This is a genomic window from Pseudomonas sp. S07E 245, assembly GCF_019599025.1.
Lineage (GTDB): Bacteria > Pseudomonadota > Gammaproteobacteria > Pseudomonadales > Pseudomonadaceae > Aquipseudomonas > Aquipseudomonas shirazensis.
The window spans coordinates 5,077,850-5,133,112 of record NZ_CP080625.1; the positions used below are offsets into that span (position 1 = coordinate 5,077,850).

At 62.3% G+C, this 55,263-nt stretch carries 55 protein-coding genes and 3 pseudogenes (2 of these 58 only partly in view); 28 read left to right on the forward strand and 30 right to left on the reverse strand.

Going from position 1 to position 55,263, the window contains the following annotated elements:
- The 7 genes and pseudogenes from arsH to K3F44_RS23355 all read right to left on the reverse strand — a co-directional run.
- Positions 1–279, reverse strand: partial view of an arsenical resistance protein ArsH gene (gene arsH / locus K3F44_RS23325; protein WP_409077680.1) — the beginning only. The gene continues 465 nt to the left of window position 1, outside the view; 279 of the gene's 744 nt are visible here — the first part of the coding sequence; it begins with the start codon at positions 277–279; its stop codon lies beyond the left edge, outside the window.
- A 14-nt stretch (positions 280–293) separates the two neighbouring features.
- The gene (locus K3F44_RS23330; RefSeq protein WP_220633051.1) at positions 294–764 is read right to left on the reverse strand and encodes an arsenate reductase ArsC; all 471 of its coding nucleotides are present in this window, start codon (positions 762–764) and stop codon (positions 294–296) included.
- A gap of 10 nt (positions 765–774) precedes the next feature.
- Positions 775–2,064, reverse strand: coding sequence for an arsenic transporter (locus tag K3F44_RS23335; RefSeq protein ID WP_101316322.1), 1,290 nt, complete (start codon positions 2,062–2,064; stop codon positions 775–777).
- A 19-nt stretch (positions 2,065–2,083) separates the two neighbouring features.
- Positions 2,084–2,434: a metalloregulator ArsR/SmtB family transcription factor gene (locus K3F44_RS23340; protein ID WP_101316324.1), complete on the reverse strand. Its 351-nt coding sequence runs from the start codon at positions 2,432–2,434 to the stop codon at positions 2,084–2,086.
- A gap of 76 nt (positions 2,435–2,510) precedes the next feature.
- Positions 2,511–2,750 (reverse strand): annotated as a pseudogene (locus tag K3F44_RS23345) (transposase domain-containing protein); the annotation flags it as partial.
- Positions 2,734–2,875: pseudogene (locus tag K3F44_RS25225) on the reverse strand (transposase); the annotation flags it as partial. The pseudogenes K3F44_RS23345 and K3F44_RS25225, both read right to left, overlap by 17 nt.
- Positions 2,876–2,938: 63 nt before the next feature.
- Positions 2,939–3,907: an AraC family transcriptional regulator gene (locus K3F44_RS23355; protein ID WP_101316326.1), complete on the reverse strand. Its 969-nt coding sequence runs from the start codon at positions 3,905–3,907 to the stop codon at positions 2,939–2,941.
- A gap of 103 nt (positions 3,908–4,010) precedes the next feature.
- On the opposite strand from K3F44_RS23355, the gene K3F44_RS23360 reads away from it, so the two are divergent.
- Positions 4,011–5,255, forward strand: a complete 1,245-nt coding sequence (locus K3F44_RS23360) for an MFS transporter (RefSeq protein ID WP_220633052.1) — start codon at positions 4,011–4,013, stop codon at positions 5,253–5,255.
- A gap of 78 nt (positions 5,256–5,333) precedes the next feature.
- Here K3F44_RS23360 and K3F44_RS23365 read toward each other — a convergent pair whose 3' ends face one another.
- Positions 5,334–5,642 (reverse strand): chorismate mutase, encoded by a 309-nt coding sequence (locus K3F44_RS23365; RefSeq protein ID WP_150570001.1) that lies wholly within the window; start codon positions 5,640–5,642, stop codon positions 5,334–5,336.
- 290 nt (positions 5,643–5,932) lie between these two features.
- Between K3F44_RS23365 and K3F44_RS23370 the strand changes: the two genes are divergently transcribed.
- Both K3F44_RS23370 and K3F44_RS23375 read left to right on the forward strand, forming a co-directional pair.
- Positions 5,933–6,745 (forward strand): alpha/beta fold hydrolase, encoded by an 813-nt coding sequence (locus K3F44_RS23370; protein ID WP_150570002.1) that lies wholly within the window; start codon positions 5,933–5,935, stop codon positions 6,743–6,745.
- Positions 6,738–7,913 (forward strand): PAS domain-containing sensor histidine kinase, encoded by a 1,176-nt coding sequence (locus K3F44_RS23375; RefSeq protein WP_220633053.1) that lies wholly within the window; start codon positions 6,738–6,740, stop codon positions 7,911–7,913. Before K3F44_RS23370 ends, K3F44_RS23375 begins: the two co-directional genes overlap by 8 nt.
- A 92-nt stretch (positions 7,914–8,005) precedes the next feature.
- Here the strand turns inward: K3F44_RS23375 and K3F44_RS23380 are convergent, their stop codons facing one another.
- A complete protein-coding gene (locus tag K3F44_RS23380; RefSeq protein WP_220633054.1) occupies positions 8,006–9,535 on the reverse strand; it encodes a methylenetetrahydrofolate reductase C-terminal domain-containing protein in 1,530 nt (509 codons plus the stop codon).
- Positions 9,536–9,786: 251 nt separating this feature from the next.
- On the opposite strand from K3F44_RS23380, the pseudogene K3F44_RS23385 reads away from it, so the two are divergent.
- Positions 9,787–10,758: pseudogene (locus tag K3F44_RS23385) on the forward strand (5-methyltetrahydropteroyltriglutamate--homocysteine S-methyltransferase); the annotation flags it as partial.
- A 105-nt stretch (positions 10,759–10,863) separates the two neighbouring features.
- Entirely contained in the window at positions 10,864–11,583 is a 720-nt protein-coding gene (locus tag K3F44_RS23390; RefSeq protein WP_188035313.1) for an SDR family oxidoreductase, read from the forward strand.
- A gap of 61 nt (positions 11,584–11,644) precedes the next feature.
- On the opposite strand, the gene K3F44_RS23395 is transcribed toward K3F44_RS23390, so the two are convergent.
- Complete coding sequence (locus K3F44_RS23395) at positions 11,645–12,823, reverse strand: acetyl-CoA C-acetyltransferase (RefSeq protein WP_101316341.1); 1,179 nt, start codon at positions 12,821–12,823, stop codon at positions 11,645–11,647.
- 468 nt (positions 12,824–13,291) lie between these two features.
- Between K3F44_RS23395 and fabV the strand changes: the two genes are divergently transcribed.
- Both fabV and K3F44_RS23405 read left to right on the forward strand, forming a co-directional pair.
- Positions 13,292–14,503: an enoyl-ACP reductase FabV gene (gene fabV, locus K3F44_RS23400; RefSeq protein ID WP_220633056.1), complete on the forward strand. Its 1,212-nt coding sequence runs from the start codon at positions 13,292–13,294 to the stop codon at positions 14,501–14,503.
- A gap of 77 nt (positions 14,504–14,580) precedes the next feature.
- Positions 14,581–15,489, forward strand: coding sequence for an alpha/beta fold hydrolase (locus K3F44_RS23405; RefSeq protein WP_220633057.1), 909 nt, complete (start codon positions 14,581–14,583; stop codon positions 15,487–15,489).
- A 40-nt stretch (positions 15,490–15,529) separates the two neighbouring features.
- On the opposite strand, the gene K3F44_RS23410 is transcribed toward K3F44_RS23405, so the two are convergent.
- The 4 genes from K3F44_RS23410 to K3F44_RS23425 all read right to left on the reverse strand — a co-directional run bounded on the left by K3F44_RS23410 (position 15,530) and on the right by K3F44_RS23425 (position 17,510).
- Positions 15,530–15,871: a HopJ type III effector protein gene (locus K3F44_RS23410; RefSeq protein ID WP_178080741.1), complete on the reverse strand. Its 342-nt coding sequence runs from the start codon at positions 15,869–15,871 to the stop codon at positions 15,530–15,532.
- Complete coding sequence (locus tag K3F44_RS23415; RefSeq protein ID WP_150570009.1) at positions 15,864–16,160, reverse strand: DUF1244 domain-containing protein; 297 nt, start codon at positions 16,158–16,160, stop codon at positions 15,864–15,866. The genes K3F44_RS23410 and K3F44_RS23415 overlap by 8 nt, the downstream gene beginning before the upstream one ends.
- A 9-nt stretch (positions 16,161–16,169) precedes the next feature.
- On the reverse strand, positions 16,170–16,862 hold the full coding sequence (gene folM / locus K3F44_RS23420; protein WP_220633058.1) for a dihydromonapterin reductase: 693 nt from the start codon (positions 16,860–16,862) through the stop codon (positions 16,170–16,172).
- A gap of 75 nt (positions 16,863–16,937) precedes the next feature.
- Entirely contained in the window at positions 16,938–17,510 is a 573-nt protein-coding gene (locus K3F44_RS23425) for an antibiotic biosynthesis monooxygenase (protein ID WP_220633059.1), read from the reverse strand.
- A gap of 215 nt (positions 17,511–17,725) precedes the next feature.
- On the opposite strand from K3F44_RS23425, the gene K3F44_RS23430 reads away from it, so the two are divergent.
- Complete coding sequence (locus K3F44_RS23430) at positions 17,726–18,652, forward strand: MerR family transcriptional regulator (RefSeq protein WP_220633060.1); 927 nt, start codon at positions 17,726–17,728, stop codon at positions 18,650–18,652.
- A gap of 3 nt (positions 18,653–18,655) precedes the next feature.
- On the opposite strand, the gene K3F44_RS23435 is transcribed toward K3F44_RS23430, so the two are convergent.
- Entirely contained in the window at positions 18,656–19,264 is a 609-nt protein-coding gene (locus K3F44_RS23435; protein ID WP_101322937.1) for a hypothetical protein, read from the reverse strand.
- Between the two features lie 65 nt (positions 19,265–19,329).
- The gene (locus K3F44_RS23440; RefSeq protein ID WP_101316355.1) at positions 19,330–19,767 is read right to left on the reverse strand and encodes a PAS domain-containing protein; all 438 of its coding nucleotides are present in this window, start codon (positions 19,765–19,767) and stop codon (positions 19,330–19,332) included.
- A 107-nt stretch (positions 19,768–19,874) separates the two neighbouring features.
- Here K3F44_RS23440 and K3F44_RS23445 point away from each other — a divergent pair, with 107 nt between their 5' ends.
- Positions 19,875–20,330, forward strand: coding sequence for a flavodoxin (locus tag K3F44_RS23445; RefSeq protein ID WP_220633061.1), 456 nt, complete (start codon positions 19,875–19,877; stop codon positions 20,328–20,330).
- Here the strand turns inward: K3F44_RS23445 and K3F44_RS23450 are convergent.
- Positions 20,327–21,205, reverse strand: a complete 879-nt coding sequence (locus K3F44_RS23450) for a LysR family transcriptional regulator (protein WP_101316359.1) — start codon at positions 21,203–21,205, stop codon at positions 20,327–20,329. The genes K3F44_RS23445 and K3F44_RS23450 overlap by 4 nt on opposite strands.
- Before the next feature lie 97 nt (positions 21,206–21,302).
- Between K3F44_RS23450 and K3F44_RS23455 the strand changes: the two genes are divergently transcribed.
- From K3F44_RS23455 to K3F44_RS23465, 3 genes are all read left to right on the forward strand, one after another.
- Positions 21,303–21,689: a CidA/LrgA family protein gene (locus tag K3F44_RS23455; protein WP_101316361.1), complete on the forward strand. Its 387-nt coding sequence runs from the start codon at positions 21,303–21,305 to the stop codon at positions 21,687–21,689.
- Entirely contained in the window at positions 21,679–22,365 is a 687-nt protein-coding gene (locus K3F44_RS23460; protein ID WP_101316363.1) for an LrgB family protein, read from the forward strand. The genes K3F44_RS23455 and K3F44_RS23460 overlap by 11 nt, the downstream gene beginning before the upstream one ends.
- Positions 22,366–22,560: 195 nt before the next feature.
- A complete protein-coding gene (locus tag K3F44_RS23465) occupies positions 22,561–23,466 on the forward strand; it encodes an alpha/beta fold hydrolase (RefSeq protein ID WP_220633062.1) in 906 nt (301 codons plus the stop codon).
- A 109-nt stretch (positions 23,467–23,575) separates the two neighbouring features.
- On the opposite strand, the gene glyA is transcribed toward K3F44_RS23465, so the two are convergent.
- Together glyA and K3F44_RS23475 are read right to left on the reverse strand one after the other, a co-directional pair.
- Positions 23,576–24,829 (reverse strand): serine hydroxymethyltransferase, encoded by a 1,254-nt coding sequence (glyA, locus tag K3F44_RS23470; protein WP_101316367.1) that lies wholly within the window; start codon positions 24,827–24,829, stop codon positions 23,576–23,578.
- 136 nt (positions 24,830–24,965) lie between these two features.
- Positions 24,966–28,796 carry an EAL domain-containing protein gene (locus tag K3F44_RS23475; protein WP_310794599.1) on the reverse strand — a complete coding sequence of 1,277 codons (3,831 nt, stop codon included), beginning with the start codon at positions 28,794–28,796 and terminating at the stop codon, positions 24,966–24,968.
- A gap of 249 nt (positions 28,797–29,045) precedes the next feature.
- Here K3F44_RS23475 and K3F44_RS23480 point away from each other — a divergent pair, with 249 nt between their 5' ends.
- The 3 genes from K3F44_RS23480 to gdhA all read left to right on the forward strand — a co-directional run bounded on the left by K3F44_RS23480 (position 29,046) and on the right by gdhA (position 32,906).
- The gene (locus K3F44_RS23480; RefSeq protein WP_150570014.1) at positions 29,046–29,477 is read left to right on the forward strand and encodes a hypothetical protein; all 432 of its coding nucleotides are present in this window, start codon (positions 29,046–29,048) and stop codon (positions 29,475–29,477) included.
- A 188-nt stretch (positions 29,478–29,665) separates the two neighbouring features.
- Positions 29,666–31,333, forward strand: coding sequence for an energy-dependent translational throttle protein EttA (gene ettA, locus K3F44_RS23485; RefSeq protein WP_103435998.1), 1,668 nt, complete (start codon positions 29,666–29,668; stop codon positions 31,331–31,333).
- Positions 31,334–31,565: 232 nt separating this feature from the next.
- Positions 31,566–32,906, forward strand: a complete 1,341-nt coding sequence (gdhA, locus tag K3F44_RS23490; protein ID WP_101316375.1) for an NADP-specific glutamate dehydrogenase — start codon at positions 31,566–31,568, stop codon at positions 32,904–32,906.
- A 54-nt stretch (positions 32,907–32,960) separates the two neighbouring features.
- On the opposite strand, the gene K3F44_RS23495 is transcribed toward gdhA, so the two are convergent.
- From K3F44_RS23495 to K3F44_RS23510, 4 genes are all read right to left on the reverse strand, one after another.
- Positions 32,961–33,461 (reverse strand): GreA/GreB family elongation factor, encoded by a 501-nt coding sequence (locus tag K3F44_RS23495; RefSeq protein ID WP_220633063.1) that lies wholly within the window; start codon positions 33,459–33,461, stop codon positions 32,961–32,963.
- Positions 33,462–33,529: 68 nt separating this feature from the next.
- The gene (locus K3F44_RS23500; RefSeq protein ID WP_150570016.1) at positions 33,530–33,886 is read right to left on the reverse strand and encodes a hypothetical protein; all 357 of its coding nucleotides are present in this window, start codon (positions 33,884–33,886) and stop codon (positions 33,530–33,532) included.
- Positions 33,887–34,019: 133 nt separating this feature from the next.
- On the reverse strand, positions 34,020–35,873 hold the full coding sequence (locus K3F44_RS23505) for a DUF4105 domain-containing protein (protein ID WP_220633064.1): 1,854 nt from the start codon (positions 35,871–35,873) through the stop codon (positions 34,020–34,022).
- A gap of 76 nt (positions 35,874–35,949) precedes the next feature.
- Entirely contained in the window at positions 35,950–36,438 is a 489-nt protein-coding gene (locus K3F44_RS23510; protein WP_101316383.1) for a DUF3015 domain-containing protein, read from the reverse strand.
- 255 nt (positions 36,439–36,693) lie between these two features.
- Between K3F44_RS23510 and K3F44_RS23515 the strand changes: the two genes are divergently transcribed.
- The 4 genes from K3F44_RS23515 to K3F44_RS23530 all read left to right on the forward strand — a co-directional run bounded on the left by K3F44_RS23515 (position 36,694) and on the right by K3F44_RS23530 (position 41,027).
- Positions 36,694–39,132: a Lon protease family protein gene (locus K3F44_RS23515; protein ID WP_103436004.1), complete on the forward strand. Its 2,439-nt coding sequence runs from the start codon at positions 36,694–36,696 to the stop codon at positions 39,130–39,132.
- Positions 39,133–39,294: 162 nt separating this feature from the next.
- Entirely contained in the window at positions 39,295–39,633 is a 339-nt protein-coding gene (locus K3F44_RS23520; RefSeq protein WP_101316388.1) for a hypothetical protein, read from the forward strand.
- Between the two features lie 114 nt (positions 39,634–39,747).
- Positions 39,748–40,236 (forward strand): TIGR00645 family protein, encoded by a 489-nt coding sequence (locus K3F44_RS23525; protein ID WP_101316390.1) that lies wholly within the window; start codon positions 39,748–39,750, stop codon positions 40,234–40,236.
- Positions 40,237–40,409: 173 nt separating this feature from the next.
- Entirely contained in the window at positions 40,410–41,027 is a 618-nt protein-coding gene (locus tag K3F44_RS23530) for an FKBP-type peptidyl-prolyl cis-trans isomerase (protein ID WP_101316392.1), read from the forward strand.
- A 40-nt stretch (positions 41,028–41,067) separates the two neighbouring features.
- Here K3F44_RS23530 and K3F44_RS23535 read toward each other — a convergent pair whose 3' ends face one another.
- From K3F44_RS23535 to K3F44_RS23545, 3 genes are all read right to left on the reverse strand, one after another.
- Entirely contained in the window at positions 41,068–41,313 is a 246-nt protein-coding gene (locus K3F44_RS23535) for a hypothetical protein (protein WP_220633065.1), read from the reverse strand.
- 146 nt (positions 41,314–41,459) lie between these two features.
- Positions 41,460–41,801, reverse strand: coding sequence for a zinc ribbon domain-containing protein YjdM (locus K3F44_RS23540; RefSeq protein ID WP_101316396.1), 342 nt, complete (start codon positions 41,799–41,801; stop codon positions 41,460–41,462).
- A gap of 237 nt (positions 41,802–42,038) precedes the next feature.
- Positions 42,039–43,007: a polyprenyl synthetase family protein gene (locus K3F44_RS23545; RefSeq protein WP_101316398.1), complete on the reverse strand. Its 969-nt coding sequence runs from the start codon at positions 43,005–43,007 to the stop codon at positions 42,039–42,041.
- Between the two features lie 245 nt (positions 43,008–43,252).
- Between K3F44_RS23545 and rplU the strand changes: the two genes are divergently transcribed.
- The 5 genes from rplU to K3F44_RS23570 all read left to right on the forward strand — a co-directional run bounded on the left by rplU (position 43,253) and on the right by K3F44_RS23570 (position 46,935).
- On the forward strand, positions 43,253–43,567 hold the full coding sequence (gene rplU / locus K3F44_RS23550) for a 50S ribosomal protein L21 (RefSeq protein ID WP_101316400.1): 315 nt from the start codon (positions 43,253–43,255) through the stop codon (positions 43,565–43,567).
- Between the two features lie 38 nt (positions 43,568–43,605).
- The gene (gene rpmA / locus K3F44_RS23555) at positions 43,606–43,863 is read left to right on the forward strand and encodes a 50S ribosomal protein L27 (protein WP_101316402.1); all 258 of its coding nucleotides are present in this window, start codon (positions 43,606–43,608) and stop codon (positions 43,861–43,863) included.
- Between the two features lie 185 nt (positions 43,864–44,048).
- Complete coding sequence (cgtA, locus tag K3F44_RS23560; protein ID WP_101316404.1) at positions 44,049–45,275, forward strand: Obg family GTPase CgtA; 1,227 nt, start codon at positions 44,049–44,051, stop codon at positions 45,273–45,275.
- A gap of 75 nt (positions 45,276–45,350) precedes the next feature.
- Positions 45,351–46,469 carry a glutamate 5-kinase gene (proB, locus tag K3F44_RS23565; protein WP_101322938.1) on the forward strand — a complete coding sequence of 373 codons (1,119 nt, stop codon included), beginning with the start codon at positions 45,351–45,353 and terminating at the stop codon, positions 46,467–46,469.
- 4 nt (positions 46,470–46,473) lie between these two features.
- Positions 46,474–46,935: a CreA family protein gene (locus tag K3F44_RS23570; protein WP_150570020.1), complete on the forward strand. Its 462-nt coding sequence runs from the start codon at positions 46,474–46,476 to the stop codon at positions 46,933–46,935.
- 54 nt (positions 46,936–46,989) lie between these two features.
- Here the strand turns inward: K3F44_RS23570 and mksF are convergent, their stop codons facing one another.
- From mksF to mksB, 3 genes are read right to left on the reverse strand one after another with little or no spacing between them, the layout of a single operon-like run.
- A complete protein-coding gene (gene mksF, locus K3F44_RS23575) occupies positions 46,990–49,821 on the reverse strand; it encodes an Mks condensin complex protein MksF (protein ID WP_181108173.1) in 2,832 nt (943 codons plus the stop codon).
- Positions 49,818–50,522, reverse strand: coding sequence for an Mks condensin complex protein MksE (mksE, locus tag K3F44_RS23580; protein ID WP_101316410.1), 705 nt, complete (start codon positions 50,520–50,522; stop codon positions 49,818–49,820). The genes mksF and mksE overlap by 4 nt, the downstream gene beginning before the upstream one ends.
- Complete coding sequence (gene mksB, locus K3F44_RS23585) at positions 50,512–51,780, reverse strand: Mks condensin complex protein MksB (protein ID WP_220633066.1); 1,269 nt, start codon at positions 51,778–51,780, stop codon at positions 50,512–50,514. Before mksB ends, mksE begins: the two co-directional genes overlap by 11 nt.
- Positions 51,781–51,991: 211 nt before the next feature.
- On the opposite strand from mksB, the gene K3F44_RS23590 reads away from it, so the two are divergent.
- The 4 genes from K3F44_RS23590 to K3F44_RS23605 are packed head-to-tail and all read left to right on the forward strand — an operon-like array spanning position 51,992 to position 54,556.
- A complete protein-coding gene (locus tag K3F44_RS23590; RefSeq protein ID WP_220633067.1) occupies positions 51,992–52,783 on the forward strand; it encodes an energy transducer TonB in 792 nt (263 codons plus the stop codon).
- Positions 52,780–53,235, forward strand: a complete 456-nt coding sequence (gene rimI / locus K3F44_RS23595; RefSeq protein ID WP_101316416.1) for a ribosomal protein S18-alanine N-acetyltransferase — start codon at positions 52,780–52,782, stop codon at positions 53,233–53,235. The genes K3F44_RS23590 and rimI overlap by 4 nt, the downstream gene beginning before the upstream one ends.
- 51 nt (positions 53,236–53,286) lie before the next feature.
- Positions 53,287–53,925: a carbonate dehydratase gene (can, locus tag K3F44_RS23600; RefSeq protein WP_101316418.1), complete on the forward strand. Its 639-nt coding sequence runs from the start codon at positions 53,287–53,289 to the stop codon at positions 53,923–53,925.
- A 46-nt stretch (positions 53,926–53,971) separates the two neighbouring features.
- On the forward strand, positions 53,972–54,556 hold the full coding sequence (locus tag K3F44_RS23605) for a D-Ala-D-Ala carboxypeptidase family metallohydrolase (RefSeq protein ID WP_191622857.1): 585 nt from the start codon (positions 53,972–53,974) through the stop codon (positions 54,554–54,556).
- Here K3F44_RS23605 and K3F44_RS23610 read toward each other — a convergent pair.
- A protein-coding gene (locus tag K3F44_RS23610; protein WP_220633068.1) for a LysR substrate-binding domain-containing protein crosses the window boundary here: on the reverse strand, positions 54,496–55,263 show its 3' portion. 150 nt of this gene lie beyond the right edge of the window; only the last 768 of its 918 coding nucleotides appear in the window; its start codon lies off the right edge, out of view — the gene reads right to left on this strand; its stop codon occupies positions 54,496–54,498. The genes K3F44_RS23605 and K3F44_RS23610 overlap by 61 nt on opposite strands.

Sequence of the window (55,263 nt, forward strand, 5' to 3'; positions counted from 1 at the left end):
CAGATCGCGCAGCTCCTGCACCTTAGGGTGATCGACTGGCGCGTCATCCGGCAACGGCAGTCCGGACGGATCGAAGATCACCGTCTCGGCACCCATTTGTTGGAGCAGACGTGCAGCTTCATGCGTCAGCAGACGGCTGAACGACCGCTCTCTGGTCGACCCATAGATCAGGAGAATGCGTGGTTTGATGTTCGAACCATCTGGAAAACCCAATTTTTCAGCGCTCGGCATACCCATCAGCGACAGATCAAGAGCTGGAAAAGTGTCGACAGAGTCCATATCAAATTCGCTCATCACAGGGCTCCGATTCGATCCAGAGCCTGCTTCAGATCAGCGCCCTGAAGCGTTTTCAGATCCAAGGTGAAGAGCGCGGTAAATCGCCTCTTGATACGTTCAACGGTCGCATCAAATGCGGCCTGAACCTCCTCATCAGAGCCGTCGACCTCAGACGGGTCGGACAGCCCCCAGTGGCTTTTGATGGCCGGGCCGAAATACACCGGGCAAGGTTCGCCGCCCGCCTTGTCGCACACGGTGATGACGATATCGGGTGGTGTTTCTACGAAGACTTCCGAGCCTTTGCTGTACAGGCCGGACGTGTCGATTCCCAATCCTTGCAGAGTGCTCACCGCTCGCGGATTGAGTTTGCCGCTCGGGAAGCTGCCCGAACTGATGGCCGTGAAGCCGTCTGGGGCGACATGGTTGAACAGCCCCTCGGACAGGACGCTACGACAGCTATTGGCCGTACACATGAACAGAATCTTCATAAAGCAACTCCTAAGCGCTGATGCTCAAGCGCACGGCAAGTGCTGCCAGTGTCGTAAGCAAAATGGGAAAGGTGAGTACGCAGCCAACCTTGAAGTAGTAACCCCAGGTGATGCGGATGTTTTTCTGGGCCAGGACGTGCAGCCAGAGCAGCGTGGCCAAACTGCCGATGGGGGTGATCTTCGGGCCGAGGTCGCAGCCAATGATGTTGGCGTACACCATGGCCTCGTGTGCGAGTCCCGATACCCCACTGCCCTGGATCGACAAGGCACCGATCAGCACGCTGGGCATATTGTTCATCACGGATGAAAGCAACGCGGCGGTGAAACCGGTACCCAGCGTGGCAGCCCACAGGCCATGGTCGGCGAAGGTGCCAAGCAGCGAGCTGAGTCCTTCAGTCAGCCCGGCATTCTTCAGCCCGTAGATCACCAGATACATGCCAAGCGAAAACAGGACGACTTGCCAGGGGGCGTTGAACATCACTTTGCGTGTCGAGATCACATGCCCCTTTGCGGCAATGATCAGCAGCACCAAGGCGCATGCGGCGGCGACAGCACTGACAGGAATACCAAGCGGCTCAAGGACGAATAACCCGAGCAACAGAAGTACCAGCACCCACCAGCCTGCAAGGAACGTATGGCGATCTTTGATGGCTTTTTCTGGCCGCTTTAGTTGCTCGGGCGAATACGCCTGCGGCACCTCCTTTCGATAAAACAACCAGAGCATGCTCAGGGTCACCACGACACTGACCAGATTCACCGGCCACATGATCGAGGCGTACCGGGCGAATCCGATATCGAAAAAGTCGGCAGAGACGATGTTCACCAAGTTCGAGACAACCAGCGGCAGGCTGGCAGTGTCGGCAATGAAACCGGCAGCCATCACGAAAGCTAAGGTCGCCGCTGGACTGAAGCGGAGCGCGGTCAGCATCGCGATCACGATGGGAGTCAGTATCAATGCTGCGCCGTCATTGGCAAACAGGGCCGAAACCGCTGCCCCCAAGAGCACCATCAGTGCAAACAGGCGTGCGCCGCTGCCTCCTCCCCAGCGAGCCACATGAAGTGCTGCCCACTCGAAAAAGCCCGCCTCATCCAGCAGAAGGCTGATGATGATCACCGCGATGAACGTTGCCGTGGCGTTCCACACTATGTGCCAGACCACTGGGATATCGCTGAGCGTGATGACACCGGTCAACAATGCGAGTACCGCCCCGGCAGACGCGCTCCAGCCAACGCCAAGTCCACGGGGTTGCCAGATCACCAGTACCAGCGTGACCAGAAATATTGAAATTGCCAACAGCATGTCAGTTCTCCAGAAACACTTAGCAGCAGGAAGCCTGGCGTACTGGGCGACCTTCCATCGAAGCAAGGCGACCTTGGTCATCGCCGAGCCAGGAATGGTTAGCCTCAAGGGTCGTTTGGAGTACCTCCACTGCCCACTGAGGGAGTTCTGGATGAAGGCGGTAATAGATCCATTGGCCCTGACGGCGATCTTCCAGCAGCCCGCAGGTGCGCAACTGAGCGAGGTGCCGGGACACTTTGGGTTGGTGATCGTCAAGCGCCCAAATCAATTCGCAGACACATAGCTCCCCCTCGGCAGCGAGCATCAGCATGATTCGGGCGCGAGTTTCATCACCGAGGCATTTGAAGAACGTGTGGGGCTGAAAGGACATGGCCAACCTGTATATTTGTTTATCCGTATATTCGAATTTACAGATATGAATACCTCAGTGGAAGCAGCTTTTTTGCTTAAGCCGAGCAAGCGTGCGGATGCAGGTCGTGCAGATTGCTTGCTTGGTGAGTTGGCAACCGCGTCAGTACGTCCTTCAGGTATCTGTACGGATCATGCCCGTTCATGCGCGCCGACTGGATCAAGCTCATGATAGCCGCCGCTCGTTTACTACTGCGCAGCGAACCGGCGAACAACCAGTTGGAGCGACCGTCGATAGGCACAGCACCATCATCAAGCTCCGCGCAGCGCATCCACCAAGGGCTGGAGCTGCACGCCGGTTTGCCCTACCCATTGAGCCAGGGTTGAACGCGGGATGGCCAAGCCTGCTCGGCCAAAAGATACTTTCTTGCCGGTACAGCGGCAGATGGTCGGAGAACTTGGCGCTGGAGTTGGCAGCCGCGGACACATTCGCTGCTTTCCGGCTCGGCACCAATTAGCCTCAGCTTCAGGTGGCAGCCAACTGCCTCAACCTGCGACTCAACCCAGGCGTGGTACCCGTAACTCGCTTGAACGCCCGACTGAAGGCCGCCTGGGACGTATAGCCCAACCGCTGCGCGACCTCTTCAATAGGTACTCTTTCCAGCGTCAGCCACTGGCTGGCGAGCCGCATTCGCACTTCGGTAACGTAGCGCAGTGGGCTCATGCCAATCGTCAGTTGGAAGCGCTCGGCAAAGACCGAGCGGGAGGTATTGCATTGCTCCGCCAACTGCTCGACGGTCCAGTCTCGGCCCGGTTGCTGATGAAGCGCCAGAAGTGCACCTGCCAGCCGCGGATCGCGCAGCGCGGCAACCAGGCCGGAGGCGTTGCCGCAGGCGCACTCGACCCAACCGCGAACGACCATGGCGGCGACCACATCGGCCAATCGCGCGAGGATGCCGGCGAAGCCAACGCGTGCGGCGCTGACCTCGCGCTCCATGGTGGTGAGAATAGGCACCAGCCCGGGGTAACGCTGGCCGCCGGCATCAATAAGCATCAGGCCAGGCATCAGCTTGCCAAGGCCATGGAGGCTGCCCAATTCGAATTCCATGCATCCACTGAACAACAGCGTGGTCGGCATGGAGCCGGGATCGGTTCCGGTGTCCACCGCGCTTACGGTTTCGCCGAGAGGCTCGCCGTCCAGCAGATCAATGTCCTGCACGGGTACCTGCGTATGCGAGAGCAAGTGATGGGCCGCGCCATGGCAGATGAAGACGGCGTTACCGGCTGACAGCGCATAGGTCGTCCCGTCTTCCATACGTAGCACCGCGTTGCCGACCGCCAGGAAGTGGAACCAAGCATGCCCGGGTTTGGCAGCGAAGGCCAAGCCGAAGGCTGGGCCCGCCTGGATACGGCGGTACTCGACACCGCGCAGGCGCATGCCGCGCAACAGCTCGTTGATGAGGTCGGAAGAGAGGGCAAATTGGTCTGTCGACATCGGCTCGGTGTTTTAATCAAAAAATTGAGTTTTTCGATCATAGATCATCCGGAATCTCGCGCCTAGACTACCGGTCGCAATTGAAGATTGGGAGATCCATGCAGTGACTGACCTTATATGCAATGCCGTACCCGACAGCCGTCGCGGCGCCGCGCCGGATGCAGAACCTACAACTCCAGCGTGGATGGCCGTATTCTCGTTGGCGATGGGCGTGTTTGGCTTGCTGACCGCTGAGTACCTTCCGGCCAGCCTGTTGACGCCGATGGCAACCGAGCTGGGGGTGTCCGAAGCGCTGGCTGGCCAAGCGGTAACGGTGACAGCGGTGGTGGCGCTGTTCGCTGGCCTGTTGGTGCCAGGCCTGACTCGAAGTATCGATCGGCGCTGGGTGTTGCTGGGGTTTTCCACGTTGATGATCGCATCCAACCTGCTGGTCGCCGTTTCCTCCAGTTTCGCGGTGCTGTTGTTGATGCGTATCTTGCTCGGCATCGCGCTTGGTGGGTTTTGGAGCATGGCGGCAGCGGTGGCGATGCGCTTGGTGCCCGTGGCTTTGTTGCCGCGAGCGCTCTCGATCATTTTCAGCGGCATCGCCGTCGGGACGGTGGTCGCGGTCCCGCTGGGTAGTTATCTGGGCGGGCTCTATGGCTGGCGCAGCGCGTTCTATGCAGCGGCAGCAGTGGGGGTGGTGACCCTGGTTTTCCAGTCGCTTACGCTGCCGAGCCTTGCGCCACGTCGGCCGGCACGCCTGCGCACGGTGCTTGAAGTGTTGCAGCGCCCAGGCATTGCTATGGGGATGTTCGGTTGTGTGCTGGTGCACAGCGGCCACTTCGCGATGTTCACGTATATTCGGCCATTCCTCGAAGATACGACCGGCATTGGCCCGCAGGGCCTGTCGCTGATGTTACTGGGTTTTGGTGTGGCAAACTTTGTCGGCACGTTGGTGGCCGGGTGGATGCTCACTCGTCACCCATTGGCCACCCTGGTGTTGATGCCAGCGTTGGTAGGCGTTGCGGCACTGGCGCTGGTCTTGTTGCCAGCTTCGGTGCCAGGGCAGGCTGTACTGCTGGCGGTCTGGGGCCTGGCCTTTGGGGGTGTGCCGGTGGCATGGTCGAACTGGGTCGCCAGCGCGGTCCCTGATCAAGCGGAGAGCGCTGGCGGCATGGTGGTAGCGTCTGTGCAATCGGCCATCGCCACAGGCGCAGCCGCGGGTGGGGCAATGTTCAGCCTCGGTGGCAGCGCAGGCGTATTCGTGGCGGCGGCCGTGCTGATGCTGCTGGCCGCGTTGCTGATTGCACTGCGTGTGCGAGTTCCTGCGGTAGATGGGGCTGTGCTGAAAGGGGTTTTGCCTTGATGGGCATTTTCGCCACAGTTTTATCTCGCTACCTGTACCAGCGGCCCGGCGGGGCTTCGGATGAGCTGCGCGTTGTCATCAAGATACTGAAGGTTCGTTAGCCAGCTTCGCATGGGTGGCCAGCTCTTCAGTGATGAAGGCCGAAATCATCGCACGATAGACCTGCTCCACGACCTCAGCCGAGGCGCCAGTTTCGTCAGCCATTTCACGAACCTTCCTTATCACTTGCTCGACCCGAGCAGGCGCACGCACATCATCGGTGGTTTTCTTGAAAGCCGCTGCTTGCGTCACGAGTCGGCCCCGTTTGGCGAGAAGCGAAACAAGGTTGCGGTCAATTTCATCGATCCCTTGGCGGACTTCGTCCAGAGAGGTGCAAGGTACATCCATTTGCCTGACTTCCTTTTCATGAGCCTGCGTCTGGTTAGGGCAGGCAGTGGCTGGTGATTCTGGGCTGTATTGTAGCGGCTGGTGACTTTCCGCAATGAGTCGATATGTCCTACAGAGCCGGCTCGCAGCAGTGACGCCAGAACCATGTCCTTCCTTGCCCCTCTAAGCGTGATCGGGTATTGAATCTTCATCATTGATCCGAACCATGCCCTCAATGCCTGATCTATTCTCAGTGGCAGGTGGTGCGGATCATCACGGCCTGGCCTTTGCTGTACGAGATCGAGATAAGAATGACTCTGCAAAAGCGCAACAACGTAAACATCTCCGGCAGCGGCAGCGCGACCATGATCCTTTCGCATGGCTTCGGTTGCGACCAAACCATGTGGAAATTGCTGCTGCCGCACCTTGCTTCGCGTTTTCGGGTGATCAGCTACGACTTGGTTGGTGCAGGCCAGTCGGATCTTGCTGCTTACGACCCTGAGAAGTATTCCTCGCTGTGGGGCTACGCATCGGACCTCAACGAGCTTATCGACGCGTACGCCGAGGGCCCGGTTATCCTGGTTTGCCATTCTGCAAGCGCAATGATCGGTACCCTGGCTCAGCGCCAGCAGCCAGGGCGCGTCGCGGCGATGGTCATGATTGGCGGATCGCCCAGCTATATCGACTCGGGCGACTATGCCGGTGGCTTCCTGGCTGAGGAGGTCGATGCGTTGCTCGAGGCCATCGACGACAACTATCAGGGCTGGTCAACCACCATGGCGCCGGTGTTGATGGGCGAACCTGGGGAGCCTGCGCTGGGTGAGGAGTTGCTCAGCAGCTTCAAGCGTACCGATGGGCAAATCGCTCGGCATTTTGCGCGGGTGATCTTCTTGGCTGACCACCGCGCCGACGTTGTCGGGCTGGACACGCCTACGCTGATTCTGCAGTGCACACGCGATCCGGTTGTGCCGGTTGCGGTGGGTAAGTACCTGAATCGCGTGCTGCCCAACAGCCAACTGAGCCTGATCGAGGGCATGGGCCATTACCCGCAATTGAGCGCGCCGAGTGCGTGCACGGCGGCCATCGATGGCTTCCTCGCCCAGCTCGATTTCGACCATGGATGACACCCTCCTGGTCTGTGACGAATCGTTGTTCGAGCGCGCGCCTTGCGGGCTTGTCGTCATGACCGTGGAGGGCACGATATTGCGTTGCAACCAGACGTTCAGCCGGTGGCTTGGCTATGACATGGCCACGTTGAACGCGCAGAATTTTCATGACTTGCTGACGGTGGGCGGGCGCTTGTTCCAGCGCACCCACTGGGGGCCGTTGCTCAACAGCCAAGGCTCGGTGGCGGAGGTCAAGCTAGAACTGCGCCATCACGATGGCCATGCGCTGGCGATGCTGCTCAATGGCGTGCGCCGAGAAACCCGCGAGGGTGTGCGTTACGAGCTGGCGCTGTTCGGCACTGCCGAGCGCGATCGCTACGAGCGCGCGGTGCTGGCGGCTCGGCAGCGTGCCGAGGAATTGCTCGCGCAGAAGATCGCTGCGGAAGCGGCGTTGCAGGAGGCCAAGTCAGAATTGGCCGAGGCATTCGAGAAGGCGCAGCGGCGTGCCGCCTTTGCTGAGCAGATGGTCGCGATTGCCAGCCATGACCTGAAGAACCCGATGATGGCCATCAAGATGGCCGCGCACATGCTCGAGCATGGGCAGCGCTCCGAACGGGAGCAGCGCCTACTTGATGGCATCAGCACCTCAGCCGAGCGGGCGCAGCGGATGATTGTTGACCTGCTGGATTTTGCCTCGGTGCGGATTGGGCAGGGCATCAAGATCAGCCGGCATCAGGTCCCCCTCCCTGAGTTTGTGGACCAGTGTGTAAGTGAGCTGAGGATTGCCTTTGCTGATGCGCACATCCGGCATGTGTCGCGCGGGTGCGGCACGCTTGAAGTGGATCAGGATCGTCTGCAGCAGATGATCGGTAATCTGGTTGCCAACAGCGTTGCTTATGGTGATCTGAGTTTTCCGATCACCTTGAGCACTGACCTGTCCGCAGCAGGCGCGACCTTGAGCGTTCACAACCATGGCGAGCACATCGCCGAGGCGGTGATCCCGACGTTGTTCGAGCCCATGATGCGGGCCAATGAGTATGACGGTTCGATTCGGTCGGTCGGACTGGGGTTGTTCATTGTCAAGCAAATTGCCGAGGCGCATGGCGGGACGGTGAGCATGGTTTCGGATGCTGTGGCGGGGACTGCGTTCACGGTAAGCTTGCCCGTGCAGGCCGCTACAAGTTAGTGGGCTGCCAAACCTGGCCCTAGCGCCAGTTGCATCAAAACCGCTCCTTTTGTCGTAACGTGCTATGGCCTGCAAGGCCGCAGTCGGCGGCGTCAGTTATCCACCTCAGCAACCGCTACCTCACGCTGAACAGACTCCGAACCTGCAGCCCGCCGCACCACAACCACCGGCTCAACCTTGACCACCGGCGCCGGTTGAAACCACACCGGCCACGAGCTGCGGTGGCGGTTCTCGACTTCGACGCAAGGGATCAATCGCTCGCGCAGCACATCGGTCTCGCCCACAGTCTTGGCCACGCGGTACTTCACGCCATGCACGCACTCGCGATCACCGAACTCGCAGCGGTTCAGCGAGGTGCCGCCGCAGGGGCCGTTGGCGAGGCCTTTGGGGCAGGACTCGGGGCAGATATAGAGGGTGTCATGCAAGCGACAACTGCCGCAGGTGTCGCAACCAACCAAGGGTCTTTTGATGCCGCGCTCAAGGCCATGCAGCAGGCTTGCTGCGCCAGGTTTCGACCACAAAGGTCTAGTCACAGCCCAGCCAAACGCACGACTGGCCCGGTTCTCGCGGCCGAACAACAACCCGTGCATGCCCGACAACAAGTGATAGCGAACCTGCTCCCGCAGGCTGGCGCTGACCCGTGACTGGTCAAGCCGCCAGTTCGCGCCGGGCGGGGTGAAGGTCACTGCGGGCAGGTCCGGCATCTGCCAGCTGGCAGTCCAAGCAGGCGCCCATTGTTCAAGGGTACGAACACTTGCCAGCACTTGCTCCAGTTCACGCTCGAGCGTTTGCAACTGGGCAAGCTCATGCACTCCGGACAGGTGCACGCCGGCATAGCCCATCAATTTCAAACCCACCACCTGCAACGCCAGGCGCTGAATACTGCGCGCCTGGGCATACGCCTTGGACAGCGCCAGCTCGGCAGCCAGTACATCGCGCATCGATGGTGTGACGACGGCGCCGGCAACGTGCTCGAGCATCTGCGCGCGGCCGTGGGTGAGCGCCATAAGGCAGGCGATCAGCGGTTTCGGTGTGCGCTGACGAGCCATCCACTGCAGCGCTTCCTGATGTTTTTGATCGTCGTAGCCGAGCTGCAGGGTGAGGAAGTCAGCACCGGCACTGAGCTTTTTCTCAGCCTTGAGATACTGCGCAGCGCCTTCTTCTTCGCGGTACTTGAACGGGTTCAGGGCTGCACCGAGCAGCCAGTCGGGTCGGGCCTGGCGGGCGATCTGCAGGGCGGCGACGGACTCGAGGTAGCGCACCGGCTGTTGGCCGGGCGTGTGACCGGGCAGACGATCGCCGGTAAGGATCAGCAACTGGTCGAGGCCGGCGGCGTCCATGTGTTGCAGCTGGCTGAGCAGGTCGTGGCGCTCGCGGGCCTTACCGGAGAAATGCAGCAGGGCGGGTACGGGTGTGGCGAGCGAGTTGAAGGCGTCCAGCGGTGACATATCCAACGGGCTGCCGACGCGGTCGCCGATGGACACGGTCAGTGGCCAGCCGCACAGCTGTTTGCGGGCCATGATCGCTTCAAGCGCGGCGAAGCGCTCGGCAGAGGGCTTGGGCACGAATTCCATGATGCAGACGAAGGCGTGCTCATGCAGCGCGGTTTTCAGCAGGCTCATGCGGGGCTCGGCACCGGCAGTGGATCTGGCCGGCATTGTGCGGCAGATGGGTGAGATTGGCTTGTCTGATTGCGCTGGTGACAGGTGTGGAAAAGACATGCCATGGCGCGGCTGGGCCAATCTTAAGTCGGTGTACGTCAAAGCGCTGTATGAGAATTTCTTGAGATGATCATAAATTATATGAGTTTGTCTCAGCATCGCATTGCGCACAGACTTGCCCCATTGAAATTCAACGGCAAGGAACACCTCACATGGCACTGGCACACAACCTCGGCTTTCCACGCATCGGCTGTGATCCCGAACTGAAGAAGGCCCAACAGGCGTTCCTCACGGGCGCGCTGGATGACGCCGGCCTGCGTGCGGTGGGCCGTGAGTTGCGTGCCAAGCACTGGCAGCTGCAGAAAGATGCCGGCATCGAGCTGCTGCCAGTCAGCGACCACGCGCTGGAGCTGACCCAGTGGTTCGACAGCAATAGCCACCAGCTTGCCCCGCAGCTCAGCGTTGATCAGCAGTTCGCCCTGAACTGGGAGCAACTGCTTGAAGAGGTAAACGAGGCCAAAGCGCTCGGCCATGCCGTCAAGCCAGTCGTGCTCGGCCCGCTGACTTACCTGTGGCTGGGTGAATGCCAAGGTGGCGACTTCGACAAACTGGAATTGCTTGATCGCCTGCTGCCGCTGTACGACCAGATCCTCAACCAGCTGGCTGCGCAAGGTGTGGAGTGGGTACAGATCGATGAACCGATCCTGGCGCTGGAACTGCCACAGGCCTGGAAGAATGCCTACGAGCGGGTCTACAACATCCTCCAGCGGGCGCCGCTGAAAAAGCTGGTCGCGACCTACTTTGGCGGCCTGAACGCCAACCTCGGCCTGGCCGCCAATCTCCCGGTCGACGGCCTGCATATCGACCTGGTGCAGGCCCCTGAACAATTCCCGACCATTCTTGATCGCCTGCCGGCGTACAAGGTGCTTTCGCTGGGCGTAGTCAGTGGCCGTAACAGCGGGCACTGGAATCTGGACGATGCGCTGCACGTCCTGCGCCTCGCCGCCGAGCGCCTGGGCGACCGGTTGTGGGTAGCGCCGTCGTGCCCGCTGCTGCACAGCGCTGACGAGCAAGACGATGCCGAGCTCAACAATGAGCTCGCCCTCGCCGCCGACAAGTGCCAGCAGGTAGCACTGCTGACCAAGGCGCTCAACCACACGGACGTAGCCCAGGCTCGTGCCGCGTAGCAGGCGAGCCACTGCTCATATCCAGATACAACCTGGCTTTGCCGCACCGGCCGTGTTCTGTTTCGATGCCGCTCGGCTATCCGGCCTACAGGGAGTGTTGGGATGAAAGTTCTAGTGGTGGGTGCCAGCAAAGGGCTGGGCAAGGCATTGATCGACGGGCTGGGAGCAACGGGCGATACGCTGATCGGGGTGTCACGCACGCAGCCTGAACCGTTGCCGGTTCGCGATGGCATTGCAGTGCAGTGGATCGCAGCGGACATGGGCCAGCCCAAGTTGGCGGCGCAGCAGATTGCACATGCAGTAGAGGCGGGCGGTATCGATGCCCTGATCTACAACCTTGGTTTGTGGGAAACGCAGGCGTTCGAAGCCGGCTACAGTTTTGCAAGCGACGATGATGAGCAACTGGAGCACATGGTCAGCTGCAATATCACCGCGACAATCCTGCTGATCAAACGTCTGCTGCCGGTTTTGTTGCGCAGCCAAGCGCCGCGAATCATCCTCACCGGCTCGACCTCCGGCCTGAGTCAGAGCGGTCGCCCTGAAGTTACCTTTGGCGCATCGAAATTCGCCTTGCGCGGTATCGCCGAAGCGCTGCGCGAAGGCTACCGAGATCAACAGCTCGGCGTCACCTGCCTCAATCTCGGCTACCTGAATACCGAAGACGGCCTTGAAGTGCCGTTGGCCGAAGCCGCAGCACGCGGGGCAGGGGAGTTGATTCCGGTGCACGATGTGGTGCTGATGGTGCGCACATTGCTCAGCTTGTCGCCAGCCAGCTACGTGCGTGAGCTGACTCTGCCAGCCATCGCTGACGAGCGCTTCTGAACCTTCTTGAGCAACCAGGCTGCCGGCACACGCCGCCAGCCCGGTTCACGCAATCGCCGACCTAGCGCTCGATCGCCAGCGCCACGCCCTGACCACCACCAATGCACAGGGTCGCCAGGCCTTTCTTGGCATCACGCTTGATCATCTCGTGCAGCAGGGTCACCAGCACTCGGCAACCAGACGCGCCAATTGGATGACCGAGGGCAATGGCGCCGCCATTGACGTTGACCTTGTCGGCATCCCATTCCAGCGACTTGCCCACCGCCAGCGCCTGCGCGGCGAAGGCTTCGTTGGCTTCGATCAGGTCCAGGTCAGCCAACTGCCAGCCGGCTTTGGCCAGGCAGCGCTGGGTTGCCGACACCGGGCCAATGCCCATGATCGCCGGGTCGACCCCAGCACTGGCGTAGCTGGCAATCCTGGCCAGCACCGGCAGGCCCAGCTCGGTGGCTTTGGCCGCGCTCATCAGCAGTACCGCCGCTGCGCCGTCGTTGAGGCTGGAGGCGTTGCCGGCGGTGACGCTGCCGTCTTTCTTGAACGCCGGGCGCAGTTTGGCCAGTGCTTCGGCGGTGGATTCGGGGCGGGGTTGCTCGTCGCGCTCGACCACCTTTGGCTCGCCCTTTTTCTGCGGCAGCACGATGGGCGTGATCTCGTCCTTGAAACGCCCGGCTTCGATGGCGGCGACGGCCTTGCGCTGGGATTCGGCGGCAAAGGCGTCCTGCTGTTCACGGCTGATGTCGAACTTGTCGACCAGGTTCTCGGCTGTGATGCCCATGTGGTAATCGTTGAAGGCGTCCCACAGGCCGTCGCTGATCATGCTGTCGATCAACTGGCCATGGCCCATGCGCTGGCCGGTGCGGGCCGAGGGCATGACGTAGGGCGCCAGGCTCATGTTCTCCTGGCCGCCGGCTATGACCACATCGGCATCGCCACAGCGAATCGCCTGGGTCGCCAGGTGCAGCGCCTTGAGGCCCGAGCCGCAGACTTTGTTCAGGGTCAGCGCCGGCACGCTGAACGGCAAGCCGGCCTTGACCGCAGCCTGACGCGCCGGGTTTTGTCCGGCACCGGCGGTCAGCACCTGGCCAAGGATCACCTCGTCGACTTGTGCTGGGTCGAGCCCGGTCTGCTCGAGCAGGCGCTTGATCACCGCAGCGCCCAGATCGACGGCTGGCACGCTGGCCAGAGCGCCCTGGAAACTGCCGATGGCGGTACGGGTGGCGGCGACGATGACGACTTCATGCATGTTGTTGTTCTCCGATGAAGGTGGCGCGACGAGGCGACGTATTACCACCCAGCATCGGTGTAAACGGTTCATTTGTTAAGTTTGTTTTTCTTTGGCATTGATTCGCAAAGCTAATCAATCACCCCGTTAGACGGCAGGGCACTGATGAGTGACGCCGTGAATGTCACCGCCGCCTGCGGCAATCGCGTCGATGCGCAGCGGCGCAGGGTTTACTGCAGGCGTTGTCGGCGCAGCGGGTCAGGGGCCCGGCGTGGGCGTGCCTGGTGCACCGCGACAGCCAGGATGACCCGCTGGTGCGGGCGTTCATGCAGTGGCTGCGTGAGCAGCTGGGGCGATCTGCGGTTGGAACCACCCCCGTCAGCCCGTAATATGTGTCGGATAACTTGCGGGGGTAGTCTCACCCTCAGATCAAACGGAACCGGCCCGCGCGGCGCGGCTCCCTAGCCTAAACCTGACGAGGTACAGACATTGGCCATCATTCATCCCAAGGTTCGCGGTTTCATCTGCACCACGACCCATCCGAAGGGCTGCGAGCTCAACGTCCGTGACCAGATCGAAGCCACCCGCAAGCTGGGCGTGCGCGATGATGGTCCGAAGAAGGTCCTGGTGATCGGTGCTTCCAGCGGCTACGGCCTGGCAGCACGCATCACTGCAGCCTTCGGCTTCAAGGCCGACACCCTCGGCGTGTTCTTCGAAAAGCCAGGCACCGAAACCAAGCCAGGCACCGCCGGCTGGTACAACGCTGCTGCATTCGACAAGTTCGCCAAGGCTGAAGGCCTGTACAGCAAGTCGATCAACGGTGACGCCTTCTCCGATGAAGCCCGCGCCAAGGTCATCGAGCTGATCAAGAACGAAATGGGCGGCAAGGTTGACCTGGTCATCTACTCGCTGGCCTCGCCTGTGCGCAAGCTGCCACAGACTGGCGAAGTGATTCGCTCGTCGCTCAAACCAATCGGCCAGCCGTACAAGTCGACTGCCATCGACACCAACAAAGACGTGATCACCGAAGCCTCGATCGAGCCGGCCACCGAGCAGGAAATCGCCGACACCGTTACCGTCATGGGTGGTCAGGACTGGCAGTTGTGGATCGACGCTCTGGCTGATGCCGGCGTGCTGGCCGAGCAGGCGCGTACCGTCGCGTTCAGCTACATCGGCACCGAAATCACCTGGCCGATCTACTGGCACGGTGCACTGGGCAAGGCCAAGCAGGACCTGGACGACACCGCCCTGCGCCTGGACCAGAAGCTCGCCAGCGAGATCAAGGGCGGCGCCAACGTTGCCGTGCTCAAGTCGGTGGTCACCCAGGCCAGCTCGGCGATCCCGGTAATGCCGCTGTACCTGTCGATGGTGTTCAAGATCATGCAGGAAAAGGGTCTGCACGAAGGCACCCAGGACCAGCTCGATCGCATGTTCCGCGACCGCTTGTTCCGACAAGACGGCGCGCCGGCTGAAATCGACGAAAAAGGCCGCCTGCGCCTGGACGACTGGGAACTGCGCGACGACGTCCAGGATGCGTGCAAGGCCCTGTGGCCACAAGTGACCACCGAGAACCTGTTCGAAATGACCGACTACGCCGGTTACAAGAAGCAGTTCCTCAACCTGTTCGGCTTCGAACGCGCTGACGTCGACTACGACGCAGACGTGGCGACCGACGTCCAGTTCGACTGCGTTCAGCTGTAATCTGCGAAGCGTGTGTCTGGTGATGGCGTGGGGCTGAAATTTTGCTAGCGTGAGCGGACTCCAACAAAGAGTCCGCCATGAGCAGCCTGACCCAACCCGCCAGCGCCCTGCGCCACAAAGCCGCCGATGGCTACAGCCTCGGCGGTTTTGTCTGGCGCCATGCTCGACCTGATCCCCAGCGCCCGCTGGTGATCATCAACCCGGCCACTTCGGTGCGCTGCGCTTACTACTCGCGCTTTGCCGACTACCTGTTTGCCCAGGGCTGCGATGTGCTGTGCTTCGATTATCGCGGCATCGGCGAATCACGGCCGCCGTCGTTGCGTGGCTTCACGGCGTCATGGAGCGATTGGGGGCAACTGGATTTCGAGGCCATGCTGCAGTATGCCGCCGAGCACTTCCCCGGGCAGCCAGTGGATGTGGTCGGGCACAGCTTCGGCGGTTGGGCGGTAGGCCTGGCGCCCTCGGCGCAGCAGGTGCGGCGGGTGGTGATGGTCGGTGCGCAGTTTGCCTATTGGCGCGACTATGCCGCGGCGCAGCGCTGGCGCTTGTTGGCCAAATGGCATGTGGCAATGCCGCTGTTGACCAGGGTGATGGGCTATTTCCCGGGCAAACGCCTGGGTTGGCTGGAAGATACCCCGGCAGGGGTTGTCGCTGACTGGAGTACGCCCACGCCTGCGTACGAACAGCGTCCTAGCGGGCGCTTGCTGGCGGCTAAGCCATTCGCTCAGGTGCGCGCGGCAACATTGGCGATCAGCTTGAGCGATGACCCGTTCGGCACGGTGGCTGCTACCGAGCGTTTACTGGCTTATCTGAGCGAGGCGCAACCCGCGCATCTGCGGATTGCCCCGGCAGACATACAGGTCGCCGAGATCGGCCACTTTGCCTTCTTTCATGACCGCTTCAAGCAGACGCTGTGGCCGATTGCACTGGAATGGTTGCAACACGGCCAGCTGTCACCAGGCACGCCCGGCCAGCGGCTGCGCTGACGCCGCAAGCCAAGGGGCTACGCAGGCAGCCCCTTTGTCATCAAGCCAGGCGCTTGAGCGGCTGCTGGGCAAACTTCACCCCAGCCAGGCCATACGCGATCAACGCACGGATATTGCCGTGGTCGCTGCCATCTGGCGTGGCGACCACGCTGCGGTAATGCTCACCAAAGGCCAGCAACGCTTCGCGGTCGCTCAAGCCTTCCAGCACGGCCATGCCTAGGGTCTTGCACGAGCCTTCGTTCTGGCCGGCGGCGTTTTCCACGTCACCGTTGGTAAACGCCTGCGGCTGATAGCTGTAGTGCTCGGCGATGAAGGCAAGGGTGTCGGCAAAGGCGTGTTCGCCGCTTTCGAGGCTGGCGCGCAGGGTGTTCAAGTCAGTCACGGGGTTTTCCTTGTTCGAACGCCGCTTGCTGATCGGCGCTGGCTTCTTTCTGGTATTGGGCTTTCCATTCGGCGTAAGGCATGCCGTACACCGCTTCGCGGGCGTCATCCAGGCTGATGTCGACCTGCTGCTCATCGGCAGCCGCCTTGTACCACTTGGACAGGCAGTTGCGGCAGAAACCGGACAGGTTCATCAGGTCGATGTTCTGCACGTCGGTGCGTTTTTGCAGGTGATCGACCAGCCGGCGAAACGCGGCGGCTTCGAGTTCGAGCTGTTGTTGTGGGGTCATGGGCTTCTCTCAGATCATGCGGTTCTTCAGGTGGCGGCCACCGTTGATGACCACCTGGCTGCCGGTGCTGTAGTGGCTGTCGAGCAGGTACTTGACCGCCTCGATCAGCGGCCCGGCGCCGGGTTCGAATTCCAGCAGGGCCTTTTTCAGGGTCTGCTGGCGGTAGGCTTCGTCGCCGCCTTCCTTGAGGATCAACAACCCCGGCAGGATACCGTTGACGCGCACCGTCGGCGCGTACTTTTCGGCAAACGACAGCACCATGTTCTGCAGTGCGGCCTTGGTCGCGGCGTAGCCGATATGGCTCTTGCTGCCGCGCGAGGAGGTTTCGTCACAGATGTGGATGATGTCGGCCTTGGCGACCTTGCGCAGCATGTCGCCAAGGGCCAGGTTGAGGTGATAGGGCGCCTCGACGTGCAGGCGGAACATCAGCTCAAGATTGACCAGGTCGTCATCCAGCCACACCGAGGCGTTGTGGATGATCGCGCGCAGGCCGTCGTAGTGGCTGCTCAAGTGATCGATCAGGGCGTCGCGGTCGGCCTGCTGGCACAGATCGGCGCGAAACTGGACGATGTTGGGGTGCGCAGATTGCGCATGGACATGGCGACTGGCAGCGACCACCGTATGGCCGGCCTGTGCCAGTTCAAGTGCCAGAGCCAGCCCTACGCGTTGGCTGGCTCCGGTGATCAGAATGGGGCTGTTCATGTTCAGGGCGGTCTACTTGTCTGTGCAGGCAGTGATGCCCCAGCATACCCGAACTGCTTCCCTCTGGGGGGCGCCTCAGCGGCTGCGCAGCCCGCGCGTGGGCTCTGCGCGGGCGGCTGGCGCCGGGTGTAGCCAGCTGGCCAGCAGCCGCGTCGACAGCGGGATGAATACATAGACCATGACTGGCGTCAGGCCCAAGGTGCTGAGCAGCACCCGCGGCAGCAGGTCGAGTGCGCTGAGCCAGTGGCCGAAGACCAGGTTGAACAGCAGCGAGACCGGGAAGAACGCCAGCCAGATTGCCACGGCCTGCTTCCAGCGCGGCGGCTTTTGCACTGTATTGGCGCCGAACCAGTCGTCGATGCCGCTGACGCGCTGCTCCCTGGGGCGTTCGAACAGGCCGTCGCCGCGTTGCAGCCAGGCGCGGCGCGAGGCCGAATGCTCCCAGGCATGCATGGTCTGCTCGCTGGTGAAACGGAAGATGATCTGGAATTCGTCACCATCACCGGGCGGGGCGAGGATGCCCGAGCCGAGGTAACCGGTGAAGTCAGTGGCCAGCTGCTCGCCTTCATGCAGCCAGGTCAGCAGGTCCTGGTAGCGGCCATGGGCGGCGCGGCGCGACACCATCAGGGTAACGGGTGGGGTAGACATTGTGTATCTCCTGGCGACAGGACTGGCGGGTAGCCGGCCCTTAGGCTTGCGCGCCCGGGGTGGTGGGCGACGCAGGCATGCATGCAAGAATCAGGCGCGGATTATCGCGGATAAACTGTGACTCGTCAGTGTCAGCGGGCGAACGGTTGGTTATTTGTTTGCCCGTCCCGGCGTAGAATGTGCTTTGTTTAATCGAATCCGGGTTTTCACCACGCATGAACGAGCAGGCACTCCCTATAGCCGATCTGGATCACCAAGAGCTGTTTCCAATCCGCGAGGTTTCGCGCCTGACCGGGGTCAACCCGGTGACGCTGCGTGCCTGGGAGCGTCGCTACGGCCTGATCCAGCCAACTCGCACCGACAGCGGCCACCGCTTGTACTCGCAGGCCGACGTCGACGCGGTACGCAGCATCCTCGGCTGGCTTGAGCGCGGCGTGGCGGTGAGCAAGGTCGGCAGCATTCTCGCCCGTGGCCAGGCGCTGGCGCAGGACAGCAGTGCTGCAAGCAATGCCGATGACCTGGCCAGGTGGCGTACCCAGGTGCGCGAGGCAGTGCAGTGCTTTGACGGCGCTAGACTCGACCGTTTGTTCGATCAGGTATTTGCCAGTACTACCCAGGAGCGGGTGTTCAACGACGTATTCATGCCGGTTTGGCACACCCTGCGCGGGGCGCCGCGCGGTTTTGGCCAGGCCAGCGAGTGGGGTTTTCTCGACCAGTTCTTGCGCGGGCGGGTGCTGATGCGCCTGCAGCTGGCGCGGGCACCGCGGCGCCAGCGCGTCGTGCTGGCGCCGCTGTCAACCGCACTGCAGGAGCTGGAGTTGCTGGTGGCCGGGCTGCTGCTCGGCAGCGAAGAAGTCGGCGTGGTACTGCTGCCGGCCAGTCAGCCGCTGCAGGAGCTGGCGCTGATCTGTCGGCAGCTGGAGCCGGATGCGGTGGTGCTGTTCTCCAATCAGCGGCCAACTGCCGAGTTGGGTAAGCGCCTGGCACGTTTAGGGTTGGGTTGCCCGTTACTGCTGGCGGGGGAGGCGGCGGAGTTTGCTCAGGACACGCTGGCCGGCAGTGCGGTGGTCTGCCTGGGAGCCGAGGTCAGCCTGATGCGCCGACGCTTGCGCCAGTATCTAGCCGGTCAGCTCGATACCTGAAGCTTAAGCGTGCAGTTCGGGATGGGCGCTACGGTGGGCCTGGAGGATGTATTCGCGCAAGCGCTCGATCTCTTCTGCCGGGCTGCGGCTGAGGTCGTACGCGGCCAGGTTTGCACCGATACGCCGGCGCAGCACGCCGTGCAGGCCGATCGGCGCGATGCCGTCAGGGGCGAAGCTCAGGTCGAAGCGCTTGGGCGCCTGTTTCAGGCCGCGCACTTCAAGCAATACACCCTTGAACGAGATGTCCCGGACCCACAGGTTGCTGCGTTTGCCTTTGCTTTCGAGCAGCGCCGAGGGCTCTTCGAGTGACAAGCGCCATGGCCGCAGTTGTGGGCCGTCTTCCTCGTAGATTTCCGGGGAGCCAAGCTGCAGGTGCAGGGCGTGGAATTCGTCTTCGACCAGTTGCAGCGGGAAGCTGATCTGCTGGTTGTTGAAATGCGCCTGCAGGGTAACCTGATCACTGGCCGCAAGGCGCGTCAGCAAGGTCTGCAGCTGGCGATCGCCGTTGACCAGCAGGCCGGACATAGGGTCAGCCAGGTTCAGTTGCGGCGAATGCTGCAAGTCTTGGATGAAGCTCATCTCGGCCTGGGTGAGCAGGGTATCTGCTTGCATGGTCGCATCCGAATGTGGCGATTTTTTCAACAGTGACAGGATGGACAGCGGCGGCGGCGGTTGGTTCATTTGAGCAGCTCGGATTTCAGATCGGCGAACTGCGCCTGGCATTGTTCCAGGCTGCGCTGCAGTTCGACCTGGCGGCTGACGTCCTTCTGGATACCGATGAAATAGCGGCGCTGGTCGGCTTCGTTGTACACCGGCGTGATAGACAGCTCATTCCAGAACGCGCTGCCGTCCTTGCGGTAGTTGAGCAACACTTCGCGGCACGGTTTGCCGTCGAGCATGGCCTTGCGGATGCGTACGCGGGCCAGTTGGTCGCGGTCATTGCCCTGCAGAAAGCGGCAGTCCTGATAGAGGATTTCGTCGCGGCTGAAACCGGTCAGGCGCTCGAAGGCGGCGTTCACGTAGATCAGGATGGTGTCGTCACCTTCCTGTTCACAGACCACGATGCCGTCATTGGAGGCATCGACCATCGATTGCAGCAGTTGAGCGTTGATCATGTGCGGACCAGAGATTGGATAGCGGCGACTTACGCCTCAAGCGGCCTTTTGCCATTGCAGGATGCTAGTATCCTACGTTTTTACTCAGTTTCGGAATCCTCCCGCAGATGAAAGTCGTCATTATTTCCGGTTCAGTGTATGGCACCGCCGAAGAAGTTGCCCGTCATGCCGAGGCGTTGCTCAAAGCCGCTGGCCTTGAAGCCTGGTGCGCGGCGCGGGCCAGCCTGGCCGACATCGAAGGCTTTGCCCCGCAAGCCCTGCTGGCTGTGACCTCGACCACCGGCATGGGTGAGCTGCCGGATAACCTTATGCCGCTGTTCTGCGCTATTCGCGACAGCCTGCCAGCGGCATGGCGCGGCCTGCCCGGCGCAGTGATCGGCCTGGGCGACTCCAGCTACGGCGACACCTACTGCGGCGGCGGCGAGCAAATGCGCGAGCTGTTTACCGAACTGGGTGTGCACGAAGTGCTGCCGATGTTGCGTCTGGATGCCAGCGAAACGGTCACCCCGGAGGCTGACGCCGAGCCGTGGTTGGCCGAGCTGGCCGCCGCACTGAAGGCCTAAGCTTGCTCGCGCAGCAACCCCAGCCAGGCTTGCGCTGCGCGTGACAGATACGCGCCGCGGCGCCAGATAAAGGCAATGTCCCAGCGCAGCGCCTCGGGTGCCAGTAAGGGCAGACGGACCACCCCAGGGCGCTCCAGCGCGCGGGCGACTACCCGCGGCAGCAGCACCACGCCTTGGCCTGCTGCCACCAGTGCCGCGAGAAAGTCCGCCTGACCGCTGCGCCCGCCTTCCTTGGGGGTGAAACCCAACTGCTGGCAGGCGCTGAGCAGGCGGTCGTTGAGGACGAAGCTGCGCTGATAGAGCAAGAACGGCGTCTCGGCCAGTTGGCCCAGGTCAACCTCGGTCAAGCCTGCCAGGGCGTGTCCGGCGGGCAGCAGGGCATCCAGCGGCTCGTTGCAGAAGGGCTGAAAGGCGAAGGCGTCGTCGTTTGGCGTCAGGCTGCCGCCCAATTCCAGCTCACCGCTGCGTACCGCCTGCTCAATGGTGCGGCTGCCGCCCTCGAGCAGGTGAATGACGATGTTCGGATGGCGCCGCCGGTACTCGGCGAACAGCCCGGCAAACAGCGCATCACTGCCCAGCAGTGGCAGGCCCAGGCGCAATTCGCCACGGTGCATCTGGCTCAGGTCATCCAGCTCGCTCAACAGCTCCTGGCGCTGGCGCAGCAGCGCTTCGCCGCGCTCGAGGACGATGCGCCCGGCGGCGGTCAGGTGCATCTGCGAGCCCTGCCGTTCGAGCAGTTGCTGGCCGATGTCATCCTCCAGCTGAGCCACCTGCTTGCTCACCGCTGACTGGCTGATATTCAGCGTCTGCGCGGCCTGGGTAAAACCACCGCGATGAACCACTTCGACAAAGCTGCGTAGCTGCTTGAATTCCATCGCCTGAATTCCTTTTTGGAATGGCAGGCAGTCTAACAATTCGCTTCTGGCCTAGGCACGGCAAATTTACAATGGGCACCCGTCGAGGAACCCATTGATGAACGCTGTATTGCTTAAAAAACTCACTCGGCTGATCTGCGAGCTGGCGGTGCTGTTTGCCTTGTTCCTGTTCGGCAGCCAGCTTGCGGCCTGGTCTGGCTGGCCCATTCCGGGTGGTGTGTTCGGCCTGGCCCTGCTCTTGATCCTGTTCGCCAGCGGCCTGCTGAAACCGGCCATGCTCCAGGCCGGTGCGGGCTGGCTGATGGCCGAAATGCTGTTGTTCTTCATTCCGGCGCTGATGAGCCTGCTCGATTACGGCAGCCTGCTGCGCGATGAAGGCTGGCGCATCCTCCTGGTGATCGCGGTGAGCACGCTGCTGGTAATGGTGGTCACTGCCGTGACGGTCGAGCTGGTGTGCCGCTGGAGCCTGCGCCATGAGCCTTGAACCGATGCCGCTGTTCTGGCTGGCGCTGACACTGGCCGCTTATCTAGGCAGCCGCTGGCTGTACCGGCGCAGCGGGCGTTATCTGCTGTCGCCGCTGATCCTGGTGCCGGCTTTGCTGCTGGCGGTGGCCGTGCCACTGCACACCGCCTATGCCGAGTACGCGCGCAATACCCATTGGCTGATGGCCGTGCTTGGCCCGGTGACGGTGGCCTTTGCCGTGCCGATCTGGCAGCAACGGGGGTTGCTCGCGCGGCATTGGCCGGCGTTGCTGCTGGGCATGCTGGCCGGCAGCTGCGTGTCGATCGGCAGCTCCTGGGGCCTGGCACACCTGATGGCGCTGGACGATGCAGTCAGCCTGTCGCTGCTGCCGCGCTCGATCACCACCCCGTTTGCCATGCCGCTGGCCCACGATCTGGGCGGCGTGCCGGAGCTTACTGCGGTGTTCGTGATGTTCACCGGGGTGCTCGGGGCACTGTTCGGCGGCACCTTGCTGCGCTGGCTGCCATTGCGCACGCCACTGGCCCGTGGCGCGCTGTTTGGCGTCGGCGCACATGGCGCTGGCGTCAGCCGGGCGCAGGAAGTGGGCCGCGAAGAAGGCTCGGTGGCCGGCCTGGTCATGGTCCTGACCGGCTTGCTCAACTTGTTTGCCGCGCCATTGCTGGCGGCGTTGCTGTGACCGTTCGTGCCACTGACCTGTACGGTCATCAAGCTGGCTGCCAAGGCGAGTTCCGCCGACCGAGGCGCTGACTATGCTGTGCAGGACGCAACATAAAGAGCACATGTAAGTGCCAAGGTGACATGCAATGACCGCAGCCTTGCCGTATTCGACCCACGCAGCTTTGATCCAAGCTACTACTCCAGGACAACTCTGATGCCTTTGGCCGAAATTCCATTGTGCGTCTGGCGTACCCGGGGTCAGGATTTCTCATTCCAGGGCCAGAGCATCCGCTACTGGACGGCAGGGCAAGGCGAGCCTCTGCTGCTTCTCCACGGTTTCCCCACGGCCAGCTGGGACTGGCACTATTTATGGGGCCCGTTGACCCAGCGCTTTCGCGTAGTGGCCTGCGACATGCTCGGCTTTGGCGACTCGGCCAAGCCGCTCGGCCATCGCTACAGTCTGATCGAGCAGGCCGATCTGCAGCAGGCCTTGCTTGCTCACTTGGGCATCGACGAGCCAGTGCACCTGCTCGCCCACGACTATGGCGGCAGCGTCGCTCAAGAGTTGCTCGCACGGCACTATGAGCAGCGCAGCAACATCGCCAGCTGTGCCTTCCTCAACAGCGCGCTGTTCCCCGAGCATTGCCCGCTGCTGCTGGTGCATAAGCTGTTGCTCAGTCCGCTTGGCTGGCTGATCGGCCGCTCGTTCGGCCGGGATGACCTGGTGCGTACCGTCACCCAGATCTACGGGCCCTGCACCCACCCCAGTGAAAGCGCTCTGGACGACAGCTGGAGCCTGATCACCGCCAACCGTGGCACGCATATCCTGCACCGGCTGATCAACTACGTGCATGAACGGCGCCAGCAGCGTGAGCGTTGGGTAGGCGCGCTGCAGGGTGATGGCGTGCGTTTGCGCCTGATCAACGGCTCGGTTGATCCACTGTGCGGTGCCCACATGGTCGACGCCTTTCGCCAGCTCGTCGTGGATGCCGATACGGTGCAGTTGCAGGGCATTGGTCATTACCCGCACATCGAAGCGCCGGTGCAGGTGTTGCGCCATTACCTGAGCTTTCGCGAGCAGCCGTTGAGCTTTGTGCCGCAGAAAGTGGCCTGGTGTTGATGGAGCCGCCGGGCTGAAAAACAAAAAACCGATGTCAGCGAACTGACATCGGTTTTTCATGCAGCCTGGTTTTCAACAATAAAAAGCGACAGGCTGGATCACGCGTGGATCAGTTGCCGTAAACCGGCAGCTTTTTGCAGATGGCCTTGACCTTCTCACGTACCGCGTCGATCACGGCCTGGTTGTTCAGATCGGCGAGGATGTCGCAGATCCAGCCAGCCAGCTCGCGGCATTCGGTTTCCTTGAAGCCGCGGGTGGTCACGGCCGGGGTGCCGAAGCGCAGGCCCGAGGTGACGAACGGCGAACGTGGGTCGTTCGGTACCGAGTTCTTGTTGACGGTGATGAAAGCGTTGCCCAGGGCAGCGTCAGCATCTTTACCGGAGATGTCCTGCTTGATCAGCGAGAGCAGGAACAGGTGGTTTTGAGTACCGCCGGACACCACGTCGAAGCCGCGCTCGATGAACACCTCGGCCATGGCCTGGGCGTTTTTCACCACTTGCTGCTGGTAAGCCTTGAACTCAGGCTGCAGCGCTTCCTTGAAGCAGATCGCCTTGGCGGCGATGACGTGCTCGAGCGGGCCGCCCTGGGCGCCTGGGAACACTGCCGAGTTGAGTTTCTTCTCGATGTCGGCGTTGGCACGGGCCAGGATCAGGCCGCCACGTGGACCGCGCAGGGTCTTGTGGGTGGTGGTGGTGACCACGTCTGCGAACGGCACCGGGTTCGGGTACACGCCAGCGGCAACCAGGCCAGCAACGTGGGCCATGTCGACGAACAGGTAGGCACCGACCTTGTCGGCGATGGCGCGGAAGCGCGGGAAGTCGAGAACCTGCGAGTAGGCCGAGAAGCCGGCTACGATCATTTTCGGCTTGTGTTCAACAGCCAGGCGCTCGACTTCGTCGTAATCGATCAGGCCATTGCCATCGATGCCGTACTGCACGGCGTTGTACAGCTTGCCCGACGAGCTGACGCTGGCGCCGTGGGTCAGGTGACCGCCGTGGGCCAGGCTCATGCCCAGGATGGTGTCACCGGCCGACAGCAGGGCCAGGTAGACCGCAGCGTTGGCCTGGGAACCGGCATGCGGCTGGACGTTGGCGTAATCGGCGCCGAACAGCTCTTTGGCGCGATCGATAGCCAGTTGCTCGACCACGTCGACATATTCACAGCCGCCGTAGTAGCGCTTGCCTGGGTAGCCTTCGGCGTACTTGTTGGTCAGTACCGAACCTTGGGCTTCCATCACCGCGGGGCTGGTGTAGTTTTCCGAAGCGATCAGCTCGATATGCTCTTCCTGACGCTGAGCTTCTTGCTCCATGGCGGCAAAGAGATCGGCGTCGTACTTGGCAATGGTCAAATCACGGCTGAACATGGCGGTCCTCAAGGATCGGGGCTGAATTGGGTGTGCATTCTAACCGATTGGCCGAGGCGTGGCATATGAACTGGCGTCATGTCGCAGACCAATGCCATTCACGTCGTAAAATGACCGGGCGGACATACCGCTCGGCTCACTGGAACATGAACAGCGTCTCGTTGCTGAACTGCGCTTCGAACTGCTGCGGCGGCATTGGCCGGCCGAACAGGTAGCCCTGCACTTCGTCGCAGTCGTGCTCGCGCAGAAACTCCAGCTGCTCGTGGGTTTCGACACCCTCGGCGATCACCGCCAGGTTGAGGCTGTGGGCCATGGCGATGATCGCCCGGGCGATCTGCGCATCTTGCTCGCCGGAGGGCAGGCCGTCGACGAAGGTGCGGTCGATCTTGAGCACATCGATGGGGAACTGCTTCAGGTAGTTGAGCGATGAGTAGCCAGTGCCGAAGTCATCCACGGCGATGCTCAGGCCAAGGTTTTTCAGGCTGTCGAGAATCTGCATGGCCTCATGCACTTCGCGCATCAGGATGCTTTCGGTCAGCTCCAGCTCCAGGCACGCCGGCGGCAGCCCGGTTTCTTCAAGAATGGTCGCGATGCGCGTGCCCAACTGGCCGTCGGAGAACTGCCGCGCCGAGATGTTCACCGACACTTTCGGTACGCGCACCTTGGCCTGATGCCAGGCCTTGAGCTGGCGGCACGACTCGCGCAACACCCAGTCACCGACATCCACCACCAGCCCGACCTCTTCCAGCACCGGGATGAAATCGCCCGGCGGCACCAGCCCGCGGCGTGGGTGGCGCCAGCGCAGCAGCGCTTCGGCGCCGGTCAGGCGTTTGCCGTCGCCACTGAATTGCGGCTGGTAATAGAGGATGAATTCGTTCTGTTCGAGGGCATGGCGCAAATCGCTTTCCAGTTCCAGGCGCTCGAGGGCACTGGCGTTCATCTCGGTCTGGTAGAACTGGAAGTTGTTCTTGCCGCGCTCCTTGGCGTGGTACATGGCGGTGTCGGCGTTTTTCATCAGCTGGCTGAGTTCGCTGCCATCCTGCGGGCTCAGGGCGATGCCGATACTGGCGGTGACGAAGAACTCGCGGTTCTCCAGTACGAACGGCCGCACCAGGCTGCCAAGAATGCTCTCGGCAACATGAATGGCCCGGTTCAGGGCTTGCTCGCGGCTGGCGCGCGGCTGCAGCAGCAGGGTGAATTCGTCGCCGCCCATGCGCGCTACGGTGTCGTCGTCATCGACGCACTCGAGCAGGCGCTGGGCCATGTCCTTGAGCATGCGGTCGCCGGCGGCGTGGCCGAGCGAGTCGTTGATCGGCTTGAAGCGGTCCAGGTCGAGGAACATCAGCACCACCCACGACTTCTGCCGCTCGGCCTGCTGCAGCGCCGTGTACAGGCGGTCCTGGAACAGGGTGCGGTTGGGCAGGTGGGTCAGGGCGTCGTAATAGGCCAGGCGGTGAATGCGCTGTTCGCTGGCCTTGCGCTCACTGATATCGGTGAAGAAGCACACGTAGCTGGCCAGGTCGCCCTCGTCGTCGAGCACCGCGGTGATGCCGACCCAGGCCGGGTAATGCTCGCCGTCACGGCGTTTGAGCCAGACTTCGCCCTCCCAGCTACCGCGCTGGTTGAGTTGCTTGAGCACGTAACGCAGGTGCGATTCCTGCTGGTCCTCGACGGTGAGCAGGCGTGGCAGTTGGTCGAGCACTTCGCTGACCGCATAACCACTGACCCGGCTGAAGGCGTCGTTGGCCTGAACGATGTAGCCGGCCGGGTCGGTGATCAGAATCGCCGAGGTCGAGTGCTCGAATACCGTTGCCGCCATGCGCAGGTCTTTTTCGGCACGGCGTTGCTGGCTGATGTCGCGGCCGACCCCAAGGATGCCCTCGAAGCGCTCGTGCTCATCCCACACCAGCACCAGGCGCAGCTCAATCGGGATCTTGCGGCCATCGGCGCGCAGGCAGTCGAACAGGAACAGCTGGGTCGGCAGCTCGGTGCGCAGCAGGGCCAGTTGCGCGCGGTCATCGATCGCTTTGCTGACCTGCTCCATCAAACTGTAGACACCGCTCAACTGGGCCGGGTTGGCGACCACCGACTGCCAGCCATTGGCGAATATCCACTCTGCCTCATAGCCGAGCACCGCGCGCACCGACGGGCTGACGTAATTGAGCAGCAAGCGGCTGTCGGTGGAGAAGATCACGTCGCTGATGCTCTCGGCGAGCATGCGGTAGCGTTGCTCGCTGTCACGCAGCGACGCGCTGGCCTCGATCTGTACGGTGACGTCTTTGCCGACGCCGACGATGCGCGTGACCTGGCCATCGTTGTCGCGGGTCAGCACCTGCTCGCGGATGTCATAGCAACGCCAGCCGCCGTCATGGTGGCGGAAGCGCAACTGGCAGTGCAGCGCCTCGCGGTGGCCGCTGTCGCGTTGCAACTGCAGCTGGCTGCGATAGTGCGCGGCGTCTTCGGGGTGCAGCAACAGCTCCCAGAAGCGCTCGCCCATCTGCGCCAGCTCGGCGCGGTTGTAGCCCAGGGTCTGGCCCAGATGCCGGTTGCTGAAGATCATCCGCTGGCTGGCCACGTCCTGCACGTAGAGCTGATCGGGCACGGTACGGACCACGTCCGACCAGAAGCTTTCGCGCTCCAGCAGCGACAACTCGACCTGCTTGCGGCTGGTGATATCGCTGATGCTGAGGATCACCGCCTGATAATCGCGGCGTTGCTGTGGCAGGCGCACCATCAGCCACAGGTGCAGATCGCCTCCCAGTGGCGCCGGCAGGCAGACTTCCAGTTCAAGCACGCCGCGCTGTTCGATCAGGGCGTCGATCAACTGCATGCCGACGCTCTCGCGGCCATGCCCGGACGCCTCGATCAGGCGCTGCCAGGCGCCTTCGTGGCATTCGACACTGAGCAAGTGGCGCGCCACCTGGTTGATCTCGGTGATTTTCAGCTCCTGCAGCAACGAGCGGCGCAGGTTTGGTTCCAGCGCCAGGCTCTGCCTCAGTGCAGCCAGGTTGCGCAGGTGATAGCGGTCGAGCTGACCGGGCAGGCTCGACAGGTCGAGCACGCACAGGGCAACCCCGGTGCCTTCGAAAATCTCGTGATAGCGGCGGCGGTCTTCCTGCAGCGCGCGCTGGCGCCGGCGCATGTTGATCAGTGCCAGCAACGGCAGCAACGCACAGATCACCACCAGCAGGCACTTGCCCAGCATTGGCAGCAGCAGTTGCTGGCGAGTCAAGCCTTCGTCATACAGGCCGCGCAGTTGCCAGGTACTGTTATCGAGGAAGGCGAGCATCACGCTTTGTAGCGGTTCACCGCTGGAAGCGGCGGGCTCATGGCGCTCCAGCACCGCACCGTCGCGGCTGCTTTCCAGCAGCCAGAGCGGGTGGTCAGGGCCGTCCAGATGCTCGGTCAGCGCCGGGTAATAGTCAGGACTCAGACGCAGCAGCCAATACCCGACGCCTTGTTCCGGCGTTTGCCGCAGCAGCAGATAGATCGTGCCGTTGTCCGCAGCATTGGCAAAGAAATGGCTGCGGCCGCGATTCAATTGCAGCAACTCGTCAATCAACTGGCGGTCAGGGCTGCCGACCAAGCTGTCGGCCACGACCTGGCCATTCTGGTTCAACCAGGCCACATGGCGCAGGCTAGGCAGGCGCGTCTGCAGGGTTTGCAGCAGCGACGGCAATGCTTCAGGCGTCGGCGCTTTGACGTAGGGCTGGACCAGGTTCAGCGCTTGCTGAGCCTTGAGCGCCAGATTCAGGTTGAGGTTGTCGGCCAATTTGGCGCTGGCGACAACCGTGTGTTCGCGCATTTCAGCCTGGGTATGGCGGAACTGCGCGAACAACTGCCACAGCAGCAAACCCAGCAAAACCAGCGCAAGCATGGCCAGCGCGCCCTTGAGCGAGCCGCGCAGGGATACACTGCTCGAAGTGGGAGCAGGGCGCAAAACGGGCGGTTGGTTGAGATTGGTCAAGCGATGGTCCTGCAATTGGGCGGCGACGGCAGGGGCGCAACATGCATGGGTCGTGCCTGAGCCTGGAGTGGCGCGCACTTATAGTTGTGGACACATGAAGGCGGCTAGCATGCCTGCAATTGTGGCGAAGTGCCAGCTCCGCATTCAGCCTGTCGCCGATGCGTTGATCGGGTCCGGTTCGGCAACCCCAGGCTGGCTGTGCGAGAATGCCTGCCGCTCGACTGTTTATGCTTCTGGAGATGTACGGTTTTGGTTACCCACTATTCCCTCAACGGCCTCGATTCCGCCTGCGGGCGCAGCAGCCAGACCCTGGTCAGCACCGGTGTGGCCGATGCCGTCTCGTGTAAATCCTGCCAGCGCTCGCTGGTCAAACCTGATGCCAACGCGGCAGTGGTGCGCAAGAGCCCGTCGCTGGCTGAGCTGCGCAAGTCGGCCAAGGCTGCCAAGGCTGCCAGTGAGCCTGGTTTTGCGGTCGCCTCGGTGGTGTTGCCTGCAGCGGCTCCTTCGGTAGCCACGCCGCAGGTCAACCCTGCGCTGGCGTCTGTGCTCAAGCAGCCAGTGTCGAGCCAGCCAGCGCCTGCGGCCAGCTTCAATGCCAAGGCCGCCTGGGCGGCGCAGCTGGTCAAGCAGGCCGGCAATCGCCCGCCGCGAGGCAAGCAGGCCAAGCAGCGGCGTGGTTGAGGCTGCTGGCTTGACAGCTGTGTGATTGGGGCTGCAAAGCAGCCCCTGCACCTCAAGCCCTGACATCTGGCCAACGCCCGCAGTTGGCGTAGAATGGTCGCCTTTGTTCACTGACACCCTGTAAGCACATCCCCCTGGCATCAGCCGGGTAGTTCGGATGTCTTCACCTATCTATAGAGGGCTTGGTTTTGGCTCAATACGTCTACACCATGCATCGGCTGAGCAAGGTCGTGCCGCCGAAGCGCGAAATCCTGAAGAACATTTCGCTGTCGTTCTTCCCCGGCGCCAAGATCGGCGTGCTCGGCCTCAACGGTTCGGGCAAATCGACGTTGCTGAAGATCATGGCTGGCGTCGACAAAGAGTTCGACGGTGAAGCCCGTCCGATGCCTGAACTGAACGTCGGCTACCTGCCTCAGGAGCCGCAGCTGGACCCAACCAAGACCGTGCGTGAAGTGGTCGAGGAAGCGGTCAGCGTGATCAAGGACGCCCAGGCGCGCCTGGACGAGGTCTACGCTGCCTACGCCGAACCGGATGCCGACTTCGACAAGCTGGCTGCCGAACAGGCCAAGCTCGAGTCGATCCTGCAGGCCGCCGACGGCCACAACCTCGAGCGTCAGCTCGAAGTCGCTGCCGATGCCCTGCGTCTGCCGGCATGGGATGCCAAGGTCGAGCACCTCTCCGGTGGTGAAAAACGCCGCGTCGCTCTGTGCCGCCTGCTGCTGTCGGCCCCCGACATGCTCCTGCTCGACGAACCAACCAACCACCTGGATGCTGATTCGGTGGCCTGGCTCGAGCGCTTCCTGCACGACTTCCCGGGTACCGTGGTCGCGATTACCCACGACCGGTACTTCCTCGACAACGTTGCCGGCTGGATCCTCGAGCTCGACCGCGGCGCCGGTATCCCGTACGAAGGCAACTATTCGGGCTGGCTGGAAGCCAAGTCGGACCGTCTGGCGCAAGAGTCCAAGCAGCAGAGCGCGCACGAAAAAGCCATGAAGGAAGAACTGGAGTGGGTGCGCAAAGGCGCCAAGGCCCGCCAGTCCAAGTCCAAGGCCCGTCTGGCACGCTTCGAAGAAATGCAGTCGCAGGAATTCCAGAAGCGCAGCGAGACCAACGAGATCTATATCCCGGCCGGTCCACGTCTGGGCGACAAGGTCATCGAGTTCAAGAACGTCAGCAAGAGCTATGGCGATCGCGTGCTGATCGAGAACCTCTCATTCGCCATGCCTAAAGGCGCCATCGTTGGCGTGATCGGCGGTAACGGTGCCGGTAAGTCGACCCTGTTCCGCATGCTGATGGGCAAAGAGCAACCGGACTCGGGCACCATCGAGATCGGCGAAACCGTGCAGCTGGCCTGTGTTGACCAGAGCCGCGAGGACCTCGACGGCAGCAAGTCGGTATTCCAGCAGATTTCCGACGGCTCCGACCAGATCCGCATCGGCAACTATGAGATCCCGGCGCGTACCTATGTTGGCCGCTTCAACTTCAAGGGCGGGGACCAGCAGAAGTTCGTCAAGGACCTGTCCGGTGGTGAGCGTGGCCGTCTGCACCTGGCGCTGACCTTGAAAGAAGGCGGCAACGTCCTGCTGCTCGACGAACCGTCCAACGACCTCGACGTCGAAACCCTGCGTTCGCTGGAGGAAGCGCTGCTCGACTTCCCAGGCGCAGCCATCGTGATCTCTCACGATCGGTGGTTCCTGGACCGTGTCGCCACGCACATCCTCGCCTACGAAGACGACTCCAACGTGCTGTTCTTCGAAGGTAACTACACCGAGTACGAAGCTGATCGCAAGAAACGCCTCGGCGATGCAGCGGCCCAGCCGCACCGTGTTCGCCACAAGAAGCTGGCGCAGTAACCGCTTCATCCGCTGCACAAGATTGGGGCTCTGCGGGGCCCCTTTTTTGTGCCTGCTTAAGCTAAGGTCAGGCTGCTTTCACAAGCATTCCGCGTGGTCCTTTGTATACATTTATATAAAACGCACCAATTTATTTCAAAAAAACGACATTTCGCCCTGTTGCAGTGCGAGCGGTTCTTGATAGAGTCGGGAAAAAATATAAGTCCAACCCTCTCTTGGTGAGATGTCTAGCATGATCGAATCCGTCGACGATTTCCTCGCGCGCCTGCAGCAGCGTGACCCAGGCCAACCCGAATTCCACCAGGCAGTGGAGGAGGTCCTGCGTACGCTTTGGCCCTTCCTCGAGGCCAACCCTCACTACCTGCAAGCCGGCATTCTCGAGCGTATCGTCGAGCCTGAGCGCGCGATTCTGTTCCGTGTCTCCTGGGTCGATGATCAGGGCAAGGTCCAGGTCAACCGCGGCTACCGCATCCAGATGAACAGCGCCATCGGCCCCTACAAAGGCGGCTTGCGCTTCCATCGCTCGGTCAACCTCAGCGTGCTCAAGTTCCTCGCCTTCGAGCAGACCTTCAAGAACTCGCTGACCTCGCTGCCCATGGGCGGCGGCAAGGGCGGCTCGGACTTCGATCCAAAGGGCAAGAGCGACGCTGAAGTGATGCGCTTCTGCCAGGCCTTCATGAGCGAGCTGTACCGCCACATTGGTGCTGATTGCGACGTGCCGGCCGGTGATATCGGCGTTGGTGCACGCGAGATCGGCTTCATGTTCGGCCAGTACAAGCGCCTGGCCAACCAGTTCACCTCGGTGCTGACCGGCAAAGGCATGACCTACGGCGGCAGCCTGATCCGCCCGGAAGCGACCGGCTACGGCTGCGTGTACTTCGCTGAAGAAATGCTCAAGCGTCAGGGCCTGCGTATCGACGGTCGCCGGGTGGCCATCTCCGGCTCCGGCAACGTGGCTCAGTATGCAGCGCGCAAGGTCATGGACCTGGGCGGCAAGGTCATCTCGCTGTCCGACTCGGAAGGCACGCTGTACTGCGAAGCTGGCCTGAACGATGCCCAGTGGGATGCATTGATGGAGCTGAAAAACGTCAAGCGTGGGCGTATCAGCGAGCTGGCCAGCCAGTTCGGCCTGGAGTTCCGCAAGGGGCAAACTCCATGGACCCTGGCCTGCGACATCGCCCTGCCATGTGCTACTCAGAATGAGCTGGGAGCCGAAGACGCGCAGACTCTGCTGCGCAACGGCTGTATCTGTGTGGCAGAAGGCGCCAACATGCCGACCACGCTCGAGGCTGTGGATATCTTCATCGACGCGGGCATTCTGTATGCCCCGGGTAAGGCTTCGAACGCCGGCGGCGTTGCCGTCAGCGGCCTGGAAATGTCGCAGAACGCCATGCGCCTGCTGTGGACCGCGGGTGAAGTGGACAGCAAGCTGCACAACATCATGCAGTCGATCCACCATGCTTGCGTGCATTACGGCGAAGAAGCCGACGGTAAGGTCAACTACGTCAAAGGCGCCAACATCGCCGGCTTCGTCAAAGTCGCTGACGCGATGCTGGCGCAAGGCGTGGTCTGACATACGCTTGTGTAGGAGCGGCCTTGCCGGTCCGGCGCCCCGGCAAGGCCGCTCCTACACAGCGTCCGGCGTTATGGCGGTAATAACGATCATCTGGTCCCCGGCCGGGCGCCGCCACAGGACTTCATCCCCCGGCGCCGCGCCTAGTACTGCGCGCCCCAATGGCGAACCCCAGTTGATCAGGCCTTGCCTGGCGTCTGCTTGATCCTCGCCGACCAACTGCACGCTGTGTTGTTGCTCATCCTCATCGATAAACATCACGCAGCTGCCAATCTGCACCTTCTGCTCGGAGGTCGCCGGTGGCACCACCTGTGCGCTCTGCACGCGCGCGGCGAAGTAACGCAGTTCGCTTTCGGTGTTTGCCACCTGCTGCTTGTCGGCACGCTCACCGTCTGCCAGCAGTTGCTCTCGCTGGGCGTTCAGCGCGGCCACGCGCTGCTGCAGCAAGCGCAGGCCAGCAGCGGTGACGTAGTTGGGTTGCTCGCTGACCCGCCGCTCAACCGGCTGTTCGGCCTGGGCGGCGGTGTGGTCTTCGTTGACAAATGCTCGGCTCATGCTCGGCCCTCCTCAGGCATGAGACCTCTGCCACAGGCTGGTCGTTTCAGTTGAAGGCAGTTCGGGGCCTAGTTATGACGGTAGGCCCGCGCGGTGTCGCGATCCTTTTCATGCTGCCAGTCGCGGTCACGCTCGTTCCAGTAGTGTTCGCGGTAGTCACGCAAATCCTGATTGGCCTGCATGCTCTGGCACTGCCGAAAGCCATCGTCCCATCCGGTTTCATACTGGCGCTCGGCGAGATAACGCGGCACGTTCTTGCGAAAGTCCCCGACCATCAAGCCCGCCGCCTGGCGGCCGCTGCTGCAGCCGTCGCCGTAACCATCGGCGTAGGCGGGCGGATAGCCGTGCTCGATCATCTGCTCGTGAGCTGACTGGCAGCCCGTGAGCAACAATGCTATTCCGATTCCAAGCCAGTACCGCGACATGTGCCAGACCTCCACGTAATAGAGAGAGTCTAGGCGCCGGATTGTCGCGCTGATGTCAAAACAATGTTGGATTGCTGTACGGCCAAACCCGGCCTGAATGCAACCCTGTGCGCTCAGACCGGGGCCGGCTGCATCAGTAGTGGTACCACTTCAACTCGAGCATCACCTCGTTTTGCGCAGTGGCCAGGTGGCTGTATTCACGCTTGGCGCTCAGGCGCAGGCCCAGGTCCTGGCTGATTTCCCACTGCTGATTGAGGCTGAGGCTGCGGCGCACTTCGCCATTGGTGAAGTAATCGCCCTTGGCTTCGACGGTCATGTTGCCCAGCCCATTGCGCCAGAGCAGGCCACCATTGAAGCCTGCAGCCGGGCTGATGAACTCGGCAAAGTCGTTGTGGTGTTCGACCCTTACCGTGCCCAAGGCAAAGCCGAGCAAGCCGTCGGCCAACTGCCAGGTGCCGCCGGCGCCGCCGTTGACGTGGCTGACCAGCACTTCATCGTCATGCTTGCCCGGTACCCGCTCAAGGCCACCGGCAACCTGCCACGACAGCGGTTTGAGCAGCTCGTTGCGCGGCGTCAGGGAGCGGATGGTGGCGAGGTCGAGTTGCTGTACCTGCCAGTCGTTGCCTTCGTACTGGCGCAGCTTGAGTTGGAGAATCTCGATCTGCGCGCCGAGTGGGAAGCCGTAGGCGTTGTCGTTGAGGTCGTGGTAAGCCATGCGCAGGCCGTACTCGGCAAAGGCGCGGTCTTCACGGGTGCCAACGCCAACCTGCCAGGTGCGCGACTGGTGGCCGTTTTCAGGCAGGCCCGGGCGTTCTACTTCGAGTGGCTCAGGTGGATTGCGGTTGATTGCCTGCAGCAGCTCGAAACTGCGCTTGGCCTGAGCCGGGTCGCGTTCCTGGCCGTTGGCGCGATAGCGCTCCAGACGGTAGGCGGCGTCTTGCACCAGGGCCTGACGAGGCTTGGGCAGGGCGTTGAATTCGGCGCTCTGCAGCTGCGCGGTGTCGGCGCTGATGGCCAGCACTTGCTGTTTTTCCTGATGATCGAGCGAATCTGCGCGGGCCAGCAGTTCACGTTCACGCGAGGGCCGGTAGCGAACACTGGAAACCAGCCCGGATTGCTTGACTGCCTTGACCGTGTCGGTAGGGATCGCGGTCAGCGGGAACTGCGAGGTCAGGTCCAGCCCGGGGCGGGCGACCTGCAGCAGTTCGAGCAGGCGATACGAGCAGTTTTCGTCAAAGAAGAAATAGTCGAACTGGACCTGTTTGAGTTCCCAGACGTGCTCGACCATGCGCCCGGTCTCGGTCGGCGTCAGGTCCAGCTGGTACTCCCACAGGTCGCGGTTTTCCAGGCTGCGATACTCGGACAACTTCTCCTGGTACGGCATCAGCGCGAATAACCCGGGGTAGCCGCCTGCCAGGCCTTTCCAGGCATAGAGAATGCTGTTGTCGCTGCCTTCGATGTAGGCACCGAAGTTGATCGCGTAGCTGAGCAGGGTGGTGTCGTCGTCGCGGGTCTTGGCCTGGTCGATACGCAGCAGGGTATGGCCGAACATCGACGAGGGGCTGTTCAGGTAAGCCGCGGGGAATATCAGTACTGCGCTGTGCGGGTCTACCGACTGATACCACTGGCGGAATTCGGCGCAGTCGGGCTGCGGCAGGTCTTGCAGGTCGAGTTGCTCACGCAGCCAGCGGGTGCGCGCGGGGTAGACGCATTGGGCGTGCTTGTCGCCGAGGTCGGCCGGGGCGTACAACGCTTGTACAGTGGCCGCCAGTTCGCGGTCGGGATGGTGCCCGCCGTCTTCGGCGAGGAAGAATTTGGCATCGTCGACATAACTGCGCCAACCGCCCAGTTTGCCGGTCTCGTAGTGGCCGAGGGCAATCCAGTAGGGCGTGGCCGCCAGCTGTTGCAGGCGCGCAGGGTCGACGTGGGGTGCAGCGTTGAGCTGGGCGCTGCCAAGCAGAGCCAGAAGGGCAAGGCGTTTGAGCATGTCGGGCAACTACTTCTTGAAGGATGCCGATGATGATGCCAGTCCCGCCCCGGTGAGGGGGCGGGAAGGGCCGGACTCAAGCCTCGGTAGCGTACTTGGCCAGTTGCGGGTCGCTTTTGAGCACCGCGAGGGTGTTGTTGTGCACGGTTTCAGCAGTGGCGTCGGCGCTGTTGAAGATCTCGCCGAAGTGCTGGTGGGTAACCGCGGCGAAGTGCGCGCGATCTTCAGGTGCAACGCCGAGAACCACGGCGTAGGTGGTCAGAGCTTCGCCCTGGCCTTGCGCCATGTCTTCGGAAAGCTCGTTCATCATGCCGTTCATGGCGAACCAGGACTTGCCGCCGTAGGTCAGCGAAGCCTTGGTCGAGCAACCGTTGGTGCCCGAGGTCATGCCGAAGGTGGCGTTGCCGGAAGTACCGTTGGTGGTGGAAGCCAGGAAGTGAGCAGGAGTCCCGCGCTGGCCTTCGAACAGCATGTTGCCCCAGCCGCAGTTCGGGCCACCAGGCGCTTCTGCCATGGCGTTGATCGAGATTGCGGTGAACAGAGTACCCAGAAGAATCCGTTTCATAGCTTCGTTCTCTTTCTTAGTAGACTTACCAATGGTCAGGGGTTCTGGCAATTCCTTGCCAGCTCGGAACAGCATAATGCTACCCCGCGCAATGTTGGAGTTTAGGCACGATCCAAAGGTTGCGTGGCTTATTACAAAAAATTGCATGAGTAATTGCCAGAGGTTGGCTGCGACATAAAGTCCCGGTGAGCCTTGCAACGTGCGGTCAGGCAGCGCCAGAATGCTTTCATCGCCCCGCCGAAGTAAGGAAACCCAATGCCCGATCCTGTCGCTGCGCGCCTGCGTCTTGCGCCTGAAGCCCTGACCCGGCGTTTTTCTCCCGAGCAGTTTGCTTTCACCAATACTGACGATCTGGAACCGTTTCGCGGCGTTCTGGGCCAGGAACGTGCTGTCGAGGCCCTGCAATTCGGTGTGGCCATGCCGCGCCCTGGTTACAACGTGTTTGTCATGGGCGAGCCGGGTACCGGTCGCTTCTCTTTCGTCAAACGCTACCTGCGCGCCGAGGGCAAGCGCCAGAAGACGCCGGCTGACTGGGTCTACGTCAACAACTTCGAGGACATGCGCGAGCCGCGTGCGCTGGAACTGCCGTCGGGCACTGCCGGCGAGTTCATCAGTGACATGAACGGTTTGATCGACAACCTGCTGGCGACCTTCCCGGCAGTGTTCGAGCACCCGTCCTACCAGCAGAAAAAAAGCGCCATCGACCGCGCCTTCAACCAGCGCTACGACCGTGCCCTGGACGTTATCGAACGCGCCTCGCTGGAAAAGGACGTGGCCCTGTACCGCGACGCCAGCAACGTTGCCTTCACGCCGATGAGCGACGGCAAGGCGCTGGACGAAGCGGAGTTTGCCCAGTTGCCGGACGAAGTGCGCGAGCGCTTCCACGACGACATTTCGCAGCTTGAAGAGCGTCTCAACGAAGAGCTTGCCAGCCTGCCGCAATGGAAGCGTGAGTCGAACAACCAACTGCGCCAGCTCAACGAAGAAACCATCACCCTGGCACTGCAGCCGCTGTTGGCACCGCTGTCGGAAAAATACGCTGAAAACGCAGCAGTCTGCGCCTATCTGCAATCGGTGCAGTTGAACCTGCTGCGCACCGTGGTTGAAGAACTGGTCGATGACGCCAAGGCCGACCCGGTCGCGCGCAAGATGCTCGAGGAGTATTACGCGCCAAGCCTGATGGTCGGTCACCCCAACAGCGGTGGCGCGCCGGTAGTGTTCGAGCCGCACCCGACCTACGACAATCTGTTCGGTCGCATTGAATACAGCACCGACCAGGGCGCGCTGTACACCTCCTACCGCCAGTTGCGTCCAGGTGCCTTGCACCGGGCCAATGGCGGCTTCCTGATCCTTGAAGCAGAGAAGATGCTCGGCGAGCCGTACGTCTGGGACGGCCTCAAGCGTGCGTTGCAGTCGCGCAAGCTGAAGATGGAATCGCCGCTGGGTGAGCTGGGCCGCGTAGCCACGGTCAGCCTCGCGCCGCAGATGATCCCGCTCAACGTCAAGTTGGTGATCATTGGCTCGCGTCAGCTGTACTACGCGCTGCAAGACCATGACTCGGACTTCCAGGAGATGTTCCGGGTGCTGGTCGACTTCGACGAAGACATGCCCATGGTCGACGAGAACCTTGAGCAGTTCGCCCAGTTGCTGCGTACCCGCACCAACGAAGAGGGCATGGCGCCGTTGACCAGCGACGCGGTTGCGCGTCTGGCCACCTACAGCGCTCGCCTGGCAGAAAACCAGTCACGCCTCTCGGCGCGCATCGGCGACCTGTTCCAGTTGGTCAGTGAGGCGGACTTCATCCGCCAGTTGGCCAACGGCGAAATGACTGATGCCGGGCACATCGAACGAGCCCTGAAAGCCAAGGCGACTCGTACCGGGCGCGTCTCGCAGCGGGTGCTCGACGACATGCTGGCCGGGATCATCCTGATCGACACAGAAGGTGCGGCGATCGGCAAGTGCAACGGCCTGACCGTGCTCGAGGTGGGTGATTCGGCGTTCGGTATGCCGGCGCGGATCTCGGCCACGGTGTATCCGGGGGGGAGCGGTATCGTCGACATCGAGCGTGAGGTCAATCTGGGCCAGCCGATTCACTCCAAGGGGGTGATGATCCTAACCGGGTACCTGGGCAGCCGGTACGCCCAGGAATTCCCTCTGGCGATCTCGGCGAGCATCGCCCTTGAGCAGTCCTACGGCTATGTCGATGGCGACAGTGCGTCGCTGGGCGAGGCCTGTACGCTGATCTCGGCGTTGTCGCGCACGCCGCTCAAGCAGTGTTTCGCCATCACCGGCTCGATCAACCAGTTTGGCGAGGTGCAGGCGGTTGGCGGGGTCAACGAGAAGATCGAGGGCTTCTTCCGCCTGTGCGAAGCGCGCGGCCTGACCGGCGAGCAAGGGGTGATCATCCCGCGCGCCAACGTCGCCACGTTGATGCTCGATGAGCGTGTGTTGCAGGCAGTGGAGGCGGGTCAGTTCAACGTCTACGCGGTCAGCCAGGCGGACGAAGCGTTGAGCCTGCTGGTCGGCACCGATGCCGGTACGCCGGATGAGAACGGTGAGTTCCCCGAGGGCAGTGTCAACGCCCGAGTGGTCGAGCGGCTCAGCGAGATTGCCGAAATGATCAGCGAGGAAGACATCAAGGACGCTGAGAAGGAACGTATGGAGGAGATGATCGCTCAAGCTAAACCGGCGTAAGTCAAAAAAACGGCGCTGGAGGCAATGTGCTACCGTTCGGCGCCGGTTTTCCATCTTTTTCCGTTGATCTTCTATGCTGGAACTTAGGGAGAGCAACAGCGTTCAGGATGGAAACAGCCTGCAGTGATTGGCTGAAATGGTTACCTCGGAGGGGACGCCGCCATGCGCAACCTCAGCCTCACACGCCAGTGCCTTGGCCTGGTGACTCGTATTGAATGCAGCATTCGTCCGCTGTCTGGCGACAACGGCATGTGGACGCTGCTGTTTGCGGCCGGCATGGCCGGTGAACAGCCTTCGGCGATCAAGGCCCAGGGGCCGTTTCATGGACCGCTGGTGGCCGAGTCGGTGCTCAACGCGATTGTCGACAGCCTGACCTTGCATGGTTACCACGTCGCTGAAGACCCGCAGATCTGGTGTGTGCACCTGCAAGGGCAACTGCGCAAGATCAACGGTGAACGCTGCCGCAATCTGGGCGACTATCAGTTTCATCCTGAAACCTGACCCGCCCGCTTGAGCGATTTGTACCCTGCGGCAACCGACCGCAGGCTTTTGCTGTAACAGGTGGGTGGCTATACTCGCGATCGCTTTCCGCTCACCTGACGAGTTTTATCCTCCATGGAACGTTTTCTCGAGAACGCGATGTACGCATCGCGTTGGTTGCTTGCCCCGATCTACTTCGGCCTGTCGCTTGGCCTGCTTGCGCTGGCGCTGAAGTTCTTCCAAGAAGTCCTGCATGTGCTGCCCAATGTGTTCGCTCTCAGCGAGGCCGACCTGATCCTGGTCATCCTGTCGCTGATCGACATGTCGCTGGTTGGCGGCCTGCTGGTGATGGTGATGATCTCTGGCTACGAGAACTTCGTCTCGCAGCTGGACATCGACGACAGCAAGGAAAAGCTCAGCTGGCTGGGCAAGATGGACTCGACCTCGCTGAAGATGAAAGTCGCCGCGTCGATCGTGGCAATTTCTTCGATTCATCTGCTGCGGGTGTTCATGGATGCGCAGAACATCTCCACCGACAAGCTGATGTGGTACGTGATCATCCACATGACCTTTGTCATTTCCGCATTTGTCATGGGTTATCTGGACAAGCTGACCAAGCACTAGGCATTGCTCTGCCGCATTGCCCATGCCGCCCGACCGTTGCCCAACGGCCGGGCGGTTGTGTATCTGCGGTGCGCAGTGGCCCGGTAGCTGATCTGCTGCGCTGCAGTGTGCTAGGCTGCTCGCCCTTTTGATCAAGGGCGCGGCTGCACTGCGCCCTGCTGCGGAGCAAGTCAATGTCCGAACTCATTCTGTCCACCGACGAAACCCGCGTCAGCTACGGCATTGGCCGTCAGCTCGGCGGTCAGCTGCGTGACAACCCGCCACCAGGCGTCAGCCTGGAAGCCATCGTCGCCGGCCTGACCGACGCCTTCAATGGCGTTGAAAGCCGCGTCAACGAGGCCGACCTGTCGGCTGCGTTCAAGACCATCCGCGACATCATGCAAGCCGAAGCCGCTGCCAAGGCTGAAGTCGCTGCTGCTGTGGGCGTCGAGTTCCTGGCTGAAAACGCCAAGCGCGAAGGCATCACCACCCTGGCTTCGGGCCTGCAGTTCGAAGTGCTGACCGCCGGTGTTGGCGCCAAGCCAAGCCGCGACGACACTGTACGCACCCACTACCACGGCACCCTGATCGACGGCACTGTATTCGACAGTTCCTACGATCGTGGTCAGCCTGCTGAATTCCCGGTTGGTGGCGTGATCGCCGGCTGGACCGAAGCTCTGCAACTGATGAATGCCGGCAGCAAATGGCGCCTGTATGTGCCAAGCGAGCTGGCTTACGGCGCTCAAGGCGTTGGCAGCATCCCGCCGCACAGCGTTCTGGTGTTCGACGTCGAGCTGCTCGACGTTCTGTAAGACCGTCTGGGCCGCCTGGTGCGGCCCTTTCGCTTGACCTTCAGTTCCAGTCCATCCCGCCAGGGCGCAATGCCCGTGCATAGCAGAACAGAAACAAATTGCGTACCAGCTCCTTGAGCACCACCGGCTCGCTTGAATTAAGCCCATGCAGGTCCAGGTCACCCTGGTCGCGTAGCTCGTTGAGGGCGTCCTGTTCAAGTACCGCGCACACTTCACCGGTCTCGCGGTGGAGGATTCTCAGGTAGGGATGGGGGCGGTCCAGCCAGGCGTCGATCAGATAAGTCATGGCTACTCTCCTTGGATAGCTGTTTCCAATGAGAATAATTCTTATTATCAAAATAGCAAGTAACTATTGGTTTTTTCGCCAATGGTCGGTCGATCCTGTTGCAGGATCTGTCGGGGCCACCGAGGGCAGCCCCAGACCAGAGCAAGTCAGACCTTGCGCACGAACTCGGACTTGAGCTTCATCGGGCCGATGCCGTCGATCTTGCAGTCGATGTCATGGTCGCCGTCGCACAGGCGGATGTTCTTGACCTTGGTGCCGACCTTGACCACCAGCGAGGTGCCCTTGACCTTGAGGTCCTTGATCACGGTGATGGTATCGCCGTCCTGCAGGACGTTACCGACCGAATCCTTCTTCACCACGTCATCGCTGGCTGCTTCGGCATCGCCGCTGGCCGACCACTCGTGGGCGCATTCAGGGCAGATCAGCTGGGTGCCGTCTTCGTAGGTATATTCGGAATTGCATTTGGGGCAGGCAGGCAGAGTGCTCACTACGGGTCCTTTGGCAGGGCTGGAAAAGCCTACATTGTATAAGGTTTTGCCCGTGAGCGGGGCGATGAGATCAGTTCTCGTCATCCAAGGTTGTGCGCGGTCCGTGTAGGAGCGGCCTTGCGTCGCGAAAGGCCCGCAAAGCGGGCCCGGCGATTCTGTGGTGTGGTACATATCTTTGGGGCCGCTGCGCGACCCTTTCGCGACACAAGGCCGCTCCTACAAAGCGCGACTTGCAGCTTAGTGAGTACGGGCTACCGCAAACTCGCTGAGTTCGACCAGTGCATCGCGGTATTCGCTGGCTGGCAGTACTTCCAGGCAGGCGATGGCGCGGGCGACGTAGTCGCGGGCCATCTGCGCGGTGTAGGCGAGGGCGCCTGAGTCGTGCACGGCAGCGCGAATCTGCTCGAGATCTTCCAGGCCACCCTTCTGGATCGCCTTGCGCACCAGTGCGGCCTGCTCGGGCGAGCCTTCGCGCATGGTGTAGATCAGCGGCAGGGTCGGCTTGCCTTCGGCCAGATCGTCGCCGACGTTCTTGCCAAGTGTCTCCGAGTCGCCCTGATAGTCGAGCAGGTCGTCGACCAGCTGGAAGGCCACGCCAAGGTGATCACCAAAGGTGCGCAGCGCTTCACGTTGCTCGTCGCTGGCACCGGCCAGCGCAGCGGCGCTGTGGGTCGAGGCTTCGAAGAGCATCGCGGTCTTGCCGCGGATGACTTCCATGTACACCTCTTCGCTGGTGCTCGCATCACGCACCCGCGACAGCTGCAGCACTTCGCCTTCGGCGATCACGCGAGTGGCCTTGGCGAGGATCTGCATCACCGACATCGAACCCAGTTCGACCATCATTTCGAACGAGCGCGAATAAAGGAAGTCGCCCACCAGCACGCTCGGCGCGTTGCCCCACAGCGCGTTGGCGGTGGAGCGGCCACGGCGCATGCCGGACATGTCGACCACATCGTCGTGCAGCAGGGTGGCGGTGTGGAGGAACTCGATGGTCGCTGCCAGCAGGCGCAGGTCGTCGCTTTCGCGACCCAGCGCCTTGCCGCAGAGCAGTACCAGCAAGGGCCGCAGGCGTTTGCCGCCGGCCGACGTGATATAGTCGCCGATCTTCGATACCAGCGGCACGCGCGAGGTCAGCTGCTTCTTGATGATCTCGTCGACGGCGCTGAAATCATCAGCTACCGCGCGGTAGAAGGTTTGGGGTTGCATCGGCTGCTCCATTGGGGTTGCGCGGCATGCTAGGTCGAGGGTTGCGGTGTGTCAAGGCACGCTGCCTGCCGCGCCGGGGCGGGACTTGCAAGGCCATCCTGGGTTGCGTACAATCGCGCACCCTAACTTTCCTGGGCAGCACCTGCCTTACGCAATTGCGCCGGGCCGTTCCAGCCTTGTGCAGCCATGCCAGCCAATACTCAATATATAAAGAGCTGGGTGAGCAGGATTATCGGAGAAATACCATGTCTTACGCAGTAATTGTTACCGGCGGCAAGCAGTACAAAGTCGCTGAAGGTGAATACCTGAAGATCGAGAAACTGGAAATCGCCACTGGCGAATCCGTGACCTTCGATCGCGTCCTGCTGGTTGCCAATGGCGACGCAGTCACCATCGGTGCTCCAGTTGTTGCTGGCGCTACCGTGGTTGCCGAGGTCATCTCGCAAGGCCGTCACGACAAGGTTCGCATCATCAAGTTCCGTCGTCGTAAGCACCACATGAAGCGTATGGGCCACCGCCAGTGGTTCACCGAGATCAAAATCACCGGCATCCAGGCTTAATTTCCTAGATCCCCTGAATTTATTTGGAGAATTGAACCATGGCTCACAAGAAGGCTGGTGGTAGTACTCGTAACGGTCGCGACTCAGAATCGAAACGCCTTGGCGTGAAGATGTATGGCGGCCAGGTCATCAAGGCCGGCAACATCATCGTCCGTCAGCGTGGCACCCAGTTCCACGCCGGCTACGGCGTTGGCATGGGCAAGGATCACACCTTGTTCGCCAAGATCGAAGGCGTGATCAAGTTCGAGAAGAAAGGCGAATTCAACCGCCGTTACGTGAGCGTCGTCGCGGGCTAATCGCGCTGTCGCTGGAGAAGCCCCGTCACGCGACGGGGCTTTTTCGTTTGTGGTGAGCCTCTTGCAAAGCTGTTTGTCTGGGCTGCCGGCGTCGGTCTCTGCGTCTCGGGGTCGCCGCGCTCATTTTTGCAAGAGCCTCATGTTTTGAGTCATTTCAACTCGTCTGCTGACGAGAGGCGGTTTCTATGAAGTTTGTTGACGAAGTATCGATCCGGGTCAAAGCCGGTGATGGCGGTAACGGTTGCATGAGCTTCCGCCGCGAGAAGTTCATCGAGAACGGTGGCCCCAACGGTGGTGATGGCGGCGACGGTGGCTCGGTGTACATGATTGCCGACGAAAACCTCAACACCCTGGTCGACTATCGCTATACCCGTCACTTCGACGCCCAGCGCGGCGCCAACGGCGGCAGCACCGACTGCACCGGCAAGAAGGGCGAAGACATGATCCTGCGGGTGCCGGTTGGCACCACCGTGATCGATGCCTCGACCCAGGAAGTGATCGGCGACCTGGTCAAGGCCGGGCAAAAGCTGATGGTCGCCCAAGGCGGCTGGCACGGCCTGGGCAACACCCGTTTCAAGTCCAGCACCAACCGTGCGCCACGCCAGACCACCCCAGGCAAGCCGGGTGATCAGCGTGACCTGAAACTGGAAATGAAAGTCCTCGCTGACGTCGGCCTGCTCGGCCTGCCCAACGCTGGCAAAAGTACCTTCATCCGTTCGGTATCGGCCGCCAAGCCGAAAGTCGCCGACTACCCGTTCACCACCCTGGTGCCAAACCTGGGCGTGGTCAGCGTCGACCGCTGGAAGAGCTTCGTCATCGCCGACATCCCCGGCCTGATCGAAGGCGCCTCGGAAGGTGCCGGCCTGGGTATCCGCTTCCTCAAGCACCTGGCGCGTACTCGCATCCTGCTGCATCTGGTTGACCTGGCGCCGCTGGACGAGACCAACTCGGCCGACGCTGCCGAAGTCATCGTCAACGAGCTGACCCGCTTCAGCCCGTCGCTGGCCGAGCGTGAGCGCTGGCTGGTGCTGAACAAGTCGGACATGCTGATGGACGACGAGCGTGACGAGCGGGTCAAGGAAGTGGTCGAGCGCCTGCAGTGGAAGGGCCCGGTCTATGTGATCTCGGCAATCTCCAAGCAGGGTACCGAAGCACTCAGCCGCGACATCATGCGCTACCTCGAAGACCGCGCCGACCGCTTGGCCGCCGACCCGGCCTACGCCGCGCAGCTGGCCAGCCTCGATCAGCGCATCGAAGACGAAGCGCGTGCTCAGTTGCAGGCCCTGGACGATGCCCGTACCTTGCGCCGCACTGGCGTCAAGAGCGTGCACAGCGTTGGTGAAGACGATGTCTGGGATGATGATTTCGAGGACGACGAAGACGGCCCGGAAATCATTTACGTGCGCGACTGATCGCTTGCAGTACACTAAACGCCGCTCTCAGGAGCGGCGTTTTAGTATCTACGAATCGACATGGGTTGGATGAAGATGCGAAGCAAGGTGACGGGCGCGAAGCGCTGGGTCGTGAAGATCGGCAGCGCCCTGCTGACCGCCGATGGCAAAGGCCTGGACCGCGGTGCCATGGGCGTTTGGGTCGAGCAGATGGTGGCCCTGCGTGAAGCAGGGGTGGAGTTGGTGCTGGTCTCGTCCGGGGCCGTAGCAGCGGGCATGAGCCAGCTTGGCTGGAACAAGCGACCGAGTGCCATGAACGAGCTGCAGGCCGCCGCCTCGCTGGGCCAGATGCGCCTGGTGCAGGCGTGGGAGTCGAGCTTTGGTGAGCACGGCAAGCACACCGCGCAGATCCTCCTGACCCACGACGATCTGTCTGACCGCAAGCGTTACCTGAATGCCCGCAGCACCCTGCGCACTCTGGTCGATCTGGGTGTGGTGCCGGTGATCAACGAGAACGACACGGTGGTCACCGACGAGATCCGTTTCGGCGACAACGACACCCTTGCAGCGCTGGTGGCCAACTTGGTCGAGGCGGACCTGCTGGTGATCCTCACCGACCGCGATGGCATGTTCGATGCCGACCCACGGCACAACCCCGACGCCCAGCTGATCTTCGAAGCGCGCGCCGATGACCCGGCGCTCGACGCTGTGGCCGGCAGCACCGGCGGTGCGCTGGGCCGCGGCGGCATGCAGACCAAACTGCGTGCGGCGCGCCTGGCGGCGCGTTCCGGTGCGCACACCATCATCATTGGCGGGCGCATCGAGCGCGTGCTGGATCGGCTCAAGGCCGGTGAGCGCCTGGGCACGCTGCTGTCGCCGGAGCGCGGCATGCTCGCGGCACGCAAGCAGTGGCTGGCAGGCCACCTGCAGACCCGCGGCACGCTGGTGCTCGACGAGGGTGCCGTGCAGGCACTGCGCCAGGCCAACAAGAGCCTGCTGCCGGTTGGGGTCAAGACTGTTCAGGGCAGCTTCCGTCGCGGCGAGATGGTGATCTGCGTCGGCCCGGACGGCCACGAAGTGGCCCGCGGGCTGGCCAACTACAGTGCCTTGGAAGCGCAGAAGATCATCGGTCAGCCGTCCGATGCAATCGAAGCGTTGCTTGGCTACAGCGCGGAGCCCGAGCTGGTGCACCGCGACAACCTGGTTCTGGTGTAAGGGGATGACTGTGCTGAAAAAGCTGTTTGCCGTGGCGGTGTTGATGCTGCCGATGGTCGCGGGCGCTGAAGAAATCGGCCAGGTCTCGACCGTATTCAAGTTTGTCGGGCCGAATGACCGGATCGTCGTCGAAGCCTTCGATGACCCCAAGGTTGAGGGTGTGACCTGCTACCTGTCGCGGGCCAAGACTGGTGGCGTCAAGGGCGGCCTGGGCCTGGCCGAGGATCGTGCAGAGGCGTCGATCGCCTGCCGTCAGGTTGGGCCGATCAACTTCAAGGGTGAACTCAAGGACGGTGACGAGGTGTTCAAGGAGCGCACCTCGCTGGTGTTCAAGACCATGCAGGTGGTGCGTTTTCTCGACAAGAAGCGCAACACCCTGGTGTACCTAGTCTACAGCGATCGCATGATCGAAGGCAGCCCGCAGAACGCGGTGACCGCGATTCCGATTCTGCCTTGGGCGCAGTAGCAGGTAGTACGTATTTCGGGGCTGCAAAGCAGCCCCACTAGCGCAGATCACAGATCAGGCCAACTCTTCGGCCACATCCTCACGCACAATCGCCTTCTCTGCATCGATCCGGCTGATGTACTTCCAGTCCGATTCGTCGATGTAGATGCCATTCGGTCCGCTACCACCTTCCAGATCGATCGCCACGTGCGCCGACACCTGTGGCTTGACGCTGGCCAGAATCGGCACGAAGCCCAGTTGCTGGCTGGTCTCGAGCAGCGCCGCCTGGTTGCGTTCGTCGATGTCGGCGGCCTCGTCGAGGTAGTACGGCAAGCGAATGCGTCCGGCCAGGTCGCGGTCCATCAGGTGCAGCAACAAGTACATGTTGGTCAGCGCCTTGATGGTCATGGTGGTGCCGTTGGAGGCAGCGCCATCGATGTCGGCGTGGATCACCGGCTGGCTGTTGATCTTGGTGATCTCGAACGCCAGCTCGAACAGGTCCTTGAGGCCCAGTTGGTTGTGGTTGGCTGCCACCAGCCGGGCCAGGTACTCCTTGGCCTCTTCGTTCTTGTGATCCTGGTCGCTGCTCTGGGTCAGGTCGAACACCGACAGGGTCTCGCCTTCTTCGTACTGGCCAGCGCTGTGGATGATCTGGTCGATGTGCTTGAGCGCTTCCTTGTTCGGCGCCAGCACCACGCGGAAGCTTTCCAGGTTGGACACCTGGCGCTTGTTGATCTCGCGGTTGAACAGCGCCAGCTGGTGCTCGAGGCTGTCGTAGTCGCTGCGGATGTTGCGCAGGGTCCGGGCGATGTCGGTAACCGCCGCACGGCGCGCCTTGGCCAGGGTCAGGGCTTCTTCGGTGCGGTGCGAGTAGGCGTTGATCAGCAGCTGCAGGCGGCGCTCCATGTCGTCTTCGCTGTCGAACTTGGCCACCCCTTTGAGGCGTACCTGGGCGTACAGCGCCTCGATCTGGTTATCCGCCCGTTGCAGCGCCTGCCAGCTGTCCTGGTAGTCATTGAGCAGCGGCAGCAGGTTGTCCATCGAGTCGTCCACCGCTTCCATGAACGGCGTGCCGAACGGCATGTCGTTGGGTAGCAGCTGACGGCGGCGCAGGGCGTCTTCGAGGGTGCGCTGCTTGGCTTCGAGGTCGGCCAACTGACGGCCGACCAGTTGCAGCTTGGCCGACAGTTGCTGGACGCGCTCGGTGAAAGCGTCGCTGGAGCGCTTGAGCTCGTCCTGGGCCGCTTCAAGCTGGGCCAGTTGCTCAAGCTTTTCTGGCTCTTCGGCGGCCAGGGTTTCGCTGCGGCGGAAGTCTTCCAGGGCCTTTTGCGCATCCAGTACCTGCTGGTACAGGGCTTCGGTCTGGGCTTTGCTGGCGGTGCGGTCGGCGGCGACCGCCTGCTGGGTCTTGAGCTGCTTGAGCTCGCGGTCGAGGCGGTCTTTCTGGTCGCGCAGGGCCGCGCGGTCAGCCAACGCTTGCAGCGCCGGCGGCTCGATGTGCGAGAGGTCGATGGACAGGCCCGGGGCTTCGAAACGCTCGCCCTTGAAGCTGTCGAGCACCGCTTCCAGTGACTTGACCCAGAGGTCGCTGTCATCCAGTTCGATGCCGCGCTCGCCCAGCGGCAGGCTGAACAGTGCGCCGTTGAACAGGCGCATCAGGCGGTCGACGTCGCCTTGCGAGAACTCTTCGCGCAGGCGTGCGTAGCTGTTGTTGTCGGCATGATCGAGCTGCTGCTTGACCACCTTGACCCGCTTCTCCAGATCCCGCACACGTTCGTCGAGGTCTTCGGCGGAGAACTGCCGCGATTGCGCCAGGGCGCCGGCAAGTTCGTCGTGGGCGTCCTTGGCGGCAAGCAACTGCTGCTCGAGGACGCGTACATCATCGACCAGCGCAAAGCGATTCTTCAGCACCGACAGTTCGCCCAGCCAGCGCTGGATACCGCTGATCTCGCGCTCCAGGCGCATCAGCTCCTGGGTACCGCCGCGTTGGTCGTTCTGCAGGCGGTCCTGCTCGCTGCGGTAATGCTCGGACTGGATCAGCAGTTCTTCTTTACGCGCCATGGCATATTCCTGCCAGGTGCCGAGCAGGTTATCCAGCAGCGGCGACAGGCGATGCAGCTTGCCACGCAGGATGTCGCGCTGGGCGACGCCGCCGGCCAGGGCTTCGACCAACGGCCCGGCGGCGACCAGGGCGTTGTAATCGCCTTCCATGCGGCGTACGTCGCGGAAGGCCTCTTCGCAGGCAGCGATGTAGTCGACGCTGCCCGAGCGCAGGCTGTGCTCGAAGGCATCGAGGAACAGCTGCTTGAGCTTGGCTGCAGTGATTTCGCGCATGTGCAGCAGGTTGATGAACAGGGCGCGGAAGGTCTTCAGGCTCTGCTCGCTGGTCGAGCGCAGCGGGATCAGGGTCAGGTCCAGTGGCACCGAAGTATGGCCACCGACCAGCAGACGGCGCAGTTCGTCGGGCTTGAGCTCATACGCCTTGAGGCCATTGCGCTCAAGGTTGGTGAACAGCTCCTTTTGGCGCAGGCAGGTGTCGTCTTTCTGGTAGTGAGCCAGGTCCAGCTGGCCTTGGTAGGCAAAGAACTGGTGACCGAAGCCGCCGCCCGGGCCGCGGCCGACCACGCCAATCACGTGCGGGCCATGGGGCAGGTCCAGCTCGCAGAGGATGTAGCTGGTGTCGCTGGCGAAGTAGAAACGGCGCGACTGCTCGAGGCTGTACTTGCCGAAGCTCATGTCCGACATGCGCGCCAGAATCGGGAACTGCAGGGCGTTGATCGACGCCGACTTACCCAGGTTGTTGGCGCCATAGACCGACAGCGGGTGCTCCAGCGGGAACAGGCCGAGGCTGTAGCCGGCGGTGTTGAGCAAGGCGAAGCGGCGGATGCCGTAGCGTTGCTGGCTCATGCGTCAATCTCCTGTTGCTCTTCGCGGATGGCGCGGGCAAGGGCGTCTTCTTCGCTCTCGTCGCCGGCAAACGGGCTGAGGTCGAGCGGGTCGTCGGTTTCCAGTTGCTCGGCGCTGTCGTCGTCGGCCAGCACCGGTACCGGCAGTGGCAGGGCGCTGTGCAGGGTCGCGGCCAGGTCGCGGTCCTGCTGCACCGACAGGCACACATCGATGAAGCGGTGCATCGGCGGCAGGAAGCGGTAGATGCCGCCTTCTTCATGGGCGAAGCCCAGTTGGGTCATGCGCCGGAGGATCTTTTCTTCAAGCTCGTCGACGGTCTGTACTTCGGCCTGGATGAACAGGTCGCGGTACTTTTCCAGCAGCGACGGCAGCTCATCGCGGCCGATGCTGCCGCCATCGAGCACGGCGATCGGGTCGCGGCCCTGGTCAGCCAGGTGCTCGACCAGGATGAAGGTGAACAGCGAAAGGCGCTGGGCGGTCTTGTTGACCTGCGCAGCGGCCAGCTCTGGCACGAAGTAATAGAAACCGCGGGTATCGCACACCAGCTCGAAGCCAAGCGCCTTGAACAGGGTGCGGTACTGGTCCTGGAAGTTCGACAGCTGGGCGTACAACTCGGGGTCGCGGCGGCTGACGTGGAAACCTTTGAACAGCTCGCGGAAGATCGGCGCGAGCTGGGACAGTTCGGAGAGATCAAGATGCATTGGCTGGGCTCGCAGTGGATGCAGGCGATGATTCGGTCAGGGCGAAGGAGCGCAGGCTCACCCGGTGTTCGGTGGTGAGATAGTCGCGCCGTTCGAGGCGCTCGCGGCTGAAGCGCTTCTCGCGCGACAGGCGCGAGAACCAGTACAGCAGCTCGTCGGTGGCGCCTTCGGGCTCCTGCTCCAGCAGCCAGACCATCAGGTCGGGCAGCGGCAGCGCGCTGGCACAGCGTTCGAGCATCTCCTTGACCGTGCGCGGGGCACGTGGCGTCGGGCCCTTGTCGGTGCGGTGGGCCTTGGGGAAGCGCGCCGGCTTGGGCTCGAAGCGGGCCAGCGCGTAAACGTAGGCCTCGACCTGGCTGGCGCTGCCAAGAAAGGTGCTTTGCGGTCGAGTGAACATCGGCATGGCCGCGTGCGGCACGGCATCGATGCCCTTGCGCCGGATCACCGACAGGGCCAGCGCTGCGCCCCGGGTCACGGCGTTGTGCCGGCGCGCTTCTTCGCGCAGCGGCAGCAGCAGTTCGCGGGCATGGCGCAGGGTCAGCTGGGCGCTGGTCTGCATCTCGAGGATGCGCGCATGGGTGCGCAGGAGCATGTCGTCGTCGACCAGATGGCCGAGCCGCGCCTGCTCGCTGAGCAGGCGCAGCAGCACTGTCTCGACCTTGCGCACGCCTTGCTCGAAGGCGCCGTCGGCGTTGACCAGCTGGATCATCGGCTCGACGTACTCGTCCCAGGTTGCCAGTACTTCGGCGTAGCGCTGGCGCAGCGGGATCTGCCGGTTGCTGGTCTTGGCCCGTTCGGCCACGGCCACCAGCGCCTGCTCGTCGTTGTCGAGTTTCTTCAACACGTCGCGCACGCGCATGTCGAGCAAACGCAGCTGGCGCGCCAGGTCATCGCTGTCGCGGTTGTCGAAAGCGTCCTGAATATGTCCGGCCAAGCGCTCCAGATGGCGCAGATAGGCTTCGATTTCCAGGCACAGGCCGAGCCGGTGCTCGCGGCGCAGGTAGGCCAGGAAGTCGTGGATCTGCGCATTCAGCTCGAAGCGGTTCGGGCTTTTTGCCACCGGTACCAGAATATCCAGGCGGATCCACACATCGAGCAGCTGGGTGATGTCCTGCGGGGTGCTTTCTACCTGCTGGCGGCCGAGTTGCTGGCGCAGTTCGATCAGGCTCAATGTGCCCTGGTCGAAACGCTCGCACAGCGGCTCGATCAATGCCCAGTGTTCGGCGAGGGCGCGCAGGACGCGCTTGGGTTCGATCATTGGCGGGTCGACTCGTTGCCAAATTAAAGCCGGCGATTGTACTGCATCCGGGGGGGAGGAATTCACCCCTTGGTCTGTAATGAGATTGCGTCAGGGATTTACCGGATTGGCTCAGGGTTTTGCCGGCTGGCAAATTTCCGCCAACCTGTAGCGGCGCGGGGCGGTCAACGGCGTTAGAATGCGCGACTGACTTTTCCCGGATGACCGTGCTGTGCTGATCGAGTCCCGCCGCCGCGCTTACCTGTCCGCCATGCAAGTGGTGCACTGGCTGCCGCGTGCCGAACTGCCGTTCGCCGCGCCGTCGCGCCCCGAGCTGCTGCTGCCGCAGGCGCCGGTCGAGGAGGTTGAACTCGAAGCCCTGGCGCCAGCGCCTGCCGCCGCGCCGGTCGCGCCGGTCGCGCCGCAGGCACGCAGCATCGAACGGCCGAAAATCGAGATTCCGCGCCCAGCCAGCAGCGTCAAGCCAGCGGTCAAGCCGACCGAGACCGAGGCTGAGCCAGTGGTGGCCCGTGCGGCGCCGGTGCCACCGCCACGGTTTGCCCTGCAGTTGCTGCGCGCCGGCAGTTGCCTGGTGCTGGTCGAGCTGGCCACCGGGCAGCCGTTCCAGAGCCGCGACCCATCCTACCTGCTGCTCAAGGACATGCTCCGCGCCGCCGGCCTGCCGGATGCGCCGCAGATCATCGGCGAGCCGATCCGTTGGCCGCTGCTGGTGCGCGGCAACATGGACCAAGGCCCCGAGGCTGCGCGTGACTTCGTCCAAGGCTTTATCCAGGCACGCCTGGAAGAATCACCCTGCACCTGCCTGTGGCTGATCGGCCTGCCGGCGCTGCGCTTTGCCGCCCAGGCCGAGGCACCGGCCTATTACCAAGAACTGCAGGTCGAAGCGCTGGGCACTGCCTGGGCGCTGCCTGGCCTGGAACTGTTGATGGACGAGCCGCAGCGCAAGGCGGACGTCTGGCAAGCGATGCGCCAGCTGATGGCGCGCTGGAAGAGCGTTGAATGAGTGATTCGATCAGTTTCCGCCCGATGACCGAGGCGGACCTGGATGCGGTGCTGAAGATCGAGTACGCCGCGTTCAGCCATCCCTGGACCCGCGGGATTTTTCTGGATGCGCTCAAGTCATACCAGATCTGGTTGATGTTCGATGGCGCCCAGCAGGTGGGTCACGGCGTGATCAACGTGATCATCGACGAAGCGCACCTGCTCAACATCACCGTAAAACCGGAAAACCAGGGCCGCGGCCTGGGCCTGCGCCTGCTGGAAAAACTCATGGCCGAGGCCTACAAGCTCAATGGCCGCGAGTGCTTCCTCGAGCTGCGCGCGAGCAACCAGTCGGCCTATCGTCTGTATGAACGCTTCGGCTTCAACGAGATTGGCCGGCGCCGCGACTACTATCCAATGGCTGGTGGCCGCGAAGATGCCCTGGTAATGGCCTGCACCCTGTTCGACGAGTGACCTTGCGCCGTCAGGTCCAGTCACACAGGCATAACCTGATGAGGCAAGACCATGCACGACCTGCAGGAACTGATCGACAACAACGAGCGCTGGGCTGACGCGATCACCCAGCGTGACCCGGACTTCTTCGCCAAGCTGGCCCGTCAGCAGACGCCGGAGTTTCTCTGGATCGGCTGCTCCGACGCACGCGTGCCGGCCAACGAGATCGTCGGCATGCTACCGGGCGATCTGTTCGTCCACCGCAACGTCGCCAACGTGGTGCTGCACACCGACCTTAACTGCCTTTCGGTGATTCAGTACGCGGTCGAAGTGCTCAAGGTCAAACACATCCTGGTCACCGGCCACTATGGCTGCGGCGGCGTGCGCGCGGCCATGCAGGACCGTCAACTCGGACTGATCGACGGCTGGCTGCGCTCGATTCGTGACCTCTACTACGAAAAACGCGGTGAGCTGGCCAAGCTCGACACGGACGAGGCGCGGGTCGACCGCATGTGCGAGCTGAACGTGATCCAGCAGGTGGCCAACGTTGCCCACACCAGCATCATCCAGAACGCCTGGCATCGCGGTCAGGAGCTGTCTATCCATGGTTGCATCTATGGCATCAAGGATGGCCGCTGGAAGAGCTTGGACACCACCATAAGCGGCTTTGCCCAATTGCCGCCGCAATACCGCCTGCGCCCGCAGGAGTAGGCTTAACTCTAAGCCAGTAGCCGCCAACTGGCTTAAGGGGTGAGCAATGAAAACTGCAAGGATGCTGCTCTGTGCAGCTGGCTTGAGCATCGCCAGTGTTGCTCAGGCCGACCCCCGCGACCTGTGGATGTTCGCCCAGTGGGCCGGCGACCATCAGACTCGGCCGTTTCGCGAGATGCTGGTCGAGGCACGGCTGTATGGTGTGGTGCCTATCCATCAACTACTACGCTCGGCATCGGACTGGCGCCAGTGTCGTGCCTCGCCGTTCGCGGTGCCGCCACAGGCGCAATGGCCGGCGGTGCGCTCGACCCTGGCATTGCTGAAAACCTTGGGTGGGCAGGGCGCCCTGGGTCAGTTCGAGGTGGTCTCGGCGTACCGCGATCCGCAGCTCAACGCCTGCGCTGGCGGCGCGGTGGACAGTGCCCACATGCGCGCCTTTGCCGTTGATCTGTTGCTGCCGGTATGGGCCGACCCCAATCCGTTGTGCCGCTTCTGGCAGCAGCATGGTCAGGCCTGGAATATGGGCCTGGGCCGCTACCCGTCGGGGCGCATCCATATCGACACGGCCGGCTATCGCACCTGGGGCGGTGATGGCAGCTCGGGTTCGTCGTTTTGTGCCAAACCCAGCTGAGCCAGGCAGGCCTGAGATTGCTGGCGCACCCAGTCGGCAAAGCGCTGGCGCTTGCAGCCGGGCAGAAACGCCTGCGGGCTGAGCAGGTGATACGCCGAGCCATCCGCGATAAACCCGGCGGGCGCGTGCAATTGGCCGCTGGCAATCTCGTCGCTGACCATCAAGGCTGACGCCATGGCCAGCCCAAGGCCGGCGCTGGCCGCCTGGATCGACAGATAGAAGTGCTCATACTCGCTGCCTGCGCGCTGCCGTACCCCTTCGCCGCGCAACCGATGCCAGTCAGACCAAGCCTTGGGACGGGTGCGGCTGTGCAGCAAGCGAGGGTTTTGCGCCGCTTGCTGGCTGCCCGCTCGACAGACCGGCCCCATCCATTCATCGCAGATCTTCACGCTGTGCAGCGTGCGTTCCCAGTGAAAATCGTCACGCCGCAAGGCCAGGTCAATGCCGCTGCGGGCAAAGTCCACCGCTCCGCCAGCAGCGACCAGTTGCAGCTGGATATCCGGGTGCGCGGCATGAAAGTCCGGCAGCCGTGGGATCAGCCAGCGCATGGCGATGGTCGGCTCGCAGGACAGCACCAGCACGTTGTCCTGAAGCGGTTGTTGCAAGCGCTGCATGGTGTCTTCGATCTGCTCGAAGATGGCTTGGGTGGTGCTCTGCAGGGCGCGCCCGGCGGCTGTCAAAAACAGCGCCCGGTTGCGCCGCTCGAA

Coding starts and splice junctions, on each gene's coding strand:
- K3F44_RS23330 (WP_220633051.1), bottom strand. CDS start 764: ATGAAGATTCTGTTCATGTGTACGGCCAATAGCTGTCGTAGCGTCCTG.
- K3F44_RS23335 (WP_101316322.1), bottom strand. CDS start 2,064: ATGCTGTTGGCAATTTCAATATTTCTGGTCACGCTGGTACTGGTGATC.
- K3F44_RS23340 (WP_101316324.1), bottom strand. CDS start 2,434: ATGTCCTTTCAGCCCCACACGTTCTTCAAATGCCTCGGTGATGAAACT.
- K3F44_RS23355 (WP_101316326.1), bottom strand. CDS start 3,907: ATGTCGACAGACCAATTTGCCCTCTCTTCCGACCTCATCAACGAGCTG.
- K3F44_RS23365 (WP_150570001.1), bottom strand. CDS start 5,642: ATGGATGTACCTTGCACCTCTCTGGACGAAGTCCGCCAAGGGATCGAT.
- K3F44_RS23370 (WP_150570002.1), top strand. CDS start 5,933: ATGACTCTGCAAAAGCGCAACAACGTAAACATCTCCGGCAGCGGCAGC.
- K3F44_RS23375 (WP_220633053.1), top strand. CDS start 6,738: ATGGATGACACCCTCCTGGTCTGTGACGAATCGTTGTTCGAGCGCGCG.
- K3F44_RS23380 (WP_220633054.1), bottom strand. CDS start 9,535: ATGAGCCTGCTGAAAACCGCGCTGCATGAGCACGCCTTCGTCTGCATC.
- K3F44_RS23390 (WP_188035313.1), top strand. CDS start 10,864: ATGAAAGTTCTAGTGGTGGGTGCCAGCAAAGGGCTGGGCAAGGCATTG.
- K3F44_RS23395 (WP_101316341.1), bottom strand. CDS start 12,823: ATGCATGAAGTCGTCATCGTCGCCGCCACCCGTACCGCCATCGGCAGT.
- K3F44_RS23405 (WP_220633057.1), top strand. CDS start 14,581: ATGAGCAGCCTGACCCAACCCGCCAGCGCCCTGCGCCACAAAGCCGCC.
- K3F44_RS23415 (WP_150570009.1), bottom strand. CDS start 16,160: ATGACCCCACAACAACAGCTCGAACTCGAAGCCGCCGCGTTTCGCCGG.
- folM (WP_220633058.1), bottom strand. CDS start 16,862: ATGAACAGCCCCATTCTGATCACCGGAGCCAGCCAACGCGTAGGGCTG.
- K3F44_RS23425 (WP_220633059.1), bottom strand. CDS start 17,510: ATGTCTACCCCACCCGTTACCCTGATGGTGTCGCGCCGCGCCGCCCAT.
- K3F44_RS23430 (WP_220633060.1), top strand. CDS start 17,726: ATGAACGAGCAGGCACTCCCTATAGCCGATCTGGATCACCAAGAGCTG.
- K3F44_RS23435 (WP_101322937.1), bottom strand. CDS start 19,264: ATGCAAGCAGATACCCTGCTCACCCAGGCCGAGATGAGCTTCATCCAA.
- K3F44_RS23440 (WP_101316355.1), bottom strand. CDS start 19,767: ATGATCAACGCTCAACTGCTGCAATCGATGGTCGATGCCTCCAATGAC.
- K3F44_RS23445 (WP_220633061.1), top strand. CDS start 19,875: ATGAAAGTCGTCATTATTTCCGGTTCAGTGTATGGCACCGCCGAAGAA.
- K3F44_RS23450 (WP_101316359.1), bottom strand. CDS start 21,205: ATGGAATTCAAGCAGCTACGCAGCTTTGTCGAAGTGGTTCATCGCGGT.
- K3F44_RS23455 (WP_101316361.1), top strand. CDS start 21,303: ATGAACGCTGTATTGCTTAAAAAACTCACTCGGCTGATCTGCGAGCTG.
- K3F44_RS23460 (WP_101316363.1), top strand. CDS start 21,679: ATGAGCCTTGAACCGATGCCGCTGTTCTGGCTGGCGCTGACACTGGCC.
- K3F44_RS23465 (WP_220633062.1), top strand. CDS start 22,561: ATGCCTTTGGCCGAAATTCCATTGTGCGTCTGGCGTACCCGGGGTCAG.
- glyA (WP_101316367.1), bottom strand. CDS start 24,829: ATGTTCAGCCGTGATTTGACCATTGCCAAGTACGACGCCGATCTCTTT.
- gdhA (WP_101316375.1), top strand. CDS start 31,566: ATGATCGAATCCGTCGACGATTTCCTCGCGCGCCTGCAGCAGCGTGAC.
- K3F44_RS23495 (WP_220633063.1), bottom strand. CDS start 33,461: ATGAGCCGAGCATTTGTCAACGAAGACCACACCGCCGCCCAGGCCGAA.
- K3F44_RS23500 (WP_150570016.1), bottom strand. CDS start 33,886: ATGTCGCGGTACTGGCTTGGAATCGGAATAGCATTGTTGCTCACGGGC.
- K3F44_RS23505 (WP_220633064.1), bottom strand. CDS start 35,873: ATGCTCAAACGCCTTGCCCTTCTGGCTCTGCTTGGCAGCGCCCAGCTC.
- K3F44_RS23510 (WP_101316383.1), bottom strand. CDS start 36,438: ATGAAACGGATTCTTCTGGGTACTCTGTTCACCGCAATCTCGATCAAC.
- K3F44_RS23515 (WP_103436004.1), top strand. CDS start 36,694: ATGCCCGATCCTGTCGCTGCGCGCCTGCGTCTTGCGCCTGAAGCCCTG.
- K3F44_RS23520 (WP_101316388.1), top strand. CDS start 39,295: ATGCGCAACCTCAGCCTCACACGCCAGTGCCTTGGCCTGGTGACTCGT.
- K3F44_RS23525 (WP_101316390.1), top strand. CDS start 39,748: ATGGAACGTTTTCTCGAGAACGCGATGTACGCATCGCGTTGGTTGCTT.
- K3F44_RS23530 (WP_101316392.1), top strand. CDS start 40,410: ATGTCCGAACTCATTCTGTCCACCGACGAAACCCGCGTCAGCTACGGC.
- K3F44_RS23535 (WP_220633065.1), bottom strand. CDS start 41,313: ATGACTTATCTGATCGACGCCTGGCTGGACCGCCCCCATCCCTACCTG.
- K3F44_RS23545 (WP_101316398.1), bottom strand. CDS start 43,007: ATGCAACCCCAAACCTTCTACCGCGCGGTAGCTGATGATTTCAGCGCC.
- rplU (WP_101316400.1), top strand. CDS start 43,253: ATGTCTTACGCAGTAATTGTTACCGGCGGCAAGCAGTACAAAGTCGCT.
- rpmA (WP_101316402.1), top strand. CDS start 43,606: ATGGCTCACAAGAAGGCTGGTGGTAGTACTCGTAACGGTCGCGACTCA.
- cgtA (WP_101316404.1), top strand. CDS start 44,049: ATGAAGTTTGTTGACGAAGTATCGATCCGGGTCAAAGCCGGTGATGGC.
- proB (WP_101322938.1), top strand. CDS start 45,351: ATGCGAAGCAAGGTGACGGGCGCGAAGCGCTGGGTCGTGAAGATCGGC.
- K3F44_RS23570 (WP_150570020.1), top strand. CDS start 46,474: ATGACTGTGCTGAAAAAGCTGTTTGCCGTGGCGGTGTTGATGCTGCCG.
- mksF (WP_181108173.1), bottom strand. CDS start 49,821: ATGAGCCAGCAACGCTACGGCATCCGCCGCTTCGCCTTGCTCAACACC.
- mksE (WP_101316410.1), bottom strand. CDS start 50,522: ATGCATCTTGATCTCTCCGAACTGTCCCAGCTCGCGCCGATCTTCCGC.
- mksB (WP_220633066.1), bottom strand. CDS start 51,780: ATGATCGAACCCAAGCGCGTCCTGCGCGCCCTCGCCGAACACTGGGCA.
- rimI (WP_101316416.1), top strand. CDS start 52,780: ATGAGTGATTCGATCAGTTTCCGCCCGATGACCGAGGCGGACCTGGAT.
- can (WP_101316418.1), top strand. CDS start 53,287: ATGCACGACCTGCAGGAACTGATCGACAACAACGAGCGCTGGGCTGAC.
- K3F44_RS23605 (WP_191622857.1), top strand. CDS start 53,972: ATGAAAACTGCAAGGATGCTGCTCTGTGCAGCTGGCTTGAGCATCGCC.